The organism is Luteibacter sp. 621, assembly GCF_050435445.1.
Lineage (GTDB): Bacteria > Pseudomonadota > Gammaproteobacteria > Xanthomonadales > Rhodanobacteraceae > Luteibacter.
The window spans coordinates 57,672-114,119 of sequence record NZ_JBNDKI010000007.1 but is presented as its reverse complement, the minus strand read 5'-3'; the positions used below and the strand labels follow the sequence as shown (position 1 = coordinate 114,119).

The following is a 56,448-nucleotide window of genomic DNA, read 5'->3' as shown; positions in this document are numbered from 1 at the left end:
GCGCCACCGGACCCTTGTCGAATGGCCCCTTGCGGTGATCGTAGGGCTTTCGGCCTTTCCAAACGGCGTTCGCGCTTGGAGTATCCGGCCGGACCGGATTCTGATGGCGCACTCTCTCGAGGCCGCTCTTGAGACAAGACCTACCGTATGAGGTGGGCCACGTTCTCACCCACTCCAAAATCGCCAGCCCGCGCGGCTAACGCCCATATGCGAACCGGGCGCGATCAAAAGTGAACGCAAAGCCCCGATTCGCCGTAGAACTGACTACAAGGTCCGTTCGCCAAACTATGGGTTATTTCGCCGCCAAACTATGGGTTACTGCATAACGGCCGGGAATGATCCCGGCCGTTCCGTATGAGACAGAAGCGTTACTTCGTCGCCAACCGCCTGCTCCCCTGGAACCGGTTAGCCGGAACCGTCGCCGTCGTAGTCAACGCCAACGGCGTACCAAACGCATCGGCCACGTTCGCAGCAGCGAAGCCGCTACCCGTGCCCTGCCAATCCACAAGGCGATTGTTTGCACCACGCCACAGGATGTCGGCAATGCCGTCGCCGTCGTAATCACCGATACCTGCCAGCGAAGCACCCGCCGGAATGGCCTGGCTCTTCTGGCCGGTCACGGCGAAGCCCTGCATGGTCCACCACGTAAGCTGCGTACCTGCGGCGTTCGTCCAGATCAGGTCCGTGGTGCCATTGCCATCGACATCGCCCACGCCTTGCAGCACCGCACCGGCCGGGTGATCCGGTAGTGCGTGCGAGACATAGCCATCGCGACGATCATCTACCCATACCGCGGTGCCGGTGGAGCTGTTGCGGGTCCATACGATATCCGTGTAGCCGTCGCCATCCACATCGGCCAGCACTGGCACGCCGCCGGCGATGCCCTGCTTCGGCCACGACTGGCCGGTCACGATGATGTCGTTCTGGGTGACCGGATCCAGGTCCAGCGCCCACCAGACGATTTGCGAGGTAGCCGTATCGAACCACACCAGCTTCTGCACGCCACTGGCATCGTGCACACCCACACCCAGCAGCTTCCAGCTCGCCGGGATATCGCGGTTCACCACGAAGGTGAAGTAGCCGCCGGTCCCGGTCGAGACCCACACGTTGAGCTTGTGGTTCGCATCCATCAACAACAGCTCGCCGGACTTCAGCGAGAGCGCGTCGAGACCCGGCACCACATCGCCATAACCCACCACGGTGAGCGACGGATCGATCGCCTGGGCCTGGTCATACAGGCTCACGGCGCCCTTCATGGACACGGAGTGCAGCATGCCGCCATCGACATACGCGAAGTCGCTATAGCCATCGTTGGTGAACAGGTTGTTCAACGAGAGGAAGTCCGCCGGCACGGCGTAGTTCCGCTTGGCCGGGGCACTCCATGCTTTCACCGCATCGGCCAGGTTGGCTGCGTTGATCGAGCCCAGGCCCGTGGCCATGCTGTAGCCCACGTTGGTCTTCCACGCCGGCACCAGCGTGTGCGTGGTGGTGTCGCCGCCTTCCACGATACCCACCACGTTGTTGAGCTTCGTGCCGCTATCGCAGTTCACCGAGCCTGCCGCGCACGGCTGCACGATGTCGCCTTCGGTCACGTTGTTGAACACGCAGGTGGAAGCGATGGTGTTGCCGTTGCTGGCGTTGCACGCGGTAAGCACCGTGTTGTTCGGCGAACCCACCGTACCGAACTGGCGCGCCGCGATGCCGTAGAACGCCGGAAGCGGGTTGCCCACGCGGTCGCCATTGACCTGGTTGAGCAGCGCCTGCACGCCTGCCATGGCCGGTGCAGCGAACGAGGTGCCGCCCGCGGAGTTGGCGAACACCGCATCCGGGTCGCGGAAATCGCAGGCCGTACCGCCGTTGTCGGTATCGGACATGCAGAACACCAGCGCGTGGCCATAGATACCGTTCGCCGAGAACAACGAGATATCCGGGATGGTGCGCGAGGTGTGATTAGTGGAACCGTGGATACCGATCTGCGCTTCCGGCTGGGCGAACAACGTACTGGGACCACCACCGCCACCACCGACCTGCAGGAAGTCCGCGCCGCGGCCCTGGTCGTCGTTACAGGCCGTGATGCCGTCCTGATAGCCGAGCAAGGTGTACAGATGGCTGCTGGCGCAGCTGTTGTTCCAGGTCATCTCCGGGATATAGGTCACGGCCGACTGGTACTTCGGCAGGTTGGTCGCGGTCCAGTAAGTCGACTCCTTGCCGCGGTCGTTGAAGTCGGTGCCACCGATAGCCACGGCCGAGGTCGACGAGGCGAGGCCGTTGATCGCCGCGCCATTCTGCGACCAGAACAGCGCGCCCTGGTCACACTGGGTGGAACCGCCATCCCCCGACGACACATACACGGTCACACCCTGCGCAGCCGCCGACGACCAGAGGATGTCGGCGAGATACGCGTCTGACGCGTCGGCACTCTCACACGCGCCGTAGCTGAGGCTCCAGATCGGCGGCGGCAGGCCCGTCGTCGTATCCAGCAGGCGCGCGGCCGCCATGAACGGGCCGAAGGTTGCGCCGGAGTCGGCACACGATGCCAGGACAATGTCCGCATCGGGCGCGGCTGCACCTGCCCACTCGGCATCGAGCGCGGCTTCGCCCTCATCGCCATTCAGGCCGGGATCGGTACAAGGCGCTCCTTCCGCGCCGCTGGGATGCTGGATGGCGAACGTGCCCCGTGCATCGTTGGGCAGGAAGGCAGCACGGAAGTGCGCCACATCGTCCGGCTGCACATTGGTGCGTTCCAGCACCACGATGCTCTGCCCCGCGCCACGCACCGGTGTATCGCGTTGCCAGAGCGGCTTCACGTTGTACACGGTGTTGAAGTCAGCCGGCACCATGTCATACGTGGTGTTCGGATCGGTGGTGCCCGGCGGTACGGTAAAATCCGGGTTGTCGGCCGCCGCGGTGCTCCACTTGCCGTGCTTGCTATCGAAGCGTGCCTTGGCGATCGCGGTGTGCTGCGGTACCGGGAAGAAGTTATGAAGCGATACACCCTGGACGATGGGTGCCAGGGCAGACGGAACGCGTGCGTCGGTTGTATTGGCAAAGTGTTGCTTGCCATCGGCCTGGTACGCATGGATCTCGGTGGCAAACGCCTTCGCCACGGCCGATGCATTGCCCGACACGGATACGCGCATGCGATCCTGAGAAACACTGTTGACCGTCAGCCCCTGGCCCTGCAGCCACTGGCGCAGTGTCTGTACATCCTGGGTGGATGGCCCGAAGCGCTCGCCGATCTGTTTGCCAGTAAGCCACTGGTGGAAGTCGGGTGATGCCGGGTTGGTCTGCCGGGCCAGCAGCGTGCGAAAGGCCTTTTCATGGTCGTCGTCGCGCTTGAGCACCAGGGTGATATTGCTGATGGCCTGGCTCGCCGGCACGGCGCCAGCGTCCTTCGCGGCCAGAGCCTGGCGCGGACGAGAGCCGGCCAGCGTGGCGTTGCTGGCACCGCTGATGTTGGTAGTGAGGCGAGGTGTCGCCGGATTGGCCGCGGATTTCACCGATGTACTGAAATCGGCCGCGGCGATGGGTAACGACAGGGCGCAACCTGCCGTCAGGCTCGCTAACGCGAGCCATGCTGAAAACCTGCAAGACATGCAATGAACTCCCTTGGGCGAAGTGAAAGATCTCCGCCGAGCTCCCTGCTCCCCATCCGGGCTCCCCACAGACACTGCCTGGCGTCAGAGTGATCAGCACTAGCAACTTACGATGCCTGCGCATGCACGGGTATGACGCAGGTCACATTTGGCCGTCCAAATGTGTGAACCCACGCAACAACGCAATTTTGTGCGTTTAACGAACGCGCGTTCGTTCAGGTTTATGCAATGCGTTTGTCATCGCACCGAGGCGCGCGGTAAGCAACGCATGCAATTCGCGCACTGCCGGTGAAAACTGGCGTCGATGCGGGCATACGAGGCTTAATGGCGCGAGTTCGCCCGGCTGTTCAGGCAGCAAGACATCAAGTCGTTTTGTGACGACATCATCGCGCACATCCAGCCATGACTTGTACGCAATGCCACGACCATCGACCGCCCAGCGCCGCGCGACGTCACCGTCATCGCACATCAGGCCACCGCGCACGGTGATCTGCCGACGTCCTTCGGGCGCGGGGAATATCCAGCGATCGTACGTCTTGCCGCTCAGGGAATAGAGCAGGCACTGATGGGAAACGAGGTCGTCGAGCGTCCGTAGCTGCCCATGTTCAGCAATGTACGAAGGCGATGCGACGAGTACGCGGCGGTTGTCCGCAGCGAGCGGCAGGGCGACGTAGCTTGCGTTGTCGGGCACGCCGTAACGGATCGCAATATCGACCGGATCGCGGAACACATCTGCCACGGAGTCGGAAAGGAACACCTTCAGCACGAGATCGGGGTGTTGTTCACGAAAGTCGGAAAGCCACGGCAACAGAACGTTCCGGCCAATATCCGAAGGCGCCGCGACACGCAGCGTGCCCTGCAGTGCGCGAGATTCACCTTGCAGCTGTTCGCGCCCCTCGCGGAGCATCGCGAGCGCCTCTTCAGCATACGGCAGGTAGCGCGCGCCTTCTTCCGTCAGCTTCAGGCTACGTGTGGACCGGGCGAACAGCCGGATGCCCAACTGCTCTTCCAGGCGCTGGATAGCGACGCTGACCTGCCCCGGCGCCAGCGACGCCTCACGGGCGGCACTCGAAAAGCTGCCCAGGGCGGCAGCGCGAACAAACAGGGCCAGATCGTCGGTTTTGATCATTTTTACGAAAACCGGATAAGTGCTCCCGGATTCTATGGCTTTTTCCGGAAACGTCGAGGGCCGATGCTGCATGCCTGGCCACCCCAAGGACCCTTCATGAAAGCCATCGTCTATACCCAGCACGGCCTGCCCGCCACCGACCCGCATTCGCTCGTCGAGATGGAGCTCCCCAAACCGGTGCCAGGCCCGCGCGATCTGCTGGTCCGCATCCACGCCGTCTCGGTGAACCCTGTCGATACCAAGCTACGCCGGGGCAGCCCCACGGAGACACCGCGCATCCTCGGCTGGGACGCCGCCGGCGTCGTGGAAGCCGTTGGCCCGGAGGTCACCCTGTTCAAGCCGGGCGACGAGGTCTGGTACGCCGGATCCATCGCGCGCCCCGGCTCCTACGCCGAGTTTGGCCTGGTCGACGAGCGCATCGCCGCCCTGAAGCCGACATCACTCTCGTTTGGCGACGCAGCTGCGTTGCCGCTCACTTCGCTCACCGCCTGGGAACTTCTGTTCGATCGGCTGGAGGTGAAGCCCGATGACGAGGGCGAATTGCTTATCGTCGGCGCCGCTGGCGGTGTCGGCTCCATCCTGACCCAGCTGGCGTCGCGCCTGACGACATTGCGTGTGATTGGCACCGCTTCCCGTGCGGATACCCGCGAATGGGTACGTGAACTGGGTGCTCACGACGTGATCGATCACAGCCAGCCGCTACTTGAAGGCCTCCGCGCGGCCGGCGTGCCGCAGGTTCGCTACGTGGCAGGCCTGACCCACACGGCCTCGCATTATCCGCAGCTGATCGAAGCGCTCGCGCCGCAAGGGAAGCTGGGCCTGATCGATGACCCCGACGTACTGGATGTGGTGCCGCTGAAGCGCAAGGCCATCTCGCTGCACTGGGAGCTGATGTTTACCCGCTCATTGTTCGAGACGAAGGACATGATCCGCCAGCACGAGATCCTTACGAACGTCGCGAAGCTGATCGACGACGGCACGCTCAAGACCACCCTCGGCGAGCACATGGGCAAGATCACGGCCGAGAACCTGCGCAAGGCCCACGCGCTGGTCGAAAGCGGGCGGGCGCGCGGCAAGCTGGTGCTGGAAGGCTTCTGATCGCAACCGGCCTTAAGCGTGGTGCAGCCGCCTGCGCCACGCTCCGGGCGGCATACCCACCAATCGGGCGAATACGCGGGTGAAGTGGCTTTGTTCCGAGAAGCCACAGATCAACGCCACATCAGTGAGCGAGACACTCGTATCAGGCAGCAGCGTCTTGGCGCGTTCCACACGACGCTGCAGGATCCATTGCCGTGGCGAAATGCCTTGGGTAATTCGAAACGCGCGCGTGAAGTGTCCCGCCGACATACCAAAAAGCGCTGCAACTTCCGCAGAAGTGAACGCGGCATCGAGTCGCTCCTCCATCCATGTCATCGCCCGTTCGCTCTGCCACGGGGCAAGGCCCCCAGGCACGCGCCAGGCGGCCGTATCGACCCGGCTGGGCGCATGCGCGGCCCTGAGCGCCAGCGCCACCTCGGCAAATACCGCACCGGCAAAGTCACGTTGATCCGCCAGCTTGGCCAGCAACGCACACAGTGTCGCCACCGGTGCGCGGCGCGTTCGGTCCACGCGCTCGGGGCACTCCCTCAGAAGAAGGCCCCAGTCCGCCTCGGCGGCGCCATAGGCCACCAGCATGGGCGACGTGCCCGCGCTACCGGGGTAGTCGAGCACATCGAGCGCCTCGCGCGCCCTTAGCGTTGCCAGTGTGCGGCTCAGGAAAGCATCGGAGCGGCACGTCGCCGACAGTCCATTGGGATCGACGAGGAAGCCGAGGCGGGGTTCTACAGGTGCAGCGAGTTGCATCAGTCGGTTAATCGTTGAAGCTAGCGCTCATCGTTACCGCAACGCGTTGCCTGCACAAGGAAAATGGCGTTGCCTATTGGGCAACGCCGCGTTTCCCGATCGGTGGGTGCAACGCAAACGACTTGCATGGACGGCGAATGCACTGCGGCGAGCTGGCGCATAATGGCATCTTCGATGTCCCCACGGAGCCCCCCATGCCCACACTCGGCGCTATCGCGTTCCTTGTCCACGACTACGACGACGCCATCGCCTTCTTCACGAAGGCGCTTCGCTTCGACCTTATCGAAGATACGCCGCAGGGCGATGGCAAGCGCTGGGTAACGGTTGCGCCGCGTGGTGCGCAGGGTACGCGGTTGCTGTTGGCACGCGCTATCAACGATGAACAGCGCGCGCATGTGGGCAAGCAGGGTGGCGGCCGCGTTTTTCTGTTCCTCGAGACGGACGACTTCGCAGGGGACCATGCGCACATGCTCGCGCACGGCGTGCACTTCCGCGAGGAACCGCGCCACGAAGTGTATGGCAGCGTGGTCGTGTTCGAAGACCTCTACGGCAATGGCTGGGATCTCATCCAGCCCAAGCGCTGAAGGAGCCGGACCATGAACGAGCGAATCCGCGTCGCGGTACTGGATGATTACCAGCACGTCGCAAGGCAGATGGCTGACTGGTCGCCCGTCGATGCCCTTGCGGATGTGGTCGTGTTCCACGACCACATCGATGACGAAGCGGAACTGGCCCGCCGGCTTGCCCCGTTCGATGTCGTCTGCGTGATGCGGGAGCGAACTGCCATGACGGCATCCCTCATAGGTGCCCTTCCCCGCCTCAAACTCATTGCCTCGACCGGCCGTGCTAACGCGTCTATCGATCTGGACGCTGCGGCCACGCGTCACGTTGAGGTCGTCCACACGAACTACGCATCGACGCCGACGATCGAGTTCACCTGGGCGGCGATCCTCGGCCTGGCGCGCAACCTCGCCAACGAGACGGCGTCGGTCCGTGCCGGGGGATGGCAGCAGGGCCTGGGCGTAGAGCTCGCGGGAAAGACCCTTGGCCTGCTAGGGCTTGGGCGCATCGGTTCTGCGGTCGCGCGCATTGGCCAGGCCTTCGGCATGAAGGTGATCGCCTGGAGCCAGAACCTCACAACCGAAGGGGCTGCAGAACACGGTGTCGAACGCGTAGAGAAGGATGTACTTTTCGCACGCGCCGATGTGCTCAGCATCCACGTACGCCTCAGCGAGCGCACGCTCGGGCTTGTTGGCGCCGTGCAGCTGGCGTTGATGAAGCCCACGGCACGGCTCGTGAACACATCGCGCGGCCCCATCGTCGATGAGGCCGCACTGGTGGACGCGCTAACGCATGGGAAGCTGGCGGGTGCGGCGATCGATGTCTACGATCCCGAACCGCTCGCCGCCGACCATCCCTTCCGCCGCCTGCCCAACGTGCTCGCCACGCCACATATCGGCTACGTCAGCGAAGAGATGTACCGCACCTTCTACGACGATACGGTGCGCAACGTGGTGGCATGGATCGGCCGGGTCAGAAGCTAGCGACGTTCTTGCCGTCCTTTTCCTTCGGCTTGATCGTCATCAGCTCGAGCGGCTTGCCATCCGGCAGGCGGATCTTCCAGCCCATCTGAAGGTCCGCCAGGTCGTTCAGGCGCGGGCAAATGCCATTGGCCCGCGCTTCCAGATCCTTCGAGCGCTTGTCCATTTCACGGTTAAGGCTCTTGTCCAGTGCGTTGGCCCTGGCGGTGAGCGCTTCGACCTTGGTGCTATCGCCGGACAGCGCCGCCGACACCGCACTAGAGGTCACCGAACCCACCAGTTCGCCCACGGAATCGGAGACCGATCCCGCCACTGTCTCGGTCATGCGGTCGGACGACCAGTGGCCGCTACCCACCCCCTCGTCGATCTCCTTCAGCGCCTGTGCCTGCTTGCGCTTCAGCTTGGCCAGGATGGCCTCGCGCTGGTCGGCGTCGGCAAAGGTCATGGTCACCGTGGTCATGGCGTCGAAGCCCATGGAGACGCCAGCACGGGACACCGCGGCGACCTCGGGGATCAACTTGCGTACCGTATCCTCGTAGCGGCGCAGGGCCTGCGCATCGCCGGCGGATACCGCCACATCGCGGCCATCCACCTTGAGCGCGCCATCGTGCAGGAAGATCTTTGCCGGGGTACCGTCCGTGCGGTGGAAGCTGAGCCCCGCCGGGGTCACATCCACGTCGTAGGGGGTGGCGTAATCGTGGTTGCAGCTATCCGTGCTGAAGTTGAAGTTGCCCGAAGCGTTGGCGGCGCCGGCGCTGAGCGCGAGGGCGGCGGCGAGGCCGGCAGTGGCGAACAGGTGGCGCATGGTCCTTCTCCCCAAGGTGGTCGCTGGCTCTGATGCCCGCGGCGCCCCTATGGTTTAAGCCTACCCAGGCCCGATTGCATGGGCAGATGGTCACCCCCTGACTTCCGGCAGGGTCAGGACGCGAGGCCGCGCTCCCGGGCGTACTCGGAAAGGCGGCTATCGTGGTCGATGCCCAGCTTGCGCATCGCATCGCGCTTCTGCCGGCTCACCGTTTTCACGCTGCGGCTCAGGCGGTCGGCGATCTGGGTGATCGACATGCCGCCCACATAAAGCCGGACCACTTCGATCTCGCGCGCGGAAAGATGCACGTCGGACAGTGGGTTCTCCACGTAGTACTCATCGAACTGCTGCCGGATGGTGTCGCTCAGGAAGGTCCGCCCCGCGACGGCGTGGCGAATGGCTACGGCCACTTCACGCAACGGCGCACGCTTGTCACACAGGCACGATGCTCCGCGGGCACGCATGGTCTGCAGCACCGCCGTGTTCGTAACCATGGTGAGGACCACGATGGGCAGGCGCGGATAACGACGACGAATCGTATCCAGGAGCAGCAAACCATCCCCATGCCGACCACCCGGCATCGAGAAGTCCGTGACAATGACATCGCATGGACGCGTCGCCAGCAGGTCGAGCAAGTGGTCGCCATTGGCGGCCTCGCCAATGACTTCGATGCCGGCAGCCTCCAGGGCCGCACGCGTACCCATGAGTACGACCGGATGATCGTCGGCAATGATCGTTCGCAGATGCATGGATTCGGCTGCCCTCCGTGAGCCCAATGCGTGGAGAGCGCGGAGAGTAGCGCAAACGCATACCTCTCACGGCAAACATGCCGCTAATGCATGACGTGACGACGATCACCTACGAATCGCCTCAACGATTGCGGCGATTTTTCAGACTAGTCTGATTTCTTTTGCCTGCGGCGCTCGTGATGCTGTAACGAGCGCACAAAGGATTCAAGCATATGAGCGGGCAATTCATCGAATATCACATCGCCGCCCTCGGTAATGCCTGGGGTATCTTTCGCGACGGCACGCAGATTGGCGTGCGCGAAGATGAAGCGGATGCGATCGCGTTCGCGAATTTCTTTGCTGATCGGGAGACGTTGATTGCGCCCGTTCCCGTGAGGGTGACGGCGGATGCGGGGTTGCATCGGGCGTTGAGAGAGCTGCGGGCTGCGGCTTAACCGCTTCGTTGGCTTTTCGCGTGCAAGCACGCTCCTACAGTTTTACGTAAACAGGCACGTTTACGTAAATGGGAACACGGACGATGCGACGGGTCAGCGGCCGGTGGCGCCACCCAGGTTGGTCATATCCAGGTGCAGCAGGCGCAGGCGGGCGATGTGCCGGCCGATGATGGCGCGATCGCTTGAGGAGGCCTCGAGGCGCAGGAAGACATCGAGCAGGCGGCGCTCCATCTGTTCCAGGGTGCGGATGTAGGTGACATCGGGATCGCTGGAGAGCTTGACCGAGGCTTCCATCATGGTGCGGCGAACACCGCTCATGGGTCCCCCAGCGCGGGCAGGCCGGCCGCCGGTGGCCTCCACCGATGCCTGCAGGTCGCCGGCGATGGTGGTGAGGGACTCGGCCGATTCTTTGAGGATCGCTTTCAGGCCGGGCTCCCGCACGCCCCGGGCCGCCTGTTCATACAGGTCACGATCCGCAATGACTCGGCGGATGAGGCCATTCACGACTCGGATCGAACTGCGTTCCATGGTGAAACGTTAGCGCTGCCGGACTTAGCCTCCCCTAAACGGAGACGCGGGCGGGTTATCCGCCGGTCATCCACCGGTCTCCAACAGGAGTAGGGGGCGACCCGAGGCGTCATGAAGGCCCGACTGCAGTTCTCCGAGCTGGCGAACCTGCGGGCAGAGGGCCTGCACTCGCGGCCTGAGGGCCGCCGTGACCTTGGCGGCCACCCTGCCCTGGGCCCCCGTGGACACCGAGCTGACCCGGTCACGCAGATCCGCGGCGCCCTGCAAGTCGCCGTTCATGGCCAGCTGCATGGCCTCGCTACCCACGTCCTGGGTAAGCAACGGCATGATGTCCGAGACGATTTCCTGGGCATATTCGCGCATGGCGTCCTCCTGCCAGTCGCGGGTGCTCTGGCTGGCGGCGATACGGCGCTTGATGTCGGCCACACGGGCATTAAGCACCCGGTCCAGCTCACCACTGGCCGCCGCACCCGGGGCGGCAGTGGCCGCTTCCTGGCGTACGGCCCGGGCGGCGATATCCACACCATCGCTGGCGATACCTTTCACCTTGGGCAGCAGGGCACGGACATTGGCCTCGAACAGGGAGACCCGATCCTGCTCATCGGGCCGCAATGTCACGGCGCGCCCATCGGTGCTGAGGCTGCCGTCGTGCATGCGCACACTCTTCGGGGCCACGTCGGCGCGGTCGAAGGACAGGCTGTCGGGGCGTACCGTGAGGTCGTACGTACTGGCCAGGTTGCAGGTGGTGCCCAGGTCCTGGGCAGCCGCGCCGCCCGCAAAGCAGGCGGCGACAGCCAGGGCGAACAGGCGTGCGGTCATCGGCGGTCCAGGTCGAAAGCCCTTCGATACCGCTGGCCGGGCGAATGCCCGCTGAACCATCACAGGATGGGGGCGGCGAACTGCTGGCGAACCCGCAGCGTACCCAGCACCCACGATAGCCACGCCAACACCGGTACCGACACCGCCTTCAGCAGCAAGCCGACGAACAGGATGTTGCGATGCTTGGTACCCGCAGCGAGCAGGTCGGGCGGAAGCCCGGCCTGGCCCAGCACCACGCCCAGTTGTTGCCATTGGCCGAACGCGATCCACGCGGTCCACGCGGCCCAGACGGCAAGCAGGACAGCGATGACCCGCATCACGCCACGGGCGCGTTCGCGCCAGCGCAGCGTGGAAAGCGCGATGGCCATGGTGATGAAAGCGGCCACGGCATAGCCGATAGACCAGGCCAGGGCGATCTTCGGGTTCATATCGGCGGCGACGGCATCGGACATGGCGATCACCGCCTGGCCGATCACGACGGCCGCATAGCCGTTGATTACGAAACCCACGGCGGCCAGCAACATCTCCAGCCACACGACGATGCGCCAGGGCGCGAACGGACGGCCCTGGCCCGGGCCCTTTTTAGCTTCGAACACGCTCAGGCGCCCTTGGCCTTCAGGGCGGCGATGTCAGCAAGCACCTGGCCGGAGTTCTTTTCCGGGTCCACGTCCTTGTACACCTTGACGATCTTGCCGCTGGGATCGATCAGGAAGGTTTCGCGACGGGCGTACTTCATGCCCATCTTTTCGGTGAGCACGCCATACGACGTGGCGACGGCGCTGTCGGCATCGGACAACAGCGGGAACGGCACGTGGTACTTCGCGGCGAACTCGGCGTGCGACTTCACGTCATCGAGGCTCACACCCAGCACCTGGGCGCCGGCCTTGTGCAGCTTGGCCGTGTCATCACGGTAGGTGCACACCTCGGTGGTGCAGCCGGCCGTAAAATCCTTCGGGTAGAAGTAGAGCACCAGCCACTGGCCCTTTTCGGTATCCAGGGTGTGCCACTTGCCATTCTGGTCCTGCAGCTTGAAATCGGGGGCCTTGTCGCCTTCGACGGGGGCAGCGGCCCAGGCCGTGGCGGTGACGAGGCAGAGGGCGACGAGGCTAAGGAAACGGCGCATGGGGAGGCAACCTCAGTGGGTGGGATCGCGTGAGTGTACTCGCCGCACCGCAAAGGTTGCGACGCCGCCCGGCTGTTGCAGGAGCGCGCTTGCGCGCGATGGGGCTGGCAACAAAAAGGGGCGCCCGTTCCGGGGCGCCCCTGGATCACGCGCAAGCCTGATCGATTACTTCAGGCGCTCGATCTCGAAGCTGCTCAGGTCGACACCGAGGTTGAAGCCGCGGCCCGTACCGGTGACGGCCAGCGAGACTTCGCCCTTGGTCATGGCGGCGCTCTCGGCGCTCTTGACCACGCCGGCATTGGCACCGCCGCTGGCATACGAGCCGTAGATCTCGCTGATGCCCTTGACGTTGGTGAACTCGCCCTTGCCACCTTCGATGCTGAACTTGCCGGCGGTGAGGCCACCGCCGCGGACGTGGATGATCACGTCGGCGCTCTGGCCGTTATCGCAGCGCACGTGGCCGCGGCCGTCGGCCTTCTTGTAGATCGCCGCCCAGCCCGAGGTGCTGAACGTCATGTGGCACTTGGTCGCCGCTTCCGCCGCCTGGGCCGGCTGGGCCGCGAAAGCCCCTGCTGCCGCCAGAGCCAGGACAGCCATTCCGGTAATGCGCTTGATCATTGGGGTTCTCCGTGTGTGTTTGGTGGCAGGAACTGCGGTGGAGGGATTCTCCACTCACGAATGTGAAGAAACACGGAGGCCCCGTCGGGCTGTTCAGGAATGAAACGGTTTGGTGGACCGGCCGTGAATCCACTCGCCGCGAACGCGCCACCGGCCTAACATCAGCCCAAGTCTCATGAAACAGGGAGCGCCACCATGCCCAAGCATGTCCTCGTGGGGTACGACGGCTCGGAAACGGCCCGCCGCGCCTACCTTTTCGCCCTGGAACTGGGGGCCTGCTCCGGCGCCCGGGTCTCGGTGGTTTCGGTCTACCAGATGGAAAACGGCGCCGATACCGCCGCCCTGATGATGGCGGACAACGCCCGCGAGCGCCTGGCCGCCATCCAGGCGGAGCTTGCCGGGCTCAAGGCCAGCCCTGGGGTCGAGGTCGATGTGCAGCTTGTCCACGGCAGCCCGGGGGATGCGTTGCTCACCTATGTGGCCCAGAACGGGGCCGACCACATCGTGATCGGCCACACCGAGCGGGGTGCCCTGGCCCGCTGGCTGGTCGGATCCACCTCCACGGATGTCCTGGCCAAGGCCCGGGTGCCGGTCACGGTGGTCCGCTAGGGCCCGCGGCATTTTGATCCAATAGCCACGTTGCCGTGGCTTTGTCACAATTCGGTCAGACGCCCCCCAGAGGGCGACCTGGATAAGCGATCGAGGAACACCAGCAGTGAGCTACGTTGCCACCTTGCCATGGACGCTCGAATCATTGGACTTTTCGCAGATCGACGTCTCGAAAGTCCGGGAAAACGAAGACCTTTTTTTTCTACTGTGCAGCTCGTCGTTCGTCGAAAGCGGCTCTGACCTTTACACGCACAACCTCGTCGACCATTTCGCGGGCGACGATGAACTCCAGGGGTGGCTGCGCGACCACTGGGAACACGAAGAGCTCCAGCACGGTCGCGCGCTGGCGGCCTACGTGCGCCATGTATGGCCCGAGTTCGATTGGGATACCGGGTTCAAGGCGTTCTTCGCCCATTACGGCTCGGTCTGTACGGCCGAAGAGCTGGAGCCCAACCGTGGCCTGGAGCTGGCCGCGCGCTGCGTGGTAGAGACCGGCACGGCCAGCCTCTACCGTGCGCTCAACGATGTGACGGACGAGCCGGTATTGCGCGACCTCACCAACCGCATCAAGAGCGATGAGGTGCGGCACTACAAGCACTTCTACCAGGCGTTCCGCATTTACCGCGAGCGCGACCGGATCAGCCGGTTCAGCACGTTGCGTACGCTGCTCAAGCGCCTGAGCGAGATCAAGAACGAGGACAGCGATATCGCGCTGCGCCACGTGTTCAACACGCGCTACCCGGACAAGGCCCACGACGATGCGGAATTCCGCCGCGTGACGACCAAGGCAGAAGGCATGTTGAAGCGGCATATCCCGGCGGAGATGACGGTGAAGATGCTTCTGCGGCCGCTGGATCTACCGGCGCGGGTGAACAACTTCCTTGAAAAGCCGCTTACGCGGATTACCGAAAAGCTTTTCCTGCATTAGGGAAAAGCATCGCGCGCGAGCGCGCTCCTACACAAGCACTGCGCAGGCTCTTGTAGGAGCGCGTTTGCGCGCGATCACGCCACAAGACCTGCGCAGGGCCTCGTAGGAGCGTGCTTGCACGCGATCACCCGAACGCGGTTATTTTTTCTTCTTCGGCAGATCCTGCCACTTCGCCGAGTCGTACCCTCCGGTTTCGAACACCAGCGTGGTCTCGCCGCGCGACACGGTCACGACGTTGATTTCCAGGCGCCTGGTGCCAGCCAGGTCTTTCAGGAACTGGGCATCGTTCCGGAACAGCAACGCCGGTTCGCCGGTCGGCGGACGGAACGCCTTGATCACCTTCGCCTTGCCATCGAAGCTGGCCTTGAGCGAGCAATCCCCCTTGCAGACGAAGCCCTTGCCGGCCACGGCATAGAGGAACACGCTCTGGCCCCAATCCGTATGCCGGCGCAGGATCAGGCGCACCTGCTCCTCACCCGTGGGGCGCGATGACTGGATGGTAGCCGTGCTCTGCGTACCGCCCTGCATGGGCGACACCTGGTACAGCCACAGCGCGGCCAGGCGGTTCTTTTCGGTGGTTTCCTTGAACGCCTTTTCCATGGGATCGAGCGTCTTCTTCACCTCGGCCGCCGCGGGCGAATCCGGATACTTGTCGAGGATCTCGTGCCCGGCCTGCACCGCAAGGCCATCGTTATGCAGCTTCAACAGCTGGTTGTAGGTCTCCAGCTTCTTCGCTGCCTCGGCGTTTGCATCCTCGGCGGGAGCCTGCTGTTGAGCGGCTTGCTGATCGGGCTGCTGGGAACACGCGCTGGCAAGCGCGGTAAGGGCGATGATGGCTGCGATACGGCGCATGATATTGCGATTCCCGGCATGAAAGGCCGTAGCTTCGCGCGCGAATGGCGCTACTGGCAAGGCATGGCATAAAACGGGCGTAAAATCGGCGGACGCCCCAAGGACGCCCCATGTCGTCGACTTCCCAAGAGACTTCCCTCCTCCGCTATCCGGCGTTCATCCAGTTCTGGTTCGCGAAGAACGCTTCAAGCTTCGGCTTCCAGATGATGTCTGTCGCCGTGGGCTGGCAGATCTACTCGATCACCGGCCGCGCGCTCGACCTGGGCCTGATCGGCCTTGTGCAGTTCATCCCTTCGGTGCTGCTCGCGCTCCCCGCCGGCCATGTCGCCGACCAGTTTGATCGCCGGCGTATCGTCCGCACATGCCAGGCGATTGAGTGGCTGGCCATCGCCCTGCTGGCGGCCTTCACCTACAGCGGCCATATTAACGAAGCCGGCATCCTCGCCCTGGTCTTCGTCGTGGGTGTCGCCAAGGCGTTTGAATTCCCGGCGATGCAGTCGATGCTGCCTGCGCTGGTGCCGCTCTCCATCCTGCCAAGGGCTACTGCCGCGAGCGCGGCCGCGGGCCAGGCGGCCATGATCGCGGGACCGGCGCTTGGTGGTCTGCTTTACGTGGCCGGCCCTGCGGTCGTGTATGGCGTTTCCGCATTCCTTTACCTCGGTGCGCTCGTCTTCATGTCGCGCCTGCGCTACGACCACGCGCCGCCGCGCCGCGAACCGGCCACGCTGAAGAGCCTCTTCGCGGGCGTCCATTTCATCCGCAGCCGGCCGGCCGTGCTGGGCGTGATCTCGCTCGACCTGTTCGCCGTGCTGTTGGGCGGTGCCACCGCCCTTCTTCCCATCTTCGCCAAGGACATCCTGCATACCGGCCCCTGGGGCCTGGGCCTGCTCCGCGCGGCACCGGCGGTCGGGGCCCTGCTGATGTCGATCTGGCTGTCGTCGCATAGCCTGAAGCGACGCGTGGGCCCGATCATGTTCGCGTCCGTCGCGGGCTTCGGGGTGGCCACGCTGGTGTTCGCCGTATCGACCTCGCTATGGCTCTCCATGGGTGCGCTGTTCGCCCTCGGCGCGTTCGACATGGTCAGCATGGTGATCCGCGGCGCCCTGGTGCAACTGGATACGCCCGACGACATGCGCGGGCGTGTCAGCGCGGTCAATGCCATCTTCATCAATACCTCCAACCAGCTGGGCGAGTTCGAGTCCGGCATCCTTGCCGCCGCCCTGGGAGCGGTCAACGCCACCCTGATCGGCGGCATCGGCACCCTGGTGGTGGTGGGCCTTTGGATGTGGTGGTTCCCCTCCTTGCGCCACCGCCAGGGCCTGGTCGAGGACCCCGAGCCGGTCGAGGGCGCCAGCAGCACGATCTGACACGGCTCAAGAAACGTGGTATGACATGGACGTCTATACCGCCAAGGGGAAGTTCGTCATGAAGTACGTGCTCGCCGCCGCCCTGCTCGCCGCCACCGCACCCGCGTGGGCAGCGCACGAAGGTCCTGCCAGTCTCGATGCCGCCCTTGCCCAGGGCAAGCGCGAGCACAAACCGGTCCTTGTCGATTTCCAGGCGGTGTGGTGTTACTCGTGCTACTTCATGGCCAGCCACGTGCTCAACGGCAAGGAATGGGACGACCTTTCGAAGAAGGTAGTGTTCTACGAAGCCGACGCGGATAAGCCGGCCGACCAGGCCTACATGAAAAAGTGGACGGTGCATTTCCTGCCCACGTACGTCGCGATTGGCCCGGATGGCGAAGAGCTGGGTCGCATCCTCGCCGAGCGCCCACGCGACAAGTTCTACCCCGAGATCAACGGCATCCTCTCGGGCGACGCGAAGCTTTCGAAGCTGAAGGCGGACGCCACGAAGGGATCCATGGCCGCCGTGGCCGAGGTGCTTGAGACCTACAACCTTCGCTACGCCGGCACCGAAGGCATGGCCTGGTTCGACACATTGCCGCCGATGGTTCGCAACGTATCGGACAAGGACAAGCGTGTTGCCGTGGCGAAGCAGCGCTTGTTGCTCCTGCAGGCCAAGGCCAACAAGGACAATGCGGGTATCAGCGATGCGGCCACCAAGCTGCTCGCGAGTGACATCGGTTGCGACCGCGCCTATGTGCTCGATGACCTGATCGGTGCCACCGAATCGCAAGCGCCTGACGCCCGGAAGGCCCTGCTCAGCCCGCAGAAGGTGACTTACGACCAGTTCCTGTCCACGCAGGTTTTCTCGCCTTCCCCCGCGTGCGCCGATGAACGCAGCTCAGTACTCACTGGCGCCGACCTGGATGCGGCGATTGGCGATACGGCGGCCGAACAGGCCGTGCTTCGCAAAGGCGTCGATTCCAGCAAGGCCAAACTGCACGGCGATCTGAAGAGCGATCGCAATGCGGCGGATAACCTTCGCGTGTACCTCGTCCGCGCCAAGGCCGGCGATGAGCTGGATACGCTGGAGAAGCAGCTGATCGCCGCCTATCCGGAAGACTACGTCTACAACTATCGCTATGGCCGCCGGCTGGTGGAAAGCGGAAAGGCGGCGGATGGCTTGCCTTACCTGGAAGCCGCCGCGAAGAAAGCTTACGGCGCGAATCGCTTTGCCGTCGCGACGTATCGGGTGAAGGCGCTACGCGCGCTCAACCGCGATGACGAGGCGAAGAAGCTGGTTGCGCAGACCGTTGCCGCGGATGGCAAGGCGTTCCCGGAGCAGACGAAGAAGCTGGAAGATACGTTGAAGTCGTAAGTCGCGACCTCAAGGCACGCGCGCTTAGGTTTGCGACGTGCCGTAAACCACGCTGTCCAGGTGCTCCACCCGGGCGATGGTGTCCAGCGACACCATCGCCGACCAATCCGGCTTGTCGTTGTCGATCAACTTCACCACGCCGTTGACGCCTTCCACCCCTCCGGCATCGACGAAGTTCTGCACGGTGGGTACCACTGCGACGATACCGGTCATGCTCGATCCATCACGCAGATGCACCCGTACCTTGGCGTTATCCCTTAGTTCGCCCACAAGCGCCTGCAGGCGCTGGATGGACCCCTGGTCGGTGTGAACGGTATCGGCTTCGCGGCTCATGGCACGGCTCCTGTAGTGAGCAGGCTCCCGACGCTACTCCCCCGGCGTCGATGGAATGTGGACGTTCTGCACTGGTACGCTGCGCGCGCCCTTTCCTTCCGAGCACGCCATGATCGTTGTCCACCACCTGAACAACTCCCGGTCCCAGCGCGTGCTGTGGCTGCTTGAGGAGCTTGGCCTGCCCTACGAGATCAAGCGCTACGAGCGTGACCCAAAGACCATGTTGGCCCCCAAGGCGCTGCGCGACATCCACCCGCTGGGCAAATCGCCCGTCGTGGTCGATGGCGACCTGGTGCTCGCGGAATCCGGCGCGATCGTGGAATACCTTGTTGATCGCTACGGCAACGGCCGCCTGAAGCCGGCGCCCGGCACGCCAGAGAGCCTGCGCTTCACCTACTTCATGCACTACGCCGAGGGCTCGGCCATGCCGCCCCTGCTGCTCAAACTCGTCTTCGTACGCATGGAGACGGCCCCGGTGCCGTTCTTCGCCAAGCCCGTGGCCCGCATGCTCGCCCGGGGCGCCCAGAAGGCCTTCGTGGATCCGCAGCTCAAAACCCACCTCGATTACCTCGAAGGCGAAATCGGCAAGACCGGCTGGTTCGCCGGCACGGAGTTCACCGCCGCCGATATCCAGATGAGCTTCCCGATCGAGGCCGCGTCCAGCCGCGGCGGCCTGGATACGTCCCGCCCCCACCTGTGGGCCTGGCTGCAGAAGATCCACGCGCGCCCCGCGTTCCAGGCCGCGCTCGCACGTGGCGGGGAGTACGCGTTCGCGTCCCCGCGATAACGCTGAACGCCGCTCAACCCGCGGCGCGGGTGTTTACACGGCAATCACGGACCGGCCAGCAAAGTCGTTACCCAACCGTAACGCCCGCAGAGGAAGCCATCCGATGAGCAGAAACCGCGAATTCGCGCGTCAGGTCGAGAGCGCCGTCAACGGTGTATCGGGTCGCGTCCGCCACTACGGCGATGAAGCCTACGACACCGGCCGCGATCTCCTTGACCGCACCCGCCGCGTCACTAACAAGTTCGCCCGCAAGAACAACGGCCAGAAGCTCCGCTACATGGCGGAAGATTTCGCCGACGAGGCGACCTACCAGTACCGCCGCCTGCGCAAACAGGTACGCCGCAACCCGGCCATCACCATCGGGATCGCCGCCGCGGCCATCGGCACCTTCCTGCTCATCCGTCACGCACTGCGCGACGACGATTGAACCTGTCGCTAGGGACAGGGGAAGGCCGGGAGCGATCCCGGCCTTTTTTTCTGCGTTCACGGCACCGGTGATTTATCCACCGGGTGCTGCTCCACGATCTTCTCCACGCGCCAGTGGATGCGCGATGCATCGGCGGGTGGATTCTTCACTTCGAGTTCGGTGATCTTCACCAGGTACTCGTTGCCCGGCTTCCAGTCAAAGTTTTCCACCGGCGCGTAGTTCAGCTGCCACGGCTGGTTCGGTTGCTCGCGATATTGCAGGCACTCGGTTTTCATGACGCCGACGCTGCACGGCGCTTTCTCCCCTGAAATGTACACAAGACGCTCGCGCGAACCGTGGTGATCGCCCGTCGTGGCGCAGGCGGCAAGGGCCAGGGTGGCCAGGGGAATCAGAGCGTGGCGCATGGGCGGCGTTTCCTGGAAAGCTGGGATCAGGAATACCAGCAACGCGCTCAGAACTCCATGCACGGGATGTGACGTGGGTGCATGTTGGTACGGGCCGCGTAACCACCTTGTACGCTGATCGCGCGCAAGCGCGCTCCTACGGGGCGCGGGCATGCCTGCGCCGGATCCACTAACTGCTGGACAAAAAAAAGGGCGCCGGAGCGCCCTTTTCTCTTATGCGTACAGCGGATTCGGCTTGTCCTGGTCCAGCTTGTATTCCTTGATGGCGCGGCTGACGTCCTTCGCGTTCACCTTGCCGTCCTTCGCGAGGGCGGCCAGGGCGGCGTGGGCGATCCAGTAGCGGTCCACTTCGAAATGGCTGCGCAGGTTCGCGCGGGTATCGCTGCGGCCGTAGCCGTCGGTACCCAGCACCGTGTAACGCATGCCGTCCGGCATGAACGCACGCACCTGGTCGGCGAACTCACGAACGTAGTCCGTCGCCGCGATAGCCGGGCCCTGGCGATCGGCGAGCAGGCCGGTGATGTACGGGACGCGCTGTTCCGATTCCGGATGCAGGCGGTTCCAGCGCTCGGCATCGAAGCCATCGCGGCGGACTTCCGAGAAGCTCGGCACCGACCAGATATCGGCGCTGACGCCGAAATCCTTCTCCAGCAGTTCGGCGGCGGCGATCACTTCGCGCAGGATCGTGCCCGAACCCAACAGCTGCACGCGCGGCTCGTTCTTCTTCGCCTTGCCCGCATCCTTGAACAGGTACATGCCCTTGATGATGCCTTCCTCGCTGCCCTTGGGCATGTCGGGGTGGGCATAGTTTTCGTTCATCACCGTCAGGTAGTAATAAACGTCTTCCTGCTCCTGCATCATGCGGCGGGTGCCATCCTGCAGGATGACGGCCAGCTCGTAGGAGAAGGTCGGGTCGTACGAGACCACGTTCGGGATCGCACCGGAGAGCAGGTGCGAGTGGCCATCTTCGTGCTGCAGGCCTTCGCCGTTCAGCGTGGTGCGGCCCGAGGTGCCACCGATGAGGAAGCCACGCGCGCGCATGTCGCCGGCGGCCCAGCACAGGTCGCCGATGCGCTGGAAGCCGAACATCGAGTAGTAGATGAAGAACGGCAGCATGGCCACGTTGCTGATGCTGTAGCTGGTGGCAGCGGCCAGCCAGGCGCTCATGCCGCCGGCTTCGCTGATGCCTTCCTGCAGCACCTGGCCCTTCTGGTCTTCACGGTAATACAGCAGCTGGTCGGCATCCTGCGGGCGGTACTTCTGGCCGAACGGCGCATAGATACCGATCTGGCGGAACATGCCTTCCATGCCGAAGGTGCGGGCTTCATCGGCCACGATCGGCACGATGCGCGGGCCCAGCTCCTTGTCGCGCAGCATGAGGTTCATGCCACGGACCAGCGCCATGGTCGTGGAGATCTCGCGATCGCCCGTACCCTTGGTGATCTGCTCGAAGGCCTCCAGCGCCGGTGCGCTGAACGACTTATCGGCCTTGCGGCGACGCTGCGGCAGCGCACCGCCAAGTGCGCGGCGGCGCTCGAGCATGTACTGCACTTCCTCCGAGTCCTTGCCCGGGTGGTAGTACGGCACTTCTTCCAGCTTGTCGTCGGACACCGGGATGTTGAAGCGATCGCGGAAGGCGCGGATCGCGTCGGTGTCCATCTTCTTCTGGTTGTGCGCCGGGTTCTGCGATTCGCCAGCGGCGCCCATGCCGTAGCCCTTCACCGTCTTGGCGAGGATCACGGTCGGCATGCCCTTGGTGTTCACGGCGGCGTGGTACGCGGCGTACACCTTGTGCGGATCGTGGCCACCGCGGTTCAGGCGCCAAATGTCGTCATCGGACATGTTGGCGACGAGCGCGGCCGTCTCCGGGTACTTGCCGAAGAACTTTTCACGCGTGTAGGCGCCACCGAAAGCCTTGCAGGCCTGGTACTCGCCATCGACGGTTTCCATCATGAGCTGGCGCAGCTTGCCCGAGGTGTCACGGGCGAGGAGCGGATCCCAGTAGCTGCCCCACACCACCTTGATGGCGTTCCAGCCGGCGCCACGGAACACGCCTTCCAGCTCCTGGATGATCTTGCCGTTGCCGCGCACCGGGCCATCCAGGCGCTGCAGGTTGCAGTTGATCACGAAGATAAGGTTATCGAGGCCTTCGCGGCCGGCCAGCGCGATGGCGCCGAGCGATTCCGGCTCGTCCGATTCACCGTCGCCCATGAAGCACCAGATCTTGCGATCGGACTTCGGAATGAGGCCACGGTGCTCCAGGTACTTCCAGAACTGCGCCTGGTAGATGGCCTGGATAGGGCCAAGGCCCATGGAGACGGTCGGCACCTGCCAGTAATCCGGCATGAGGTACGGGTGCGGGTACGACGACAGGCCCTTGCCCTTGCCGGCCACTTCCATGCGGAAGAGGTCCATCTGGTCTTCGCTGAGGCGGCCTTCGAGGAAGGAGCGCGCGTAGACGCCCGGGGCGGAATGGCCCTGGTGGAAAATCAGGTCGCCCGGGTGGTCTTCGCTCGGGGCGCGCCAGAAGTGGTTGAAGCCCACGTCGTACAGGGTGGCCGACGAGGCGAAGCTCGAGATGTGGCCGCCCAGGTCGCCCGGCTTGCGGTTGGCGCGCACCACGGTGGCCAGCGCGTTCCAGCGGATCAGCGAGCGGATGCGCCATTCGATGGCGGCATCGCCCGGGCTGCGCGCTTCCATGTGCGACGGGATGGTGTTGACGTATTCCGTGGTCGGGTCGAACGGCAGGTAGCCGCCCGCGCGACGGGTGGAATCGACCATCTTCTCCAGGAGGTAATGGGCGCGTTCCGTGCCATCGTGGTTGATGACCGCGTTAAGCGATTCGACCCATTCCCGGGTTTCGGTGGGGTCGAGGTCCTGGTTGAGCACGTCGTCGATCTGGTCCATGGAAGCTCCGGCTGCGCCCTTGGCGCGCACATGGGGGACTGAAAGAGCCGCTGGGGTGCGGGAAAACCTGCTGATGATATCGCATCGATCCGGCATACGCGGCCGTACGGCCCACCTGAATCGATCAAAATTGACATAACTGTTTTGTGGGCGCGGGGTTAGGCCACCTGTAGGAGCGGGGGGGGGGGGGGGGGGGGGGGGGGGGGGGGGGGGGGGGGGGGCGCCCCCCCCCGCGCGGGCGGGGGGGGGGGGGGGGGGCGCCCGCCCCCCCCCCCCCCCCCCCCCCCGCTCCTACAGGTAGATCAATAACTTATGGCTGGCGAACCTTGGGGGCGCCCGCGCGGATCTGGGCCTCTACGCAGGCGACCGAGGTCATGTTCACCACCCGGCGGACCGTGGCCTGCGGGGTGAGGATGTGGGCCGGCTTGGCGACGCCCATGAGGATCGGGCCGATCACCACGCCATCGCACAGCACGCGGACCATGTTGTAGGCCGTATTGGCCGCATCCAGGTTCGGGAACACGAACACGTTGGCCTTACCCTCCAGGCGCGAGTTCGGGAAGATCCGCTCGCGCAGCTCGGGGGTGAGCGCCACGTCGGCCTGCATCTCACCTTCCACTTCCAGCTTGGGCACGCGCTCGCGAATCAGGCTCAGCGCTTCGCGCATCTTGCGCGAGTTGCGTGTTTCGCGGCTGCCGAAATTGGAGTTCGACAGCAGCGCGATCTTCGGCTGGATGCCGAACAGCTTCAGGCGCAACGACGCCTGCAGGGTCGCTTCGGCGATCTGCTCGGCGGTCGGGTCTTCCTGCACGTACGTATCAAGGAAGAAGAACGTGCCCTTGTCCGTCGCGACGGCGGCCATGGCCGAGGCTTCGCACACGGTTTCATCCAGGCCGATGATGTCGCGGATGTAATCGAGTTTGCTCTGGTAGGTACCCACCAGGCCGCAGATCATGGCATCGGCTTCACCGCGCTCGACCATCAGGGCCGCGATCACGGTAGGACGCGAACGCACCACCGCCTTCGCGGAGGCCGGCGTGACACCGCGGCGTTCCATGATCGAGTGGTAAAGCTTCCAGTAATCTTCGAAGCGCGGATCGGAGTGGATGTTGCACATCTCGAAATCCACACCCGGTTTCAGGCGCAGGCCGGCACGCGCGATGCGCTTTTCGATGACATCGGGGCGGCCCACCAGAATGGGACGAGCCAGGCCCTCATCGACCACGGTCTGCACCGCGCGCAGCACGGTTTCTTCCTCGCCTTCGGCATAGACCACGCGCTTCGGGTCCGCCTTCGCGCGATCGAACACCGGCTTCATCAGCAGGCCCGTGCGGAACACGAAACTCGTAAGTTTCTCAATGTAGGCCGGGAAATCCTCGATGGGGCGCTCTGCCACGCCGGAATCCATGGCCGCCTGGGCGATCGCCGGCGGCAGCTGGATCAGCAGGCGCGGATCGAACGGCTGCGGGATGAGGTATTCAGGGCCAAAGCTCGGCGGCTTGCCGCCGTAGGCGCGCGCGCTCACATCGGAGGCTTCGCGGCGCGCCAGCTCGGCGATAGCCTTTACGCAGGCCACTTTCATCTGTTCGTTGATCACCGATGCGCCGACATCCAGCGCGCCGCGGAACAGGTACGGGAAGCACAGCGCGTTGTTCACCTGGTTCGGGTAATCCGAACGGCCCGTCGCCATGATGCAGTCCGGGCGCACGGCCTTGGCGTCTTCGGGAAGGATTTCCGGGTTCGGGTTGGCCAGGGCGAAGATGATCGGGCGGTCGGCCATCGTGGCGACCATCTCCGGCTTCAGGATGCCGCCGGCAGAAAGGCCCAGGAAGATGTCCGCGCCTTCGACGATCTCGGCCAGCGTGCGCTTGGTGGTATCGCGCGCATATCGCTGCTTGTCCGGATCGAGGTCGGTACGACCGGTGTGCAGCACGCCGTCGCGATCGAATGCCAGGATGTTTTCCGGCTTCAGGCCCAGCGTCACGAGCATGTCGACGCAGGAGATGCCTGCCGCGCCCATGCCGGTGGTCGCGAGCTTCACGTCCTCGATCTTCTTGCCGGTGACGAGCAGCGCGTTGATGACCGCCGCGCCGACAATGATTGCGGTGCCGTGCTGATCGTCGTGGAACACCGGGATCTTCATGCGCTCGCGCAACTTGCGCTCAACGACGAAGCATTCCGGCGCCTTGATGTCTTCAAGGTTGATGCCACCGAAGGTCGGCTCGAGGCTCGCGATGATATCGACGAGCTTGTCCGGATCGGTTTCGTTGATCTCGATATCGAACACATCGATGCCGGCGAACTTCTGGAACAGTACGCCCTTGCCTTCCATCACCGGCTTGCTGGCCAGTGCGCCGATGTTGCCCAGGCCAAGCACCGCTGTGCCGTTGGTGATGACCGCGACCAGGTTGGAGCGCGCGGTGAGATCGGCGGCTTCACGCGGATCGGCCACGATGGCATCGCACGCGGCGGCAACGCCAGGCGAATACGCGAGCGACAGGTCGCGCTGGGTGAGCAGCGACGTGGTCGGCGTGACCTTGATCTTGCCCGGACGGGGAAGGCGGTGGTACTCGAGGGCGGCTTGCCTCAGTTCCTCTGAAATGGCCATGGGATCCTGTGGGACTGATAGGTAGCAGGGGCGCGGCCCGGCCGCGCGGCAGACCCCGATGTTAACACCGCGCCAGCGCCCGCCATGTGCCGCGGTGTGTTGCTTTGCGACAAGCTGTGATACGCAAGGCCTACGCATCATCGGGTTGCATACCTGCATTGCGGAACCGTGCGCCTGCGTACGCTGGATCGCCTCCCACAGACGCCAAGAGGCCACCATGCGACGCCATTTATACGCACTCCTGCTGCTCCTTCCGTGGCCGTGCGCCGCCACCACCCACGGGCTCGACGAAGCGCGCGCCCGGCTGTTTGCACTGCCCGCCGACGGCAAGGCCAGCGCCGTCGTCTCGCTACCGCTGCGTGACGGGACGAAATCAGCGTTCACCCTCATGGATTCGCGCACGTTGCCACGCGACCTCCTGCGTCGCTTCCCTGCCCTGCGCAGCTTCCGTGGCAACGATGCGGCAGGGCGCGGCGCGCGGCTGGACTACGCCAGCGGCATCGCCCGGCTGAGCGTCCGCCAGGTGGACGGCCAGTGGTGGCAAACCGACCTGGCGCAGCCTTCAACGGCCGCGCAAGACACGAGCCGGGCCGGGCAGGCACGAGCGTCCCGTCAGGTCGCGGCAACGCCCGCGTTGGGCGTATCGTCCTCCGGCAACGTCAGGTATGAATTCCGCCTGGCACTGGCTGCCGGCAGTCAGTTCGTCGCGGCCCACGGTGGCACCCCGGAAGCGGCCCTGGGTGCGGTGGTGCACATCGTGAACCGGGCCAACGAAGTGCTCGAAAACGACCTTGGCGTACATCTCACCCTGGCAGCGCACAACGACCGACTGATGGTGGCCGACACCGAGGGCGATCCACTGCGCCACGGTGAACCGCGCACGGCCGCCGTGAACCTCATCGACCACCGCCTGCCCGCCACCGCGTACGACCTGGGCCACGCCTTGCTCAGCCTCGATGGCGGCGAAGCTGACACGGGGACGTCATGCAGCGATGCGCAGGATGCGGATTACCTCGCCACCCACAAGGCCGCCGCATGGAGTGGTGGTGCAGATCCCGACGCCGCATTTGCTAACTTCCTGCTGGTGCTTGGCAACCAGCTAGGCGCGCCGTTTCGCGAGAATCGCTGCTGGCAGTGCATGGCGTTCGATGGCGCCAGCATCGCCCGGGTACGCACCTGGCTTGCCTCACGTGGCGGTCGTTGCGCGAAGAAATACGTCGTCGGCGCAGCCGCGCCGTGGATCGATCCCGAACCGCTGGCCGAGCCCATGGTCATTCCGGCACGCACGCCGTTCTGGCTGGATGCGGTCGTGGAGCCGGGCACGCCCGGGCGCCGTCTCTCCTATGCCTGGGACGATATCGATCCGCAGCCACGGTTCCGGTCGGCCGCACCGGGGCCATTTGCCCGGCGGGAGTTCGCCGCGCAGCTTCCCACCGATTCGCGCTGGCTAGCGTTCAGGCTGACGGTGCGCGACAACGCGGGTGAAACCGCTACCGTCGCCAGCGAAGACACCCGTGTGCAGGTAGTGGATACAGGACGCGCTTTTGCCATGGAGCCGGTACCCGATGGCATTGCAGGCCAGCCACTGGGCATCCGCTGGGACCCGGCAGGGACTACGCTTGAGCCCATTTCCTGCCACTTTCTGGACGCATCGCTTTCGCGCGATGGCGGGATGAGCTGGCAGGTGATCGCGCGCGACCTGGGCAATAGCGGAAGCGCGGCTATCGTGCTCCCGAAGGATGCGGCCTCAACCGACGCCCGCCTGCGCCTTTCCTGCGACTGGCGCCCGTTCTTCGCGGAATCGCCCGAACCCTTCCGTATCCGCTGACGTGCTTACAGGCCGAGGGAAATTTCCTCGGCCTCCACACCCGCCATGTGGATGTGGTTCACGAACAGGGAGAAAGCCAACTTGCCGGCCAGGCCGTGCACGTGCTGCATCCACGGCGGCAGGTAACGCGGCGACGCAATGTCGCCATTCTGGAAGTGGGCCTCCAGTGACATCACGTCGTGTAGTGCGAGCTTGCCGGCAAACAGGTTGCGCAGCAGATCCAGGCGGCGCTGACGCAGCGCCCAGCGGAAGAACGTGTGCACCGCCAGCAGGCCGGTCAGGTACACGTTGTCCTTGGCAAAAGCGGATCCACCGGTGAGCGGTACGCCACGAAATACACGCTGCGCCGAGTGGAAGCTATCCGGGACGTTCTGCCCGCACACGCGGAAATAGCGGAACACCTCGACGAAATCCGCGCCGTTCATGGCCATGTCGATGGCCAGGATGCGCAGGCTGATGCGCTTCAGGCGCGAGATATCGATGGCGCCGGACATCAGTTCGGCGAACACCGCCAGGCCTTCCTGGGTGGCGGTGACCCGCGGCGAGGTGCGTGCCAGCGAGGCCAGCACCGGCTGTTCGCGGCCGTTCAATGCCGTAAGCGAGTGCACGAAGGCTTCATGGGCAAGCAGCTGGTGGCGGTCGTATTCGGTGAAGCGGGCGCCGCCACGCAGGCGGATGCGGGTGGCTCCGGCCGCCGCCTTCGCGGTGAGTTCCGGGTCCACTTCCACGGCAATGGTGCCCGGCGCGAAAAACGCGTCGAGCTTCGCCGTCATGTCCCGGCGCAGCTCTTCGGCGCTGATGTGCCCGGCCGCATCCTCGGTTTCCAGGTCCGCGCCCAGCTCGTCGGCCAGGTTCACAAAGTAGGCCGCGGCATCCAGGTTGCTCCGGCTGCTGCCGGGGATGGCGTCACCCGGGCGGCCATAGAGCAGCACCGAGGCCTCGGTCACCCCGTCGGTGCCGGCGGCATCCAGCATCTGGGTCGCGATCCGCCAGGATTCGGCCGTGCGCCGCAGGTACTCGGCGATCGGATGGTCCTCGCAGGCCTCGGCCTCGATCGCCTCGAGCTCGCGCCGGGTCTCGCCCAACTCGGGACGGTGGTAGCGAATATCGGGCAACGAGAGCCGACCTGCGCCGAACTCCTCGATAAGGCGCTCTTCCACCGATGCCGGCCAGGACACCGTGGGGAGGATCCGGATATTGCGCACCGCGGCCAGCAGACGCTGGTCCAGCTCGGCATAGCGGCGCATCTCGGGGGAAAGCGGAGCGATTTCGGCCTTGGCGTGCATGGGCGGGAGTATATGCCGCCCGGGGCCGCTCCCGACGGGACGCCGTTCGCGCTGACAGGCCGGCCGGCTGGTTTAGCGCGAGCTGATGTATTTCTCGCGGCGGATGTGCTGCACAGCCAGGCCGTGCTCCTTTAGTGCCGCGAACGCCGCATCCACCATGTTCGGGTTGCCGCACAGGTAGGCGATATCCTGGTCGGCGGTGGGCTCCAGCTCAGCCAGCATGTCCTGCACGTAGCCCAGGCGGTCGTGCGGGCGTGGGTTGGGGCGGGCGCCACGGCTGAAGCAGGGGTGGAAGTCGAACCCCTCGTGCTTGCGGGCAAAGGCATCGAATTCCTCGCCGTAGAGCAGCTCGGTCTCGTTACGGGCGCCGTAAAGCAGCACGAAGCGGCAGCCGCGCGAAGCGATCAGGGCCTCGATCTGGGGCAGCATGGCCCGGTACGGGGTCACGCCCGTGCCCGTCGCGATCAGGATATAGCGCTTGTTCTGGTCGCCATCCATCAGGCAGAACCGGCCATAGGGGCCGCTGGCATCAATGCTCCCGCCCTCTTCCAGGCCGCTCAGCAGCGCGGTGGCCGCGCCGCCTTCCACATAGGAAACAGCGATCTCGATCCGCTGGACCGGCCCCGCGCCGTCGCCCACGGTACCCACCGAATAGCTGCGCTTGGTGGCCTTGCCATCGTCATAGTGGAAATGGACCTGGAGGAACTGCCCCGGCACGAAGGCCAGCGGCTGGCCATCCACCCGCTCGAACGCCAGGTGCCGCACCGAGGGGGCGAGCATGAAGCTATCGGCGAGGCGGAGCTGGAATTGTTCGGCCATGGAAAGTCTCTGTTGACGCCAGGGAACAGGGTCGCCCGGCAAAGCCCGGTATAATAGGCGGCTTGTCATCCCGGCGCAGCCCATGACCACTCCTGCCTTACACGTCAAAGATTTACGCAAGACCTACGGTAACGGTGTCGAAGCCCTCAAAGGGGTTTCACTCACCGTCGAGCCGGGGGATTTCTTCGCCCTGCTCGGCCCTAACGGCGCCGGCAAGTCCACCCTGATCGGCATCCTGTCGTCGCTCGTCAACGCCTCATCGGGCGATGCCGAGGTATTCGGCGTCTCGATCCACAAGCGCCGCAGCGAGGCCATGCGCCTCATCGGCCTGGTGCCCCAGGAAATCAACTTCAACCAGTTCGAAAAGCCGTTCGATATCTGCGTGAACCAGGCCGGCTTCTACGGCATTGGCCGCGCGGAGGCCACCGAGCGCGCGGAGAAGTACCTGAAGGAGCTGCGCCTGTGGGACAAGGCGCACCACCAGGCACGCATGCTCTCCGGCGGCATGAAGCGCCGGCTCATGATCGCCCGCGCGATGATGAACGAGCCGAAGCTGCTGATCCTCGACGAGCCCACCGCGGGCGTCGATATCGAAATCCGCCGCTCCATGTGGCAGTTCGTCAGCGGCATCAACGCCGCCGGCACCACCGTGATCCTCACTACGCACTACCTTGAGGAAGCGGAACAGCTCTGCCGCAATATCGCCATCATCGACCAGGGCCGCATCGTGAAGAACACCACGATGAAGAGCCTGCTTTCCACGCTGGACGTGGAAACGTTCGTGCTGGACGTGAACCGAACGGGCGGTGACCTGCCCGCCCTGCCCGGCGTCACGCTGCGCGTGATCGATGACCACACCCTGGAAGCCGAGATGTCCCGCGCGCACGACCTGAACTCGCTGTTCGCCGCCCTGTCGGCTCATGGCATCACTGTCACGTCCATGCGCAACAAGGCCAACCGCCTCGAAGAACTGTTCGTGCGCCTGGTTGAGCACGGCCGGGAGAACGTGGCATGAGTACGCATCTCGTCGCCCTGGGCACCATCGTCCGCCGCGAAATCGTGCGCATCATGCGCATCTGGACGCAGACACTGATCCCGCCGGCCATCACGATGACGCTGTACTTCGTCATCTTCGGCAAGTTGATCGGCAGCCGCATCGGTACGATGCATGGCTTCACCTACATGCAGTACATCGTGCCCGGCCTGGTCATGATGAGCATCATCACCAACAGCTACGGCAACATCTCCTCCTCGTTCTTCGGCGCCAAGTTCGGCCGTTTCGTGGAAGAGATGCTGGTCTCGCCCATGCCGAACTGGGTGATCCTGCTCGGCTATGTCACCGGTGCGGTCACCCGCGGCATCATCGTAGGTGCGCTGGTACTCACCATCGCGCTGTTCTTCACCGACCTGCACGTGGCGCATCCGCTCACCACGTTCTTCTCCGTACTGCTGGGCGCCACGGTGTTCTCGCTGGCCGGCTTCGTGAACGCGGTGTTCGCCAAGAAGTTTGATGACATCGCTCTGGTGCCTACGTTCGTGCTTACCCCGCTCACCTACCTGGGCGGCGTGTTCTATTCGGTGGACCTGCTGAGCGAGCCGTGGCACAGCATCTCGCTGGTGAACCCCATCCTGTACATGGTGAACGCGTTCCGCTTTGGCGTGCTCGGCGTAAGCGATGTGCCCATCGTCACCGCGTTCGTCGTCATGTTGGTGTTCGTGGTCGGCCTGACAGCGGTGGCACTGCGCCTGCTCAGCCGCGGCGTGGGCCTGCGCTCGTAACGCCATGCGGGTTAACAAGTACATTGCAGAATCCGGCCTGTGCTCCCGCCGCGAGGCGGATGAGCTGCTGCAGGCCGGCCGCGTCACGATCAACGATGAAGTCGTCGGCATGGGCTCAAAGGCCCTGGACGGCGATGTGGTCAAAGTGGATGGCGAGGTCGTCGTTGCACGAACGGCGGCACCGGAATCGGCGAAAAACCGCGGTGTCTACATCGCGCTGAACAAGCCGGTGGGCATCACCTGCACCACGGACACCACCGTCGACGGCAACATCGTCGATTTCGTGGACCACCCGCAGCGCATCTTCCCCATCGGTCGGCTGGACAAAGATTCGGAAGGCCTGATCCTGCTCACCAGCAACGGCGATATCGTCAACGAGATCCTCCGCGCCGAGAACCACCACGAGAAGGAATACCTCGTGGCGGTGAACAAGGCGGTGACCGACGAGTTCCTCGCCGGCATGGCTCGCGGTGTGCGCATCCACAACCAGATGACCAAGCCGTGCAAGGTGCGCAAGATCGCCAAGTTTGGCTTCGCCATTACGCTGACCCAGGGCCTGAACCGACAGATCCGCCTGATGGCGGCGGCGTTCGGTTACCGGGTCACGCAACTGCGGCGCGTGCGCATCATTAACGTGAAGCTGGGCCACCTTAAGGTGGGGCAGTGGCGCAACCTGACCGAGGCGGAGTTGAAGGGTCTGCTGCCGGAACGGACCCGCTGGTAAGTCGTGGCCTACTGCACATTCCGACAGATGCTGACGCCGATGTAAGCGAAGCCTGACACCGTACTCCGGCCACACGATCGAGAATCGTCACCACAAGATTCCCGTCGTGCAAAGGAGTGCACATGGTCAAGCGCGTCATCTGTCTGGCATGCACTGCCAGCGCCTTATCAGCGGCAGCGTTGGCATCGCCACCCGACGTTTATCGCGAGTACGCAAGGGCGAAAGCCAGTTCGGGCCAGCCCTTCCAGGCGTTGCCCGCCACCGCCGAATTCGTCGGCGCTTACCTCAGTGACCCGGCATCGCCTTATAGCGCGCTCGTCGAGCATCCCACCGACACCAACGAACTTTGGTGGTTCGAATTCGCGGATGCGGTCGCGAGCGGCGATCAAGATCCCGCGAATGCCGCACTCACGGCGTTGCAACGGGCCACGGGCCTGACGAAGGCGAGGCCAGGCATCGACGTGGTCGTGGATATGGAGCACACCAGGCTGTATCGCGGTCGCGAAGCCGCCGCCAACGCAATCAAGGCGGGCATCGATCCAGATATCTTCTGGAAGGCATGGGACTTCAATCCACGCATCTCGGCCGCGGCCGCCCAGGCCACGGCACTCCAGTTCCTGCGTGAGCGGATGGCCTCCGTTCCGCGATCGCAATGGGAGCAGCGCGGCATTCGTGCGGACGTTCTGCATCGCTACCTCGTCGCCACCCAGGCGGCAGACGTCATGGAAGACGACGACCGATATCTGGGTGCGGTGCTGAGCTACGCCATGGCCCAGGGCGATCCCTCGCCCTCCGGCCTTCCTGCCATCTATCGGGTAGCGCGCCTGGGCGCTGCCTACAGTGATGCTCGAGGCTATTTTGGAAGTCCGTTATGTGTGGACGGCATCCGGCCTGCTCCCGGCATGCCTACGCAGCTATCCGATGCGCTCGCTGACGACCGGCCACTGTGCTTCACCGCGGCGACAGATCGCGCCGTGCAGGCATGGTTTCGCAACCAGGTTCGACTGGATGCGTCGGGAGAACGCATCCACGAAAGCCACCATGACGGATGGCGACGGCTTGCCTACTGGATCGGCTCCGTACTTGCTTTCGCCGATTTCGCGTCGTTCCTCGAAGGCGCCAACGCATTGGTGGCCGATGAACTAGCCGAATCGGGCGTCATCGACGCTAGCGAGGCAGATGGCGCCACCGAACGACTGCGCCAGTTGACCTGCGGAGTGAAGCCATGACGCCGTTTCGTGTTGTCCTGACCACCGCGCTGGCTTGCCTGGCGTTCGCCGCCCACGCCGGCATCGAGACCGGCCCAGGATCAGGCTATCACGCGGCTGTACTGGAAGAAGACATCAAGCAGTTCACCAACGCCATCGTTAACTACGCCGTCGAGTATCGTGGCACCCCCCTGACCACTACACAGGTCAATCGACTGCGCCGCACGGCGTCATCGGCTACCGTGGCTCGCATGGAGTACACATGGAATGCCAGTGATACCCGCGACGCTGGCAGGCTGACAATCCATAGCCGAAGTGGGAAGCCACTGGAAACGCTTGTCGCCACCGTGCCCAGCGGAACAAGCGGCAGCGATTCCGATGGATCGTTCCAGTGGAATTCGGACCAAATTGATCGCGAAGCGGGCGAGGCACGTTTCTACCCGCACATGGAGGGCCATATCCGCGCGACGGCGCACCTGGACAATAACTCCGTGCTCAGGGAGACCGATCCCAAGAACGCGGGCGACGCTGAACTGAAGGCGCTGCAGACGCTCGAAGCCAACATCAAGGCAGGGACCGTTCCCAGGGGAGGCACGCTGAAAGGGACGGTTTCCAAGGCCATCTGTCGCTCCTGCGAAGCAAACCTTGCGCTTTTCAGCAAAGAATACGACGTGCATGGCAAGGTCTTCTATCTTGCAAACGAGAACGAAGCGGTCGCGGCACGCGAAGCCGCGACAACAGCAGAAGAGAAGCAACTCATTGAGGATAGCGTTCGGTCGAACAGGGAGGTCTTTACACGACGCAACCGATACCTCGACCAGGTCATGCCCAAGCAGCTTGGCGAGTGGCGACGCATCGGCGATGCGTCGTGGATTGATCGCCGGAGCCTGGCTGCCCTTGCAGAAGCCGAAGCGGGATCGCTTACTGCCAGGGAGTGCCCGTGACCCCGCGGCGGCCGCGCCATGCCTCGTGCATCGCCCGTGCCGGTGCAGCAGCGGCACTGGCGATCATCGCGATAGCTCCCGGCCTCGCATGGGCGGGAGATATCCTGTCGCGGATCGAGGCCGCACGGCGCAGTGATCCGTCGCTTCCGTCGCCGGGTGAACTGGTGCGGCAGCTACAAGCCGACCCCACTTCACCCTACAGTGCGCTCGTCGGACACCCTCGCTTTACCAATGAGGTGGGCTGGATCGCCCTTCTCGATTCGCTGCCTGGCCTACCCAGCGAAGCCACCGTCCTATCCTCACTCGCGCTCGACCTGGGGTTGACGCGCGCGCGGCCCGCCATCGACGTGCGCGAACGTACAGGGTTCCGTGACAGATTCGTAGCGGCGAATGCAACGAAGGCCGGTATCGACCCGGATATCTTCTGGCATATGCTTGACCTGGGCGGATTCCGCCACTCCGCACGGACCGCCCCTTATGCATTGGCGTTGCAGACCTTGCGACGCCAGATGAAGTCAGTGCCGACGTCACGCCACGCGATGAACGGCATCGATGCCGGTGTATTCAACCGGGTTATGGCCGCTCGAAGCCTCCAGCAGGTCACGCCGTATGACCTCGCCTACCTGGACGCTCTGGCTCAGCATGCGCTCATACACCCGCGGACGGGCGAGGCGTCCGGGGACGGAACGGCCTTGCCACCGATGCCCTACCGTGTAGCGCGGCTGGCGGCTGCGTGGCGCGATACCGAGGGCTACCTGACCCGTCCTCCGTGCAACGCCGAGGGCGCCGCCCGTGCCAGCGGCGCCACGGACATACCCTGTTTCGTCGCGGCGACCGATCGCGCCGTGCACGCGTGGTACATCACCGAGCTGCACCGTCAGGCGAGCCTGCCCCCCAGCCACGCGGACGGGGAAGGCGTCAGCCGCCTTATCGCCGCGGTAGCCCTGCTGCTCCCACTCCTGGATATCGCGGCCATGGCGGAGGCCATCGAGGCGTCCGTTGCGGATGACCTCGTATTCGAAGGCACGCTGGAGGCGGGCGACGCGGAAGCGGCGGAACAGCGCGCCGCAAGCCTCACCTGCCGTCTTGAGGATTAGATCCATGCGCAAGCGAACACTCACTGCCGCGCTACTCATGCTACTGCCGGCCATGGCTCGTGCGGGCGAGGTATCCCGCATCGCGCTGGTGCTTGATGAAGGCAATGCCAGCGCGATGCTCGAAGCGACCAGTCAGCGATACGTCGAGGCCATGCAACGGATCGTGCAGACCCGGTGGCAAGAGGAGTACACGGCCAGGCGCTGGGAGACCCTTGAAGCGGCGATGGCAGATACGCCGGTGGCACGACTCGAGTACAGGGTGAGTGCAGGGGGCTCACCCGTACGCCTCTATCACGGCATGGGTGGCCCACCGCTGGGTACGGTGGCGAAAGAAGCCTTGGGCGGCCCAACGCCGCCGCCCTCACCTACATCCCTGTCCATCGATGACCCATGGGATGACGCAGCGGACCCGGAAGCCGTCTCCGCCTCGCGCGCCAGTTACCAGGCACAGGATGCCGAAGACGCCGGCATGTATGCACCCGACGACGGCCTGCACGTTCGCGCGCGCATGCGTGCGGTGGACGGATCGGTACTGCATCCTTACGAGATCGATGGTTCCGATCGCGCCCTCGACGCCGAGTTCAAGGTTCTCGCCGAGCTTGAACATGATCTGCGTTCGGGCGCTATCCCCAGGGGCGGAAGCGCCGCGCTCCTCATCTCAACGGAGACCTGCAATTCGTGTGACTACGCGTTCAGGGCCATCTCGCACCACTACGGTATCGATCTCCATGTCACGCGCATCGTTTCGTCGATACCGCCAGCCGAACGCACGCGCCTTATCGCGGAAGGCAGGGCCAGGATGAGGGGCACACGGCTCGTGGACGCAGCGAGTGGTCGTCCCCTTCTGGCTACCGATGCACTCGCCAGCGGCCGTGAGTCGCAGGTTCGCCAGGCCCTGTCGCCCAGCGCGATGAATCGCCGCTTTCGTCACGTGACGTGGGAGCCAAGAACATTTCGGCTTGCCACGCCCGCAGAGACCAGGAGCCAGGGGGCCGGTGAAGAGGACAGGCAGGGACCTGACTGCTGATGGGATGCCCGGCGTGCACGCACGCCGGGCTATCACTCATTGGGAAAAAATGCGTGCGCACATGGTCGTCGCAGGTGGCGGAGGCGTCGGCCCGCCCCGGCGCGGCTCGTTGACACGTACCAGCAGGGTATCCATGTACCTGTTGAGCATGAGCCGAAACTGGCGGTAGGCCTGGCTCATATTGCCCTCAAGGTAGGCCACATTGATGTTCACCCCGTACAGTCGCCCTAGTTGGTGCATCACGTGTTCACACGAATCGCACATCGGCTGGCTGACGAACGCCTGCAACGTGCCATCACGGGTGACGATGCCACGCCTGATATCGCGTTCAATGGAGCGAACGGCCTTGAATTCCGCGTCGCGCTTGTGCCGGTATCCCGTATCGTCATCTTCGGTCTGGGTCCAGGTGATCAGGCTTTCATCGGTTTCCGCCATATATGCGTGGATGCGCGTCGCATCTTCCACGAAGTAGGAAGACAAGGGCGATCCCGACCGGGGGAGGTCCGTCGGAGGCTCGTCCTGGCCGGACATGGAGTAATAAATACGAGTCCGGCTGACACCGTCCTTGATGTACGTGTACTCGAACGCAGCATAGGTGGCGCGCGCAACGGCCGTACTGAAGGTGAGGAAACGCTGGCGTGACACGAGCGAGCCATCCAGCTGATCGAGGTACCACGTCGATACCGGATCCGCATGGAAACGGAACGCATCGATCAGCGGTGTGATGACGATATTGTGCGGATCGGCCGGGAAGGCCTTGGCACGCCAACCATAAGCGTCGACGCAGGTGGTCACAAGCAGGCTGGCAAACAGACAAAGAGGTATACGAATCTTCATTCGGCGAGTTCCCTTTCGCAGAGCAGGAGCGCACGACGCGCGCCATAGCGGTTGGCGTTGGCATCCGTGGCATCTGTAAGGCTGACCTGGTCGGCGACGAGTGATTCGACCACTTCGATGTTCGCCGAAAGGGCCAGTAGATCTTTGCTCAGCACGCCAAGCCAGAGCGGGCGCATCGGCCGGAGCATGCGGCTCATGCGCATCGCGGTGGCCGTGACGAAGTTGATCCGTTGCGGGTCGGTCTGCCGGTCGAGCTGCACGAGGTACCAATGGAGAACCGCACGATCGTTTGCAGCCACCAGGCACAGCGGTCTCTGGGCATCGCCCGGGTAGAGGGAGGCCACACCCGTCCGCGGCGCGCCCGTATCGGTGCAAGGGTCCGCGACATACCCCTGCATGTCACGATAAGCCGCCGCAACGCGCGCAACACGTAGCGCCGTGGGCAACTGGCGGCGCCCGCCGACCGTCATCTGGCCGCCCTTCCATGTGGACAGCTCGCCCTGCAGGAGCCGTGCAAGATAGATGAGATCGTAGTCACGCAGGTCGGCGACCGTTTGCGCGAGGAGAAAACGCTCCAGCACATCCTGGCGCAATCCGAGCAACGGCCACTGCGTGGGCTCGAAGCAGGCGAGCTTATCGATGAGAATCTGGACCGCGACGGCATAGCCCGCCGCCACCGCGTAGGTTCCCTGGCCAGAGAGAGCCAGGGCTTTGCGGGCCACGTCTTCGCTCACACCCGCCTTCGCAAGTTGCGTACCCGCCCACGTTGCCCCCAGGTCGGGGGAAGGATGCTCCGCATCGGCGACACCGGGATAACCATTTGTCATGCCGAGATCCCACGCGAGGGCCTCTGTCGCCTGCGCCCGCGTGAGCGGGTTGCCCTGTGTTGCCAGTGAGGAAAAGGCACTTGTCCATACCGTCCCGCGAAAAACGTATGGGCGGCTGCGCACGGGCGCGTAAATGGTCGCAGGCGATGTCACCATGTCGCTGGTCACCCTACTGTCGGTCACAAGGGCATCGTGCTCGGGAATTTCGTTGAGGCGGGCCTTGACCCACGCTGAGAGAATGTCGCCGGCCGGTGGCCCTACGCGCGCATTCGCATGCGCCATGCAGGGGATCGCCAAAGCTGACAGACCGGCGACCAAGGCAAGCCGGCGCGTGGCGTTGTGGTGCTTCATCGTTCGTTTTCACTCCTTTGAGGTTATTGCTCTACAACCGTACGCTGACGGCGGGGGCACTCTACGGATCGTTGTTGCTTTCGTTCTCCTCCGGGCAGGCACGATCACAGCCAGGTGTGTTCCGCTCGAGAAGCAACGTATTGAGCAGCCCGTCGTTCGCTACTACCTGAAGGGTGGACATGACGGTCTCCCGCAGGCGCTGGAACGTGCGGTATGCCGGGCTGCCCCGCCCGAAGTACGCGATGTGCACGCGGATGTCGTGGGTTCTTGAGAGCTCACGTAACGCCCGCTCGCACGACTCGCACGGCGCCTGGCTGACGTATAGATTGATCCACCCGCCCCCGGTCACATCGCCCGCTGCAATGTCGGCCTCGATCTGCCGCGCGATCTTCAGTTCCGCATCTCGCCGTCGCGCATCGGGGTGCCGCCCATCGTCAACAGGGCTGTGCGTGACGGCGCTGTCCGCGGGAGCGAACCGGTCCCACGCGACGACGGAGGGTGCCGTATGTTGAAAAAAACCACCGTAAGGTAGCCGCGCCGTTACGCCAGGCAGACCAATATCCGGTTCGTTCCGCCCACTCCGTGCGTGGTAGACGCGCGTTCTTTGCTGGCCATTCACCGTGAATCGATACGTCGCGCTTGCGAAAGTCGCTGATTCGAACTGCCTTGCGAGCGGGGCGAACTCGTAGGTGGTTACACGGCGGCCCTGAAGAGCTGCGGTGTACCACGCACAGAGTGGCTTGGCGTGTGCCCAGAACGAAGCGAGAAGGCGAGCCCGTACCCCACCCCGGGGGTCGTCATGTATCTCGCGCTTGATGAATGCCTGCGCGAAAACAACCTGCGCGATACACGCAAGTGCAGCCACGACCAGGATGCGCGCGATGCGACGCGCGCTCATCGGGGCACCCCTGGAAACACCACGAGATGGGCGCGCTGCTGTAACTCGAGGAAGTCGGTATCGCTCATGCTGGCCTCGTCGAATCCTTGTGCTATCTGCAGCTCCACCACCTCCGCGCGCGGGGCGTACCGGATGACATCGCGCGGAAACAACCCGACCCAGGCAGGCGTTACCCCGGCGAACGCCTCGTAGAGCCGTTCGCATGCGACCGGCCCGCCCTCGCAATCGAGCGTGGGCTCGCGCAGCTGTCGTTCGCGCTCTTCCAGGTACCACGCGAAGACCGCGCGATCGGTGGCATCGGTAAAGCAGATCGGCGTCCGGATACTTTGCGGCTTTGATGCGGCGTGCGCCCCATTGACCGAACCGTCATCCAGGCAGGCCAGCAAGGCGCCACCGCCCTGGCTGACGCGATACGCCGCTGCCAGCCGTGCAATTCGTAAAGGCGTGGGTAACTCGCGCTGGCGGTAAATGTTGTCGCGACCCGCGCGAAACACGGACAGCTCGCCGCGTAGTACATCGGCAAGGTATTCGAGATCCTCCACCGGAAGCGACTCCCAAGGCCGCACGCCCTCAAGGCGACGCAGGACATCCACGCGAACGCCGAGCGCCTCCCTGTCCTGGTCGGGCGTAGCGTCCACCCATTCGCTCAGTACCTGGGCAGCGACGGCGAGTTCGGCAGTCAACGTCGAAAGCGTCGTCCCCCCGCTGGCCTGGTAGGCCTTCTGGTAGTACAGGACCTTGACGCCACTCTTAATGACATGCGGCCGCACCTGCGGCATGAGGGTCGCGAGCTGCTCAGGATAGGCATGGGTGAGCGCCTGGTAATCAGGCAGTGCCTTGTCCAGTCCAAGATCCCACGCTACGGCCCGGCGCACCTGCATGGATGAGGGGACGCCTTCGATCGGTGTCGAGGAAAAGATGCGGGGATGCAGGTCGCTGTAGATGGACGCCGGCGTCTGCAGCAGCGCGGAGGTCCAATGTTGGTCACTGGGCCATTGATCGAATCCGGACGGGCTCGCCGGGTCGCGTTCGCGTAGCGCCTCCTGCAACCAGCGTGCGTAATCGTCGCCACGCCTTGGGCTGAAGTGGTAACGGTGAATGGGACGTGGAGGATTGGCGGCGGCAATGTCGCTTGCCGCCCACAACGCGCATGTGATGAAGGGAATGAGACGCCGTGCCCAGCAGGCAGGGTTCATGGCGGAACGTCCTTGTTCTGAAACAGGCGTCCATTTCATTCCATCTGCGGTCGTCCCGACCACCGGCGAAGACGTACAGTGGCCGTAAGGTCTTTCGGCGAATGTGTCAGCGCAAGCTGACAGCGCAGTGATGCGTTCTCAGGTGCCGCGCGGCTTGGCCCGATGCGTCGCCACCGCGGTCCAGGGATCATCGGGCCAGGGATGCTTCGGGTAGCGACCCTTCAGTTCCTTCTTCACTTCCGGATACGTGCGGTTCCAGAAGCCGGACAGATCCTGGGTGACCTGGATCGGCCTGCCCGCCGGGGAAAGCAGATGCAACATCACCGGGATGCGGCCGTCGCCGACACGCGGCGTATCGGCAAGGCCGAACAGTTCCTGGAGCTTGACGGCAAGCACCGGCGCCGCACCCGGATCGTCATCGCGCGCACCGTACTCAAGGCGGCGCGTCATGCCGCTGGGCACGACAAGTTCCTCGGGCGCGTGGGCTTCGAGAGCGCGGCGCTGCTCGTAATCGAGCATGGATGACAGCGCGTCGGAAAGATCCGATGGTTGCAAGGCCTCAAGTCGGCGCTTGCCCGAGAGGTAGGGAGCGAGCCACACCTCGATGGTCCTCAGCAGGGCCGTGTCGCCCACATCGGGCAGGCCGAGTTCAGGCCGCCATGTACGCAAGGCGTTGATGCGGGCACGCAGCCGGTTCGCATGTTCCGTCCACGGCAGCGCGCCCACGCCCCGCGAACGAATGGCCGCGATGAGCGCCGGCACCGCATCATCACCCGTCACCGGCACGGGTTTGCGCGATACGACGATCGCATCGAACCGGCGCTGTTCGAACGCCTCGGCGATCTGTCGTTCGTTGTCCCACAGCAATACGCGCTCATCCACGAAGCGATCCGGGTGCTCACGCTCCAGCACATCCGGATCCAGGGGCGCTGCCGCGAATATCAGGCTATCCCGTGCATCGAGCCGCAGATCGATGATTACCAGCCAGGGCTCACCATGCAGCGCGCTGCTTTCGTGCAGGCGGGCGCCACGGCCGTTGGCCAGCTGGTAGCGTGCCGGCTGGGCGTCGTCCCGGCGTGCCACGCGATCAGGAAAGGCGTGCGCCAGCAAATCTCCCACGGCGTGTGCATCGGGCACGCCGCTGGCGGCGGTCTTTACGTTGAGGCGGCGGCGCCAGCCACTAGCCACCTTATCGATGGCAGCCAGGGCACCGACATCCGCGGAGCTTGTCCGGGCGGCGCGCGCGCCACCATCGCGCCATAGATGAAGCGCATGGACCCGCTGGCGGAAATCATCCTGGCGTGACGCCTCGCCGCGCAGGGGTGAACGGGCCTCGGCCAGGGCGAGCAGGTCCGCTACGAGCGGGCGTTCATCGACATGCGCGCGCATCGCAGCAGCACCAAGGCGCGCCGCTGCGCCGAGCGCGAGCATGTCGCGGCCCAGGGCCGTCATCGCGCCGGCGTCGTCGAGCGCCCCAAGGCGGCGCAGGAGGTCGCGCGCCTGCCCCATGGCGCCTGCGGGCGGTGGGTCCAGCCAAGGCAGGGCGCTACTGCCCCACCCGGCGAGCTCAAGGGCCAGGCCCGAGAGCTCGGCCTGTTCGATCTCGGCGGTCCTCGAGGGCTCGAGCCTGCGGCTCTGCGGCCATAGCCGGTAGGCGCGCCCGGCCGCCACACGGCCGGCACGGCCAGCGCGCTGGTCGGCCGAGGCCTGTGAAATCGCGACCGTTTCCAGACGCGTGAACCCGGACGGGGGATCAAAGCGTGGTTCCCGGGCCAGTCCACTATCGACCACGGCACGCATGCCTGGAAGGGTTACGCTGGACTCCGCGACGTTCGTGGCGAGTACGACACGCCGCGTGCCCGGATCGGCCGGGGCCAGGGCCAACTGCTGTTCGGCGAGCGAGAGTTCGCCGTGCAGGGCCACCACCTCGACGTCATCGCCGAGACGTTCGAGCATACCGCGCACACGCTCGATCTCCCGGCGACCCGGCAGGAACGCGAGGATATCGCCCTCGTTTTCGCGCAACGCGAGCTGCACCGTACGGCTTACGTGTTGCTCAACGGTTTCCTGGGTGCGCGCCGGCGGATACACGACATCGACCGGATAGCTCCGGCCGGGGCTGCTCATGCGCGGCGCGTCGAGCCATTGGGCGATGCGCTCGCCATCGAGTGTCGCGGACATCACCAGCAAACGCAGGTCGGGCCGCAGGCTTGCCTGTACGTCGAGCGCCAGCGCTGCGCCGAGGTCCCCGGCCAGGTGCCGTTCGTGGAACTCATCGAACACGACCAGGCCTACGCCGTCCAGCGACGGATCATCCTGGATCATGCGGCCCAGGATACCCTCGGTCACCACTTCGATCCGGGTCCGCGGGCCGATGCGCGATTCGAACCGGATGCGGTAGCCCACCGTGCCACCCACCTCCTCGCCCCGTTGCGCCGCCATGTAGGTCGCGGCGGCCCGTGCCGCGATTCGCCGCGGTTCAAGCACGATGATGCGCTGGCCCGCAAGCCACGGCGCGTGCAGCAGCGCGAGCGGCACCTGCGTGGTCTTGCCAGCACCCGGCGGCGCCTCAAGGACGAGGCGTGGCCGCTCCGCGAGCGATGCGGCGATATCGGGAAGAAGCGGTGTGATGGGAAAAGCGGGAGTCATGCCCCGCGTATGTTACGCAAGGACGATGTATCCCGCCTGCCCCGCGTTTGCCGCCCTTTCCCGCTGGCCGGGCCCCGTGCCCTCAGCCGTCGCCGCCGGGCTGTTTTGCGAACGGCTCGAGCGAACGGAACCGCCGACGGTAATCATCGGCGACGCGACGGGCATCCTCCGCGCTGGCGATCACCCTGGGCGTGATGAGGACAATGGTTTCCGTTCGCTGGTTGTTGTCCCAGCGGTTGCCGAACAGGTGCTTCAGCACGGGAATACGCGATAGCCCCGGCACGCCACTGCGCCCGTGCGCTCCCATCTCGCGGATGAGGCCGCCGAGAAGAACGGTCTGCCCGCTCTGTACCGCGACCTCGGTTCGGAGCCGGCGCTTCTCGATGGGTGCGTTGCCGGACGCGTTCGGTGCATCGCCCACCTTGCTCACCTCCTGCGATACGTCCAGGTAAACCAGGCCGCCAGGATTCACGCGGGGCCGCACCTTCAGGATGACACCCGTCTTCTTGTAGCTTACCTGGCCCACTTCGTTGTTACTGCCGAGCTGTGCATTCACGTAGGTCTGCGTCACCGGTACTTCGTCACCGACGACGATCTCCGCATGCCGGTTGTTCACGACGACCAGCGAAGGGGCGGACAATGTGCGGGCGTGCGTGTCTTCTTCCATGGCGCGAACGATGGACTGCAGATCCTTATTGATGAACGAATAGAAGAAGGTATCCGCGCCACCGCGCACGGGTGGCACGCGGCCCATGCTCCACGCCTGCTTGTTACCCGGCTGGGTCGGCTGCCCGCTGCCCCCGCTGCCAGCCAACCCTTCCAGGTACCACTGCACGCCGAACCGGAAATTATCCTGCAGCGACACTTCAAGGATGCGGGTCTCGATTTGCACCTGCAGGGGCAGTGCATCGAGGCGCTCGATGGCATCGCGGATGCCTGCCCACTGGGAAGGCCGGGCGTGCACCAGTACCTGGTTATTTGCATCAACCGCCGTGATGCGTAAGCCACCCTGTCCGGGCCCGCCACCTTGCGCGGGCGGCTGATAGAACCCTTCATCCGCTTCCGGGCGAGCCAGGTCAGCCTGAGTGGATTGCGCGCCGTCGTCGCTGGCATCGTCGTCGAGCGTGGCCGCGGAGAGCCCTGGCCCCACCGCGCCGCCGGCGTCGCCGCCCGCGCCCAGGTATCCACCATAGATCTGGCCGATGTGACGCGCCACATCGCTCGCCGGCAGGTTACGCACGTCGTAGACATAGAGACGTGGCTCGTTGCCTCCGCCCTGGTCGATCCGTTCGATCCATTCACCGACCCGGTCGAGGAACCCCGGCTGGGTTGCAATGACGACGATGGCATTGCTGCGCTCGATGGGAAGGAACCGTACCAGCCCCGCGGCGGCTGACTTCCCCTTGACGCCGAACACGGATTCCAGCCCCGGCAGCAATTCCTTCGTGCTGGCGTGCTGCAACGGAAACACGCCAACGGACATGCCGCCCACCCAGTCCACGTCGAAGGTCTCGACGCTGGCTGCGTAGTTGTCCAGTTCCTCGGGCGTGCCGGCAAGAACCAGCAGGTTGCGCGTGGCATCCACAAGGAGCAGCGCATCGGGCGCAACGAACGGAGCGAGCAGCTTCTCCATCTCGTTGGCCGCCACGAACGTTAGTGGGAAAAGGCGCGCGGCATGTCCGTCACGCGGCGCAGACGCCGCGAGCCGCGGCACCACCTGCCCGGCGATCGCCTCGTGACGTGGCACCACGTCGTAGCGGCCCTGCCGGTGGACAAGCGCGTTGCCTGTCCACGCCAACAGGGTCTCGAGGATCGAAAGCGCCTGCTCACGACGGACGGGCTTCGCGGTCGAAAACGATACAGTCCCCTGAACGCCCGGCATGATCGCGTAGTTCACATCCAGCACGTCGCCCAGTACCGCGCGCACCACGGCCTCCACGGGCTGATTCTCGAAGTTGAACGTCAGGGTGCCTTCGCCCTTCGCTTCCGGCACCGGCGTTGCCAGTGCGCGGGGCTTCACGAAACGGCCGCTGCCATGGGTGATGGAAGGGCCGGGAATATCGGCCTCCATCGCCGACGAGACATCGGCCAACGGCAGGGAGGCGGGTACGGGTTTCGCCAGATCGGCAAGGGCTTCGCGCTCGAGATTGCCAGCCAGGCGGGACGGTGTCTGCGCGCAGCCGGCCATCAGCATGGCCCATGCGATGGCCATGCCCAGGGTGTGTCGTTGCATTGTCGTGATCCTCTTTCCTTGAGGGGCGCGTACGCGCCGGTTAACGAACGTCCTGCTGTCGTTGCTGTTCCTGCTGCTGTTCCAGGCGCCGCTTCTGCACGGCCTGCTTGAGCGCTTCGATGCGTGCACGCTGGAGGTCGGCATCATCCTGTCGCGGTGGCGTATTGCGCGCCGTGCCCGCCGCTGGTGGGTGCGGCAACGTCGGCCCCGTCATGCCGCCGCCCTGTGGCTGGATGACACGAACGCCGTCGTCCGCGGATGCCTGTGGCGGTTTAGGCGGCTGCGCACCTGGCGGTAACCCTGGCGACCCTGGCTTGGCGTTCGCCAACGGGTCGGGCGCGGAAACCTTGAGGGTAAGCTCGCGACGTTGACCGCCGTTATCGAAGATGGCGCTGCGCGGCGTGAGCGAGGCCAACGTCCAGTGGCCGTCCTGAAGCGCAGCGCCTTCCTTGACGCGAACCGTGGCGCCCTTGTCGCGGTCACGCAGCAGGGCCATCCGGAGACCGGGGGTCACGATGATGCCCGTGAGCTCCAGATCCCCGATGTTGCTGGCGTTATCGTCACCACCGGCCACGGCCACCGGTTTGCGATCGGCCATGAACAACGGCCGCTGCCAGACCTCGTTGTAGTTCGCCAGCGGCGTGGTCTTCGGCATGGCGGCGGCGCGCACCGGCGGCAAAGGCTCCGGCGCGACGGCCTCGTCCCAATGCACGCCGCGGCCAACGCCCAGTGCGAACGCCGCTGTCGTACAGCCCAGGGCAATGGCGATGCCCGCGAGCAACGGTGTGAGGCGACGCTGTCCCGCGGCGTTCATGTGGCCGCCTTTGCCGTGCGCGCGGCATGGATGTAACCGGATACCGTGAACTGCACCTCAAGTGGTGCGCTCCCGCCATTGCGAGCGGCGACCGGGTTACGGTAAATGCTGAAATCCTCGATGAACAGGTAAGGCGCCTCCTCCTCGATATCGTGGAGCACGGCAGCCATCGGTTGCATCTGGCAGCGCAGGCTGATGTTCACTGTCACCTTGCGGTAAGGATCACCCGCCTTGTCCTGGGCCGGTACCGGCATTTTCTGCACCACATCGCACGCGCCATCTTCCTTATGCGCCGCGGCGACATCGACGATACGCTGCATGAGCCCGGCGGCCGCAGCGTTGGTGTCATCTCCCGCAAGGAAAGCATCGCTGCGCGTCTGCCCCTGCTCGAGCATGGCCAGGCGCTTTTCCAGTTGGGGCCGCTCCGCGATCGCCGCCGCATAGCGACGTTGTGTGTCACGCAAATCATTCATGTCGTCGGCCATGGCCAGCTGCGGCGCGACGAACCACCAGTGCACGAGAACGAAATAGCCCACTACCAGCACCACGAGCAGCAGGAGGATGGCTGCGATGCGCGATTCGCCGGGCTTCATCTTGCTCACCGAGATCATGGTGCCGCCCCTTTCGACGAGGCCGGCGCCGGCGCGCGGGTTGGCGCCGCCGTGGCAGGTGGCTTGGGTGTGATGGCCTTTGCCTGCATATAGAAGCGTTCCTTGCCTGAGGTCGGGTCCGTCTGGATCGTGCCCTGGAAGCTGGGCTCTGCAATCGTCTTCGCGCCCTTCAGCGCGTCGATAAGCCGTGCGGCCTGCGGGCTCTGTCCCTGGAAGCCGATCTGGCCGCTCGCGTTCAGCGTGAAGCGTTCGAGCCAGGTATCGTCCGGAAGCCGTGCGGTAAGTTCCTGCAGCACCGGGAGGATCGCGGGCGTTTCGGTTTTTCGCTTCGCAAGGAAGCCTGACGCGCCGGCACTTTCCGTGAGCCGCTGGCGCAAGGCACCGACGCGCTTGGCATCCGCCTGCATCGAGTCCACTTCCTCGCGCATGGCGTCCAGTGCCGCGGCACGGTTGTGCAGCCAGGTCGCCATGGCAGCGATGGCCAACACTACGATTGCGACACCAAGGGCCAGGTTGAAGCGACGCTGGCGATCGACCCGCCGGGGCACGCGCTGGGGCGGCAACAGGTCGACCCCGGCCAGGCCGAGGTCGCGCGCGACGTCGACCCGATCGGGCGTGATGCCCAGTGTCGCCAGTTCGTCGAGAAGCGGATCGAGCGTGGCGCGCGGCGTCGCCGCCAGTTCGGCGACAAAACGCCCCTCACCAGCACCCTCACTCAGGTCGCGCACGCCGAAATGCACTTCGTCCGCACGGAACGGTGTCTGCCTGTCCACGTCGAAACCCACGACCTGGCGCAGGTTGTCGCGTGCGGCGACGGGAAGCACGAGACGTCGGCGCAACACGTCCGCCATGGGCAGCACGAGTGCGACACGACGGTCGGCCGGATCGGCCTCACCCAGGGCGCGGGCGAACTGCCCCGTACGGTGCTCCGCCGCATCCGTATCACTGGCGCTGGCCAGGGCCAGCGATTCACCGGCACGGCGAAGTACCCAGGCATGGCCCTGCCGCTCCACGATGTACCAGCGCTGGCCGCCGGCGAACGCGTAACGCCAGCGCGGGGGCACAAGGGCGGCAAGCTCGCTACCCCACCAACCCAGGAAGCCTGGCAGCGCGCTGCCGCGCCAGGCGCGGCGCAGGCGATCGAGCTGTAGCTGGGAAGCGTCCTGCAGGGCCGTCATTCTGTGTCTCCTTCGCGCCAACGCAAGATCGCGTAGGGCTGGTTGCCGGATCTTATCCCACGAAGTCTGATCGTTGATGTCAGGGAACTCCTCGTTCCGTCGTCAAGGATCGCCTCTGCGTGGATCGTATGCGTCACGCCGTTGCCCCCGGCGACGGCAGCGCCACCAGCTTGCGCGCGCGTGGCCAAAATCGCCTCGGCGCCTGCGCTACCCAGCCCCGGAATGGCGGCCAGTGCCAGCGGTTGCGCGTGTTCCGTATTGGGGCGTTCGCGGCCAGACCAGATCGTGATCGCCGGCGCAATGGCGCTCCAAAGCGGCGTATCCATGCCCAGCACCATACGCGCTTCCTCCACGGTGGCGAACGGACCGTTGCGCGGCCCGTAGTCGAGGCCCGCGGCTTCGTACTGCGGTCGCTTGGCGCCATTGGGCAGCGCGGCATCCCCCGGCCGCCGCCAGTCCTGCACGGCGGCGGATAACTTCTGCGCGCGATCGTCATTGGCACCGGCCGCCTTGAACAGACCGGAAAGGACATCGGCCGAAGCAGCATTCAGATCCACCTTGCCGTCCTCATCGACGATCGTGATGTTCACGCTGGCATCGTCGAAGGCGAAGGTATACATGCGCCCATCCGCGATCCAGCGCGCCTGCGGATCGGGGGTCTGCAAGCCCTCGATCGCACGCATCACGCCGGCTTCCGCCGCGTAGTGCGCGCGCGTCTGGGCGAACTGGTAGCGGGCCTGCAAGCCTTCGGTGCGCGCAAGTGCCGCGAAGCCGCCCAACATGATGGCCAGCAGGGTGCAGCCCCACAGCACGATGAGCAACGCAACACCCCGCTGTCCGCGACTGCGCATCACCGCACCACCGGCCCGCGCGAACCGCGCGATAGGGAGAAGCCGTTGCGCGATGCGGAGGGGTCGATCCTCAGCGGAGCGACCATGGTCGGAAACACGGTTCCGCCATCCAGATCCAGCGCGATTCGCACGAGCGAAGGCGTACGGCGGCCATCGCCCCAGGTTTCCTGCCAGTCCATCGGCTTGTTCTGGTCATCCATGCCACGGTAAGCAAACGCGCCCTTGCGGATGCCCCGCAAGAGAACCTGAGGTTCGCCAAGCGCCTTGGGCTCGCTGCCGTCCGGCGGCAGCATATAAAGGCTGACTTCAAGGCGGTAGCTGTCGCGCCCGTCTTCCACCAGCGCCACGGTCTGCATCTGGGGCCCCAGCCGCGAGAGGTAACCGGGCATCGGCGCGACGAACGTCAGCTTGTTTACCGCACCGGTGAATACGATGGGGTCGCCATCATCGGTTTCACCGAAGGGCATGACGAGCGCCTGGGCAAGCTCACTGCGCAGGTACGCTTGTGACGAGCGGACATCATCCATCCGTTCGATCGCCTGGTCGCCGCTGCGCACGATACGCCCCGCCGTGCTGATGCCGGAATACACACCCAGCAACACGATCGAAAGAAGTGCCAGCGCGGCGAGCACCTCCATGAGGCTGAATCCGGCCGGGCGTCTCACTGCCCCGCTCCCTGCGCCGCGGCGAAACGCAAGGTGGAGAAATGCGCGCGCCGCTCATGGCCTTCATCGCCCCACAGCACATCCACGTCAAGCCGGTACATGCGGCTACCGCCCGCCGTCGGATCGGCACCCGCATCGGCGGCCACGTACGGCGTAACGTTCATCCGCCACCGGTAGGTGTCGTCAAACCGTCCGTCACTGCTGCCTTCCCTCACGGGATCCATGATGAAGGCGCCGTCGAGCAGGCTCCGCGCGCGCAGGGCGGCCTGCGTGCGTTCGTTGGCGCGCGCCGTCAGGCTCATCGCACTACCGGCCACCTGCATCAGCGCCGCAAAGGCGATCGCGAGCACGGCGATCGCGGCAATGACCTCAAGAAGGCTGAAGCCGCCGGCGCGGCGGCGCGGTGCAGCGAAGCGATTCATCGTGGCGCCACGACACTGACGGCACCCGTCAGCCAGCCGACGTTGACATGCCATTCGCGTTGGCCCCGCTTCAACGTGATGCGGCCACCCGTCGAACTTCCATCGGGGAAAAACCGGATGCGGCCCGTGGTGGCGTTGGCCTGGTCTTCGCGCGCACTGGTGATGGAGACGCGCATGTCGCGCGGCAGGTGCACATCGGATTTGCCAGCGGGGCGGTACGTCGCGTGCGCGGTATCCACTTCAAGGGCCTGGCTTTCGCCCTTCACGATGGCCTGCGTACGCGTATAGCGAAGCGCGGCGGCGAGCTCACCGCTTGCGGCGTTCACGCGCGCGCTGGCCAACCCCTGGGTGACAGGGATCGAGACCGCCACTGCGGCCAGGCCGATCAACAGGATCACGGCCAGCATTTCAAACAGCGTGAACCCGCGCACACGCATGGCCGTGACCTTTCCTCGTTGCCTTACTGCCAGTTGCCGACGTCGGCCGAGTAGCCGTCGCCGCCAGCCTTGCCGTCCTGACCGTAGAACACCAGGTCGTACTGGCCGTGCTCACCCGGGAACCGGTAGCCGAACGGATGGCCCCAGGGATCCTTCAGATCGGAGGGCTTCGCATACGGCCCCTGCCAGTTCTGCGCGTCCGCGGGCTTGGTGACCAGGGCATCGAGCGATGCAGGCGGCGCACCGTTATCGAGCGAGTAGTTGTCGATTTTCTGGGTCAGGGTGGTGAGCTGTGCCTTGCCGGCGCCGTACTTGCCCTTGTCGACGTTCTTGCCGACCTGGGTAACGACGATGGCGCCGATGATGCCGATCAGCACGATCACCGCGAGCATTTCCAGCAGCGTGAAGCCGCGGGCGTGGCTGTGTCGCAGGGTACGGGTCGAACGCATGGGCGAAACTCCTTGGAACGAAACGATCAGTTGATGTTGCTGGTAAGGCTGAGCAGCGGCAGCAGGATCGCTGCCATGATGAACGCGACGAGCACGGTCATCACGATGGTCAGGGTGGGAACCAGTGCGGCAAGGAGGCGATCGATGGCACGCTTCGCTTCCACGTCAAACGTATCGGCTACCTTGAGCAGCATGGTGTCGAGCGCACCGGCTTCCTCGCCCACCTGGATCATCTGCAGGGCCAGGCGCGGGAACCGCTCGGTTTGTGACAACGCGCTACCCAGGCCAGTTCCGCCTTTGACGCGATCGGCGGCCTGTTCGAGCGCAAGATCCAGGGCACGGTTGCCGGTCACCTGGCGCGCGATGGCCAGTGCGCCCAGCAGCGGCACGCCGTTTTTGAGGAGCGTCCCCAGGGTACGTGCAATGCGGGCTGTTTCGACCTTGAGCAGCAATGGCCCGGCCACCCGCATGCCGAGCATGCGCGAATGAAAACGCAGCCTTGCATCGGGGTCGCGCAGGCGAACCCGGAGCACGACGGCCAGCACCACGACGAGTACACCGATGGCCCACCACCAATCACCGATGACAGTACCGATAGCGAGCACGACCTGGGTAATCAGGGGAATGGGTACCTGCATGTCGGCAAAGATCGGCACGAACTGCGGCACCACATAGGCAAGCAGCAAAACGAGCGAACCGAGCACACCCACCATGAGGAAAGCGGGGTAGATCAATGCATTGATGATGCTGCCACGCAGCGCCTGCGCGCGTTCGAGGTAATCCGCCAGCCGACGCAGGGTTTCGTCGAGTGAGCCACCGGCTTCGCCGGCACGTACCAGGCTGATGTACAGGCGCGGGAATACACCGTTTTCTTCATCGAGCGCCGTGGAGAGCGTGGTGCCCCCGCGCACGCGATCGCGAATGCGCTCGACCATGTTCTTCGCACGCTCGCCTTCGGGCAGGTCCAGCAGAATGCCCAGCGCGCGGTCGAGCGGCTGCCCCGCGCCCAGCAGCGTGGCCAGCTGGTGCGTGAACTGCGCCAGTTGATCACCCGTGAAAGGCCCCTTTCGGAACAGGGCGGAAAGGCTGCCACCGGAGGCATCGCCCTCGGCCGGCGCTGCCTCCAGCGGCACGTGCCCCTGGTCCTGCAGGCGTGCGACCACATCCTCGATGGAGGTGGCCTCCATGCGTCCGGCCAACATCTCGCCGGCGGCACTGATGGCGCGATAGCGGAACTGGCCCATAGTCAGGACTCCTGCGTGACGCGCAGGACTTCCTCAATGGTAGTGACGCCCGCCACGGCCTTGGCAAGGCCATCCTCATACATGGTGCGCATGCCTTCGGCACGCGCCTGGCGTTCGATCTCACCGGCATCCGCACGCTGCATCACCAGGCGTCGGATCGGATCGCTCATCACCAGGAATTCCATGATGGCGCGACGGCCCCGGTACCCGGTGGGGTTGGCCGCGCTCGAGCCAGGTTTCCACAACCGGATCGGACGCTCATCGGTGTACTTGTGTAGCTGGAACTGTTCAATGACCTCGGGAAGCGCCTCGTAGGATTCCGCCGTCTCCGGATCCAGGCGGCGCACCAGGCGCTGCGCAAGGATGCCGTTGACGGTGGAGCCCAGCAGGTAATCCTCAACACCCATGTCGAGCAAGCGGGTAACGCCGCCCGCGGCGCTGTTGGTATGCAGCGTGGAAAGCACGAGATGGCCCGTGAGCGCGGATTGGATCGCTATGCGGCAGGTCTCCAGGTCGCGCATTTCGCCAATCATGATCACATCCGGATCCTGGCGAACAATCGAGCGCAGTGCACCGGCGAAGTCGAGCCCGATCTGTGGCTTCACCTGGATCTGGTTGATACCCTCGATCTGGTATTCCACCGGATCCTCGACCGTGATGATCTTTACATCAGGCGTGTTGATCTGCGAGAGCGCGGTGTAGAGCGTGGTCGTCTTGCCCGAGCCGGTGGGACCGGTCACCAGCAGGATGCCATGCGGCCTGTCCAGCACTTCGACGAAACTGTCGCGGAAGCTGTCGGTGAAGCCCAGGGACTCGAAATCGAACACCACCGATTCGCGATCGAGGATACGCATGACGACCGATTCACCGAAGCTGGTGGGTACGGTGGAGACGCGCAGATCGAGTTCCTTACCCTGCACGCGCAACTGGATGCGACCATCCTGCGGAAGACGGCGCTCGGCAATGTTCAGCCTGGCCATGATCTTCACGCGGGAAATCACGGCGGCGGTCGAGCTGGATGGCGGGGCCTCCACTTCGTGCAACACGCCATCGATGCGATAGCGCACCTTAAGGCGGTTCTCAAAGGGTTCGATGTGAACGTCGGAGGCGCGCTGTTCCACCGCGCGTTGCAGGATCAGGTTGACCAAGCGGATCACTGGCGCCTCGGAGGCCAGGTCGCGCAGGTGTTCCACGTCGTCTTCCACGGCGGCACTGCCGTCCAGGCTCTCGACGATGCTGCCCATCGCCGAGCGGCCCTGACCGTAATAGCGCTCGATCAGGTCATCGATTTCCGAACGCAGCCCTACGCGCAGCTGTGCGTCGCGCCCGGTGGCGAGACGCACCGCCTGCAGAGGGTACGGATCGGCGGGATCGGCCACCAGCAATGCGATGCCATCCTCGCCCTCCCTGACCGGAACGACGTGGTACTGCTTGAGGAAGCGCGTGGACAGGTCGATATCCGCGGGCGGCAGGTCCGGCGCATCCTTGGCCGCCAGCAGCGGCAGGCCCAGCAAGGCGGCCCATGCGTCGGCGAGGTCGCGCTCGGACACAAGGCCGAGCCGGGCCATCAAGGCGGTGAGCGTGCCCTCGGGCGTCTCGTCATGCAGGCGGCGAGCCCGGGCGAGATCGGTGTCCTTCAGGCGGCCGAGCGCGACGAGGTGCGCGCAGACCTGGGCTTCGCCCGGTTCCCCGGTAAGCATGTCCCTATGCTCGGTCATCGCAGACATGCTTTCTCATGCTCCGTTCGTTGCGGTTTCGATGCCCCCGTTCCTGGGGCCATGGGCCGCTATTGGTAGCACAGACCATGCTTCCGGGGCGACCGTGCGGTGCGCATCCTGCGACGCGCTGCAACAAAGAAAGGCCGGCGTCACCGCCGGCCTCGCAAGGGTTTGGCGACCCCGTGTAGGCGGTCGCCTAGTCGATTACCAGCCGATGCCTACACCAACACCGCCGGAAGTCTCACCGCCGCTGACCGCGGCACCGAAGGTCAACGCGGCATGGGACGACAGCGCCCGTGAGTAGCCGACCGATAGCGCTCCCTGGCCCTTGTACCCGCCAGCACCAACGCCCAGCCGGTTGTCACCACTAACGCCCTGGGCGCTGAACGCCATCTGCGACATGGCCGCGCCCATGGCACCTACCTTGTTCAACCGATCGTTGAGGTTGTTGAAGCGGTGATCGACCTCACGCTTGTACTCGTCGAACGCCCCGCCGCTCACGATGTCGCCGAACTTCTGATCGGTGTAAGCCTTGGCCTGGGTCAAGGTGCTGGCGTCGCCCTGGTCGGCATACGACTTGGCCGTGGTCAGTGCCTGATCCACCTGGCCGACGTTGGCGGCGTCGGTCGGGGCGGTACCCGCGGCGACGTTCGTTACCCGGCGCTCGGCGCCTGCCGAGCCGACCGACACGGTGTTCGGCTGATCGGCAACGGAGTTGGCGCCCAGCGCGACACTGTTGGTCGCGGCCGCCGTTACCGTGGCACCCGTGCCTACTGCCGTGCTGTCAGCGGCACCAATCGTTGCGTTGTTGCCGATGGCAAGGTCAGTCGGGTCCTTCGCGTAGCTGCCCGTACCGATCGCCGTACCATCACCGGTACCCTCCACGATGGCCTGCGCCTGGGCGACAGGTGCCACCGCAGCGGGCGTCACCGCGGCAGGAGCTGGCGCAGCGGCGACCGCCGCGTTCACGCGCGGCCGGGTCGGGCCCGTGCCCGGCGAACCGGAGGTACCCGACTCAAGCTTGCTCACCCGGGTGTTGATCGAGCTCAGCGCGCCATCCAGTGCGCCTACCGCATCGCCGACCGTACCGTACGAGCTGCCCTGCACGCGGTACACCGGCCCGACGAAGCCATTGGCGCCCATGGTGGCGCCGCCGCCCAGGGCCATGGCTACGGCGTTACCGGCCGCGTTGCTGGTGCCGGCAAACGCCGAGCTCAACGCGGAGTTCAGCTGGGTAAGGTTCACCGCATCGGTGCCTTGGGTACCCGCCGCCACGTTGGTGATTTGCCGATTACCGCTAGCCGAGCCGACCGAAACGGTATTGGCCCGGGTCGCGACCGAACCACTGCCGAGCGCGACGGAATTAGCCGCCGTCGCCCGCGCGCTGTCGCCGATCGCCGTGGCACCTGCGCCCGCGGCGTTTGCCGATGCACCGATCGCCGTGCCGGACTCCTTGCTCGCGGTGGCGAACGAACCAATCGCTGTCGAGAGATCACCGCCGGCACTGCTACCGGCGCCGACGGCCGTTGCGTATGCCCCGCTCGCACTTGCATCGTCGGAACCGTCGTTGGCGCCGGTGGCCGATACGTAGTGCGCTGCGCTGCTCACGCTGTCGGCGAGCGTATCGAGCTGGCCTTTGTTTACCGCATCGGTTGACTGCGTCGCGGCGGCCACATTGGTGACCTGGCGCTCGGCACCGGCCGCGCCCACCGAAACGGTGTTGTCACGCTGGGCGACCGATCCGGAACCCACGGCGACGCTGTTGGCCGCACTGGCTTCAGCTTGCGCACCAAGCGCGGTGCTGGCCGCGCCTGTTGCCGTCGAGGCGGTACCGATGGCCGTGGCGTTGCCACCGTTGGCGAATGCACCACTGCCAATGGCGCTGTCACCCGTGCCGCCAGCGAACGCCCCAGAACCTGCGGCCGTGGCGAACTGGCCAGCAGCCGTCGCGTCGTCGGAGCCATCCCCTGTGCCGGTTGCCTTGAAGAAGTGGCTCGCGTCGCTGACGCTACCCGCCACGGCATCGAGCTGCGACTTGTTCACCGCATCGGTGCCTTGGGTACCCGCCGCCACGTTGGTGATCTGCCGCTCGCTACCCACATCACCCACCGACACCGTGTTGTCACGATCGGCGTAAGAATTCGCACCGAGGGCCACGCTGTTGTTGCCGATCGCCCACGCCCCCGCACCGAGCGCCGTGCCACTGTCACCAAGTACCCAGCTATTGGTGCCCAGCGCCACCGCGTTGGCCGATTCAAGGCCGAACAGGGCGAAGCCCGTCTCGGCGTACTGGCCAATCGCCACGCTGCCCGTGCCCGCGGCGCTCGCACCGCCACCGATCGCTACCGCACCATCGCTGTAGGCTGCCGAGCCGTAACCCACCGACGTGGCCAACGCACCCGGCGCATACGCCTGGCTACCCAGCGCCGTCGCACCCTGGCCGGACGCTTCCGACAGGAACCCTGCGGCCAGCGACTGCTCACCCTGCGCGAAGGCGGCCGTGCCTAGCGCCGTGGCGAACTGCCCTTCGGCCTGTGCGCTCGCACCCACCGCGGTTGCGGCCAGGCCTGAGGCCGTCGCCGGCCCCACCGCT

The 56,448-nt window shown here is 64.9% G+C and carries 53 protein-coding genes (2 of these 53 running past the window's edge); 19 read left to right on the top strand and 34 right to left on the bottom strand.

What is annotated here, in order from left to right:
* Positions 1–151, top strand: partial view of a Mov34/MPN/PAD-1 family protein gene (locus ABIE56_RS09960; RefSeq protein ID WP_429243729.1) — the final stretch only. Its footprint begins 368 nt before the window's first position; the window shows 151 of its 519 coding nt (coding positions 369–519); its start codon lies off the left edge, out of view; it ends in the stop codon at positions 149–151.
* Positions 152–368: 217 nt separating this feature from the next.
* Here the strand turns inward: ABIE56_RS09960 and ABIE56_RS09955 are convergent, their stop codons facing one another.
* Both ABIE56_RS09955 and ABIE56_RS09950 read right to left on the bottom strand, forming a co-directional pair.
* Positions 369–3,596, bottom strand: a complete 3,228-nt coding sequence (locus ABIE56_RS09955) for a protease pro-enzyme activation domain-containing protein (protein WP_429243656.1) — start codon at positions 3,594–3,596, stop codon at positions 369–371.
* Between the two features lie 196 nt (positions 3,597–3,792).
* A complete protein-coding gene (locus ABIE56_RS09950) occupies positions 3,793–4,725 on the bottom strand; it encodes a LysR substrate-binding domain-containing protein (protein WP_429243728.1) in 933 nt (310 codons plus the stop codon).
* A gap of 96 nt (positions 4,726–4,821) precedes the next feature.
* On the opposite strand from ABIE56_RS09950, the gene ABIE56_RS09945 reads away from it, so the two are divergent.
* Positions 4,822–5,823 (top strand): zinc-binding alcohol dehydrogenase family protein, encoded by a 1,002-nt coding sequence (locus ABIE56_RS09945; protein WP_429243655.1) that lies wholly within the window; start codon positions 4,822–4,824, stop codon positions 5,821–5,823.
* 12 nt (positions 5,824–5,835) lie between these two features.
* Here the strand turns inward: ABIE56_RS09945 and ABIE56_RS09940 are convergent, their stop codons facing one another.
* Positions 5,836–6,567, bottom strand: a complete 732-nt coding sequence (locus ABIE56_RS09940; protein WP_429243654.1) for a helix-turn-helix transcriptional regulator — start codon at positions 6,565–6,567, stop codon at positions 5,836–5,838.
* 194 nt (positions 6,568–6,761) lie between these two features.
* Here ABIE56_RS09940 and ABIE56_RS09935 point away from each other — a divergent pair, with 194 nt between their 5' ends.
* The gene (locus ABIE56_RS09935; RefSeq protein WP_429243653.1) at positions 6,762–7,151 is read left to right on the top strand and encodes a VOC family protein; all 390 of its coding nucleotides are present in this window, start codon (positions 6,762–6,764) and stop codon (positions 7,149–7,151) included.
* A 12-nt stretch (positions 7,152–7,163) separates the two neighbouring features.
* Positions 7,164–8,111: a D-2-hydroxyacid dehydrogenase family protein gene (locus ABIE56_RS09930; RefSeq protein ID WP_429243652.1), complete on the top strand. Its 948-nt coding sequence runs from the start codon at positions 7,164–7,166 to the stop codon at positions 8,109–8,111.
* On the opposite strand, the gene ABIE56_RS09925 is transcribed toward ABIE56_RS09930, so the two are convergent.
* Together ABIE56_RS09925 and ABIE56_RS09920 are read right to left on the bottom strand one after the other, a co-directional pair.
* Positions 8,101–8,913, bottom strand: coding sequence for a DUF2884 family protein (locus tag ABIE56_RS09925; RefSeq protein WP_429243651.1), 813 nt, complete (start codon positions 8,911–8,913; stop codon positions 8,101–8,103). The genes ABIE56_RS09930 and ABIE56_RS09925 overlap by 11 nt on opposite strands.
* A 113-nt stretch (positions 8,914–9,026) precedes the next feature.
* A complete protein-coding gene (locus tag ABIE56_RS09920) occupies positions 9,027–9,662 on the bottom strand; it encodes a response regulator (RefSeq protein ID WP_429243650.1) in 636 nt (211 codons plus the stop codon).
* 212 nt (positions 9,663–9,874) lie between these two features.
* Here ABIE56_RS09920 and ABIE56_RS09915 point away from each other — a divergent pair, with 212 nt between their 5' ends.
* Positions 9,875–10,096 (top strand): hypothetical protein, encoded by a 222-nt coding sequence (locus ABIE56_RS09915; protein WP_429243649.1) that lies wholly within the window; start codon positions 9,875–9,877, stop codon positions 10,094–10,096.
* 93 nt (positions 10,097–10,189) lie between these two features.
* On the opposite strand, the gene ABIE56_RS09910 is transcribed toward ABIE56_RS09915, so the two are convergent.
* The 5 genes from ABIE56_RS09910 to ABIE56_RS09890 form a co-directional block, all read right to left on the bottom strand.
* Positions 10,190–10,624, bottom strand: a complete 435-nt coding sequence (locus ABIE56_RS09910; RefSeq protein WP_429243648.1) for a PA2169 family four-helix-bundle protein — start codon at positions 10,622–10,624, stop codon at positions 10,190–10,192.
* 66 nt (positions 10,625–10,690) lie between these two features.
* Positions 10,691–11,443 carry a DUF2884 family protein gene (locus tag ABIE56_RS09905; RefSeq protein WP_429243647.1) on the bottom strand — a complete coding sequence of 251 codons (753 nt, stop codon included), beginning with the start codon at positions 11,441–11,443 and terminating at the stop codon, positions 10,691–10,693.
* A 59-nt stretch (positions 11,444–11,502) separates the two neighbouring features.
* A complete protein-coding gene (locus ABIE56_RS09900; RefSeq protein ID WP_429243646.1) occupies positions 11,503–12,039 on the bottom strand; it encodes a hypothetical protein in 537 nt (178 codons plus the stop codon).
* Positions 12,040–12,041: 2 nt separating this feature from the next.
* Complete coding sequence (locus tag ABIE56_RS09895) at positions 12,042–12,566, bottom strand: peroxiredoxin (RefSeq protein ID WP_429243645.1); 525 nt, start codon at positions 12,564–12,566, stop codon at positions 12,042–12,044.
* 165 nt (positions 12,567–12,731) lie between these two features.
* The gene (locus ABIE56_RS09890; RefSeq protein ID WP_247432453.1) at positions 12,732–13,184 is read right to left on the bottom strand and encodes a hypothetical protein; all 453 of its coding nucleotides are present in this window, start codon (positions 13,182–13,184) and stop codon (positions 12,732–12,734) included.
* Positions 13,185–13,379: 195 nt separating this feature from the next.
* On the opposite strand from ABIE56_RS09890, the gene ABIE56_RS09885 reads away from it, so the two are divergent.
* Both ABIE56_RS09885 and ABIE56_RS09880 read left to right on the top strand, forming a co-directional pair.
* Positions 13,380–13,793 carry a universal stress protein gene (locus ABIE56_RS09885; RefSeq protein WP_429243644.1) on the top strand — a complete coding sequence of 138 codons (414 nt, stop codon included), beginning with the start codon at positions 13,380–13,382 and terminating at the stop codon, positions 13,791–13,793.
* Between the two features lie 106 nt (positions 13,794–13,899).
* On the top strand, positions 13,900–14,721 hold the full coding sequence (locus ABIE56_RS09880) for a ferritin-like domain-containing protein (protein WP_429243643.1): 822 nt from the start codon (positions 13,900–13,902) through the stop codon (positions 14,719–14,721).
* Positions 14,722–14,859: 138 nt separating this feature from the next.
* On the opposite strand, the gene ABIE56_RS09875 is transcribed toward ABIE56_RS09880, so the two are convergent.
* Positions 14,860–15,573: a hypothetical protein gene (locus ABIE56_RS09875; protein ID WP_429243642.1), complete on the bottom strand. Its 714-nt coding sequence runs from the start codon at positions 15,571–15,573 to the stop codon at positions 14,860–14,862.
* A gap of 110 nt (positions 15,574–15,683) precedes the next feature.
* On the opposite strand from ABIE56_RS09875, the gene ABIE56_RS09870 reads away from it, so the two are divergent.
* Both ABIE56_RS09870 and ABIE56_RS09865 read left to right on the top strand, forming a co-directional pair.
* Complete coding sequence (locus tag ABIE56_RS09870) at positions 15,684–16,940, top strand: MFS transporter (protein ID WP_429243641.1); 1,257 nt, start codon at positions 15,684–15,686, stop codon at positions 16,938–16,940.
* A 25-nt stretch (positions 16,941–16,965) separates the two neighbouring features.
* Positions 16,966–18,297, top strand: a complete 1,332-nt coding sequence (locus ABIE56_RS09865; RefSeq protein ID WP_429243640.1) for a thioredoxin family protein — start codon at positions 16,966–16,968, stop codon at positions 18,295–18,297.
* A gap of 24 nt (positions 18,298–18,321) precedes the next feature.
* Here the strand turns inward: ABIE56_RS09865 and ABIE56_RS09860 are convergent, their stop codons facing one another.
* Positions 18,322–18,630, bottom strand: coding sequence for a DUF3247 family protein (locus ABIE56_RS09860; RefSeq protein ID WP_429243639.1), 309 nt, complete (start codon positions 18,628–18,630; stop codon positions 18,322–18,324).
* Between the two features lie 109 nt (positions 18,631–18,739).
* Between ABIE56_RS09860 and ABIE56_RS09855 the strand changes: the two genes are divergently transcribed.
* Positions 18,740–19,417 carry a glutathione S-transferase gene (locus tag ABIE56_RS09855; protein WP_429243638.1) on the top strand — a complete coding sequence of 226 codons (678 nt, stop codon included), beginning with the start codon at positions 18,740–18,742 and terminating at the stop codon, positions 19,415–19,417.
* Between the two features lie 103 nt (positions 19,418–19,520).
* Complete coding sequence (locus ABIE56_RS09850; RefSeq protein WP_429243637.1) at positions 19,521–19,844, top strand: hypothetical protein; 324 nt, start codon at positions 19,521–19,523, stop codon at positions 19,842–19,844.
* Positions 19,845–19,900: 56 nt separating this feature from the next.
* Here the strand turns inward: ABIE56_RS09850 and ABIE56_RS09845 are convergent, their stop codons facing one another.
* The 3 genes from ABIE56_RS09845 to ABIE56_RS09835 all read right to left on the bottom strand — a co-directional run bounded on the left by ABIE56_RS09845 (position 19,901) and on the right by ABIE56_RS09835 (position 25,763).
* Positions 19,901–20,248 carry a DUF4377 domain-containing protein gene (locus ABIE56_RS09845; protein WP_429243636.1) on the bottom strand — a complete coding sequence of 116 codons (348 nt, stop codon included), beginning with the start codon at positions 20,246–20,248 and terminating at the stop codon, positions 19,901–19,903.
* A gap of 213 nt (positions 20,249–20,461) precedes the next feature.
* Positions 20,462–23,155 carry a pyruvate dehydrogenase (acetyl-transferring), homodimeric type gene (gene aceE, locus ABIE56_RS09840; RefSeq protein WP_429243635.1) on the bottom strand — a complete coding sequence of 898 codons (2,694 nt, stop codon included), beginning with the start codon at positions 23,153–23,155 and terminating at the stop codon, positions 20,462–20,464.
* Between the two features lie 310 nt (positions 23,156–23,465).
* Positions 23,466–25,763 (bottom strand): NADP-dependent malic enzyme, encoded by a 2,298-nt coding sequence (locus ABIE56_RS09835; RefSeq protein WP_429243634.1) that lies wholly within the window; start codon positions 25,761–25,763, stop codon positions 23,466–23,468.
* Positions 25,764–25,980: 217 nt separating this feature from the next.
* Here ABIE56_RS09835 and ABIE56_RS09830 point away from each other — a divergent pair, with 217 nt between their 5' ends.
* Positions 25,981–27,591, top strand: coding sequence for a reprolysin-like metallopeptidase (locus ABIE56_RS09830; protein WP_429243633.1), 1,611 nt, complete (start codon positions 25,981–25,983; stop codon positions 27,589–27,591).
* A gap of 5 nt (positions 27,592–27,596) precedes the next feature.
* On the opposite strand, the gene ABIE56_RS09825 is transcribed toward ABIE56_RS09830, so the two are convergent.
* Entirely contained in the window at positions 27,597–28,877 is a 1,281-nt protein-coding gene (locus ABIE56_RS09825) for a flavohemoglobin expression-modulating QEGLA motif protein (RefSeq protein WP_429243632.1), read from the bottom strand.
* Between the two features lie 72 nt (positions 28,878–28,949).
* Positions 28,950–29,696, bottom strand: a complete 747-nt coding sequence (locus tag ABIE56_RS09820) for an FAD-binding oxidoreductase (RefSeq protein WP_429243631.1) — start codon at positions 29,694–29,696, stop codon at positions 28,950–28,952.
* A gap of 82 nt (positions 29,697–29,778) precedes the next feature.
* On the opposite strand from ABIE56_RS09820, the gene ABIE56_RS09815 reads away from it, so the two are divergent.
* From ABIE56_RS09815 to ABIE56_RS09785, 7 genes are all read left to right on the top strand, one after another.
* A complete protein-coding gene (locus ABIE56_RS09815; protein ID WP_429243630.1) occupies positions 29,779–30,711 on the top strand; it encodes an ABC transporter ATP-binding protein in 933 nt (310 codons plus the stop codon).
* Entirely contained in the window at positions 30,708–31,475 is a 768-nt protein-coding gene (locus ABIE56_RS09810; protein ID WP_429243629.1) for an ABC transporter permease, read from the top strand. The genes ABIE56_RS09815 and ABIE56_RS09810 overlap by 4 nt, the downstream gene beginning before the upstream one ends.
* Positions 31,476–31,479: 4 nt before the next feature.
* Positions 31,480–32,199, top strand: a complete 720-nt coding sequence (locus tag ABIE56_RS09805) for a pseudouridine synthase (protein WP_429243628.1) — start codon at positions 31,480–31,482, stop codon at positions 32,197–32,199.
* A 122-nt stretch (positions 32,200–32,321) separates the two neighbouring features.
* A complete protein-coding gene (locus tag ABIE56_RS09800) occupies positions 32,322–33,428 on the top strand; it encodes a hypothetical protein (protein WP_429243627.1) in 1,107 nt (368 codons plus the stop codon).
* On the top strand, positions 33,425–34,351 hold the full coding sequence (locus tag ABIE56_RS09795) for a hypothetical protein (protein WP_429243626.1): 927 nt from the start codon (positions 33,425–33,427) through the stop codon (positions 34,349–34,351). Before ABIE56_RS09800 ends, ABIE56_RS09795 begins: the two co-directional genes overlap by 4 nt.
* Positions 34,348–35,448, top strand: a complete 1,101-nt coding sequence (locus ABIE56_RS09790) for a hypothetical protein (RefSeq protein ID WP_429243625.1) — start codon at positions 34,348–34,350, stop codon at positions 35,446–35,448. The genes ABIE56_RS09795 and ABIE56_RS09790 overlap by 4 nt, the downstream gene beginning before the upstream one ends.
* A gap of 4 nt (positions 35,449–35,452) precedes the next feature.
* A complete protein-coding gene (locus tag ABIE56_RS09785; protein ID WP_429243624.1) occupies positions 35,453–36,475 on the top strand; it encodes a hypothetical protein in 1,023 nt (340 codons plus the stop codon).
* A gap of 36 nt (positions 36,476–36,511) precedes the next feature.
* Here ABIE56_RS09785 and ABIE56_RS09780 read toward each other — a convergent pair whose 3' ends face one another.
* The 17 genes from ABIE56_RS09780 to ABIE56_RS09700 form a co-directional block, all read right to left on the bottom strand.
* A complete protein-coding gene (locus ABIE56_RS09780; RefSeq protein WP_429243623.1) occupies positions 36,512–37,312 on the bottom strand; it encodes a hypothetical protein in 801 nt (266 codons plus the stop codon).
* Positions 37,309–38,490 carry a hypothetical protein gene (locus tag ABIE56_RS09775; RefSeq protein ID WP_429243622.1) on the bottom strand — a complete coding sequence of 394 codons (1,182 nt, stop codon included), beginning with the start codon at positions 38,488–38,490 and terminating at the stop codon, positions 37,309–37,311. Before ABIE56_RS09775 ends, ABIE56_RS09780 begins: the two co-directional genes overlap by 4 nt.
* A gap of 61 nt (positions 38,491–38,551) precedes the next feature.
* Positions 38,552–39,388 (bottom strand): hypothetical protein, encoded by an 837-nt coding sequence (locus tag ABIE56_RS09770; RefSeq protein ID WP_429243621.1) that lies wholly within the window; start codon positions 39,386–39,388, stop codon positions 38,552–38,554.
* Positions 39,385–40,584 (bottom strand): hypothetical protein, encoded by a 1,200-nt coding sequence (locus ABIE56_RS09765; protein ID WP_429243620.1) that lies wholly within the window; start codon positions 40,582–40,584, stop codon positions 39,385–39,387. The genes ABIE56_RS09770 and ABIE56_RS09765 overlap by 4 nt, the downstream gene beginning before the upstream one ends.
* A gap of 138 nt (positions 40,585–40,722) precedes the next feature.
* Positions 40,723–43,233 (bottom strand): ATP-dependent helicase HrpB, encoded by a 2,511-nt coding sequence (gene hrpB / locus ABIE56_RS09760; protein ID WP_429243619.1) that lies wholly within the window; start codon positions 43,231–43,233, stop codon positions 40,723–40,725.
* Between the two features lie 82 nt (positions 43,234–43,315).
* The gene (gspD, locus tag ABIE56_RS09755; protein WP_429243618.1) at positions 43,316–45,466 is read right to left on the bottom strand and encodes a type II secretion system secretin GspD; all 2,151 of its coding nucleotides are present in this window, start codon (positions 45,464–45,466) and stop codon (positions 43,316–43,318) included.
* A gap of 40 nt (positions 45,467–45,506) precedes the next feature.
* Positions 45,507–46,280, bottom strand: a complete 774-nt coding sequence (locus tag ABIE56_RS09750; protein WP_429243617.1) for a hypothetical protein — start codon at positions 46,278–46,280, stop codon at positions 45,507–45,509.
* On the bottom strand, positions 46,277–46,891 hold the full coding sequence (gspM, locus tag ABIE56_RS09745) for a type II secretion system protein GspM (RefSeq protein WP_429243616.1): 615 nt from the start codon (positions 46,889–46,891) through the stop codon (positions 46,277–46,279). Before gspM ends, ABIE56_RS09750 begins: the two co-directional genes overlap by 4 nt.
* Positions 46,888–48,069 carry a type II secretion system protein GspL gene (locus tag ABIE56_RS09740; RefSeq protein ID WP_429243615.1) on the bottom strand — a complete coding sequence of 394 codons (1,182 nt, stop codon included), beginning with the start codon at positions 48,067–48,069 and terminating at the stop codon, positions 46,888–46,890. The genes gspM and ABIE56_RS09740 overlap by 4 nt, the downstream gene beginning before the upstream one ends.
* On the bottom strand, positions 48,066–48,881 hold the full coding sequence (locus ABIE56_RS09735) for a general secretion pathway protein GspK (RefSeq protein ID WP_429243727.1): 816 nt from the start codon (positions 48,879–48,881) through the stop codon (positions 48,066–48,068). The genes ABIE56_RS09740 and ABIE56_RS09735 overlap by 4 nt, the downstream gene beginning before the upstream one ends.
* Positions 48,882–48,919: 38 nt before the next feature.
* On the bottom strand, positions 48,920–49,585 hold the full coding sequence (locus ABIE56_RS09730) for a prepilin-type N-terminal cleavage/methylation domain-containing protein (protein ID WP_429243614.1): 666 nt from the start codon (positions 49,583–49,585) through the stop codon (positions 48,920–48,922).
* Positions 49,582–50,007: a prepilin-type N-terminal cleavage/methylation domain-containing protein gene (locus tag ABIE56_RS09725; RefSeq protein ID WP_429243613.1), complete on the bottom strand. Its 426-nt coding sequence runs from the start codon at positions 50,005–50,007 to the stop codon at positions 49,582–49,584. The genes ABIE56_RS09730 and ABIE56_RS09725 overlap by 4 nt, the downstream gene beginning before the upstream one ends.
* Positions 50,004–50,444: a GspH/FimT family pseudopilin gene (locus ABIE56_RS09720; protein WP_429243612.1), complete on the bottom strand. Its 441-nt coding sequence runs from the start codon at positions 50,442–50,444 to the stop codon at positions 50,004–50,006. Before ABIE56_RS09720 ends, ABIE56_RS09725 begins: the two co-directional genes overlap by 4 nt.
* 23 nt (positions 50,445–50,467) lie before the next feature.
* Positions 50,468–50,893 carry a type II secretion system major pseudopilin GspG gene (gspG, locus tag ABIE56_RS09715; RefSeq protein ID WP_429243611.1) on the bottom strand — a complete coding sequence of 142 codons (426 nt, stop codon included), beginning with the start codon at positions 50,891–50,893 and terminating at the stop codon, positions 50,468–50,470.
* 26 nt (positions 50,894–50,919) lie between these two features.
* Complete coding sequence (gene gspF, locus ABIE56_RS09710; RefSeq protein ID WP_429243610.1) at positions 50,920–52,137, bottom strand: type II secretion system inner membrane protein GspF; 1,218 nt, start codon at positions 52,135–52,137, stop codon at positions 50,920–50,922.
* A 2-nt stretch (positions 52,138–52,139) separates the two neighbouring features.
* On the bottom strand, positions 52,140–53,855 hold the full coding sequence (gene gspE, locus ABIE56_RS09705) for a type II secretion system ATPase GspE (RefSeq protein WP_429243609.1): 1,716 nt from the start codon (positions 53,853–53,855) through the stop codon (positions 52,140–52,142).
* Positions 53,856–54,059: 204 nt separating this feature from the next.
* Positions 54,060–56,448, bottom strand: partial view of an ESPR-type extended signal peptide-containing protein gene (locus ABIE56_RS09700; RefSeq protein WP_429243608.1) — the 3' end only. 4,490 nt of this gene lie beyond the right edge of the window; 2,389 of the gene's 6,879 nt are visible here — the last part of the coding sequence; its start codon lies beyond the right edge, outside the window; the stop codon is at positions 54,060–54,062.

Bases quoted from the DNA above. Each gene is read 5' to 3' on its own strand.
- ABIE56_RS09955 (WP_429243656.1), bottom strand. From the start codon at position 3,596: ATGTCTTGCAGGTTTTCAGCATGGCTCGCGTTAGCGAGCCTGACGGCA.
- ABIE56_RS09950 (WP_429243728.1), bottom strand. From the start codon at position 4,725: ATGATCAAAACCGACGATCTGGCCCTGTTTGTTCGCGCTGCCGCCCTG.
- ABIE56_RS09945 (WP_429243655.1), top strand. From the start codon at position 4,822: ATGAAAGCCATCGTCTATACCCAGCACGGCCTGCCCGCCACCGACCCG.
- ABIE56_RS09940 (WP_429243654.1), bottom strand. From the start codon at position 6,567: ATGCAACTCGCTGCACCTGTAGAACCCCGCCTCGGCTTCCTCGTCGAT.
- ABIE56_RS09935 (WP_429243653.1), top strand. From the start codon at position 6,762: ATGCCCACACTCGGCGCTATCGCGTTCCTTGTCCACGACTACGACGAC.
- ABIE56_RS09930 (WP_429243652.1), top strand. From the start codon at position 7,164: ATGAACGAGCGAATCCGCGTCGCGGTACTGGATGATTACCAGCACGTC.
- ABIE56_RS09925 (WP_429243651.1), bottom strand. From the start codon at position 8,913: ATGCGCCACCTGTTCGCCACTGCCGGCCTCGCCGCCGCCCTCGCGCTC.
- ABIE56_RS09920 (WP_429243650.1), bottom strand. From the start codon at position 9,662: ATGCATCTGCGAACGATCATTGCCGACGATCATCCGGTCGTACTCATG.
- ABIE56_RS09915 (WP_429243649.1), top strand. From the start codon at position 9,875: ATGAGCGGGCAATTCATCGAATATCACATCGCCGCCCTCGGTAATGCC.
- ABIE56_RS09910 (WP_429243648.1), bottom strand. From the start codon at position 10,624: ATGGAACGCAGTTCGATCCGAGTCGTGAATGGCCTCATCCGCCGAGTC.
- ABIE56_RS09905 (WP_429243647.1), bottom strand. From the start codon at position 11,443: ATGACCGCACGCCTGTTCGCCCTGGCTGTCGCCGCCTGCTTTGCGGGC.
- ABIE56_RS09895 (WP_429243645.1), bottom strand. From the start codon at position 12,566: ATGCGCCGTTTCCTTAGCCTCGTCGCCCTCTGCCTCGTCACCGCCACG.
- ABIE56_RS09890 (WP_247432453.1), bottom strand. From the start codon at position 13,184: ATGATCAAGCGCATTACCGGAATGGCTGTCCTGGCTCTGGCGGCAGCA.
- ABIE56_RS09885 (WP_429243644.1), top strand. From the start codon at position 13,380: ATGCCCAAGCATGTCCTCGTGGGGTACGACGGCTCGGAAACGGCCCGC.
- ABIE56_RS09875 (WP_429243642.1), bottom strand. From the start codon at position 15,573: ATGCGCCGTATCGCAGCCATCATCGCCCTTACCGCGCTTGCCAGCGCG.
- ABIE56_RS09870 (WP_429243641.1), top strand. From the start codon at position 15,684: ATGTCGTCGACTTCCCAAGAGACTTCCCTCCTCCGCTATCCGGCGTTC.
- ABIE56_RS09865 (WP_429243640.1), top strand. From the start codon at position 16,966: ATGGACGTCTATACCGCCAAGGGGAAGTTCGTCATGAAGTACGTGCTC.
- ABIE56_RS09860 (WP_429243639.1), bottom strand. From the start codon at position 18,630: ATGAGCCGCGAAGCCGATACCGTTCACACCGACCAGGGGTCCATCCAG.
- ABIE56_RS09855 (WP_429243638.1), top strand. From the start codon at position 18,740: ATGATCGTTGTCCACCACCTGAACAACTCCCGGTCCCAGCGCGTGCTG.
- ABIE56_RS09850 (WP_429243637.1), top strand. From the start codon at position 19,521: ATGAGCAGAAACCGCGAATTCGCGCGTCAGGTCGAGAGCGCCGTCAAC.
- ABIE56_RS09845 (WP_429243636.1), bottom strand. From the start codon at position 20,248: ATGCGCCACGCTCTGATTCCCCTGGCCACCCTGGCCCTTGCCGCCTGC.
- aceE (WP_429243635.1), bottom strand. From the start codon at position 23,155: ATGGACCAGATCGACGACGTGCTCAACCAGGACCTCGACCCCACCGAA.
- ABIE56_RS09835 (WP_429243634.1), bottom strand. From the start codon at position 25,763: ATGGCCATTTCAGAGGAACTGAGGCAAGCCGCCCTCGAGTACCACCGC.
- ABIE56_RS09830 (WP_429243633.1), top strand. From the start codon at position 25,981: ATGCGACGCCATTTATACGCACTCCTGCTGCTCCTTCCGTGGCCGTGC.
- ABIE56_RS09825 (WP_429243632.1), bottom strand. From the start codon at position 28,877: ATGCACGCCAAGGCCGAAATCGCTCCGCTTTCCCCCGAGATGCGCCGC.
- ABIE56_RS09820 (WP_429243631.1), bottom strand. From the start codon at position 29,696: ATGGCCGAACAATTCCAGCTCCGCCTCGCCGATAGCTTCATGCTCGCC.
- ABIE56_RS09815 (WP_429243630.1), top strand. From the start codon at position 29,779: ATGACCACTCCTGCCTTACACGTCAAAGATTTACGCAAGACCTACGGT.
- ABIE56_RS09810 (WP_429243629.1), top strand. From the start codon at position 30,708: ATGAGTACGCATCTCGTCGCCCTGGGCACCATCGTCCGCCGCGAAATC.
- ABIE56_RS09805 (WP_429243628.1), top strand. From the start codon at position 31,480: ATGCGGGTTAACAAGTACATTGCAGAATCCGGCCTGTGCTCCCGCCGC.
- ABIE56_RS09800 (WP_429243627.1), top strand. From the start codon at position 32,322: ATGGTCAAGCGCGTCATCTGTCTGGCATGCACTGCCAGCGCCTTATCA.
- ABIE56_RS09795 (WP_429243626.1), top strand. From the start codon at position 33,425: ATGACGCCGTTTCGTGTTGTCCTGACCACCGCGCTGGCTTGCCTGGCG.
- ABIE56_RS09785 (WP_429243624.1), top strand. From the start codon at position 35,453: ATGCGCAAGCGAACACTCACTGCCGCGCTACTCATGCTACTGCCGGCC.
- ABIE56_RS09780 (WP_429243623.1), bottom strand. From the start codon at position 37,312: ATGAAGATTCGTATACCTCTTTGTCTGTTTGCCAGCCTGCTTGTGACC.
- ABIE56_RS09775 (WP_429243622.1), bottom strand. From the start codon at position 38,490: ATGAAGCACCACAACGCCACGCGCCGGCTTGCCTTGGTCGCCGGTCTG.
- ABIE56_RS09770 (WP_429243621.1), bottom strand. From the start codon at position 39,388: ATGAGCGCGCGTCGCATCGCGCGCATCCTGGTCGTGGCTGCACTTGCG.
- ABIE56_RS09765 (WP_429243620.1), bottom strand. From the start codon at position 40,584: ATGAACCCTGCCTGCTGGGCACGGCGTCTCATTCCCTTCATCACATGC.
- hrpB (WP_429243619.1), bottom strand. From the start codon at position 43,233: ATGACTCCCGCTTTTCCCATCACACCGCTTCTTCCCGATATCGCCGCA.
- gspD (WP_429243618.1), bottom strand. From the start codon at position 45,466: ATGCAACGACACACCCTGGGCATGGCCATCGCATGGGCCATGCTGATG.
- ABIE56_RS09750 (WP_429243617.1), bottom strand. From the start codon at position 46,280: ATGAACGCCGCGGGACAGCGTCGCCTCACACCGTTGCTCGCGGGCATC.
- gspM (WP_429243616.1), bottom strand. From the start codon at position 46,891: ATGATCTCGGTGAGCAAGATGAAGCCCGGCGAATCGCGCATCGCAGCC.
- ABIE56_RS09740 (WP_429243615.1), bottom strand. From the start codon at position 48,069: ATGACGGCCCTGCAGGACGCTTCCCAGCTACAGCTCGATCGCCTGCGC.
- ABIE56_RS09725 (WP_429243613.1), bottom strand. From the start codon at position 50,007: ATGAATCGCTTCGCTGCACCGCGCCGCCGCGCCGGCGGCTTCAGCCTT.
- ABIE56_RS09720 (WP_429243612.1), bottom strand. From the start codon at position 50,444: ATGCGTGTGCGCGGGTTCACGCTGTTTGAAATGCTGGCCGTGATCCTG.
- gspG (WP_429243611.1), bottom strand. From the start codon at position 50,893: ATGCGTTCGACCCGTACCCTGCGACACAGCCACGCCCGCGGCTTCACG.
- gspF (WP_429243610.1), bottom strand. From the start codon at position 52,137: ATGGGCCAGTTCCGCTATCGCGCCATCAGTGCCGCCGGCGAGATGTTG.
- gspE (WP_429243609.1), bottom strand. From the start codon at position 53,855: ATGACCGAGCATAGGGACATGCTTACCGGGGAACCGGGCGAAGCCCAG.